Origin of the sequence: Gimesia sp., from assembly GCF_048260065.1 — a bacterium.
In the GTDB taxonomy this organism is placed as follows: Bacteria; Planctomycetota; Planctomycetia; order Planctomycetales; family Planctomycetaceae; genus Gimesia.
Window position 1 is genome coordinate 1 of the sequence record NZ_JBLXHC010000028.1, and the last position, 52,701, is coordinate 52,701.

The 52,701-nt window shown below is 50.5% G+C and carries 37 protein-coding genes; 21 read left to right on the forward strand and 16 right to left on the reverse strand.

Annotated features, from left to right (window positions below; translation table 11 throughout):
- The first annotated feature begins 15 nt into the window (after positions 1-15).
- From ACN0YN_RS29340 to ACN0YN_RS29350, 3 genes are all read left to right on the forward strand, one after another.
- Positions 16-6,621, forward strand: coding sequence for an Ig-like domain-containing protein (locus ACN0YN_RS29340; protein ID WP_417388446.1), 6,606 nt, complete (start codon positions 16-18; stop codon positions 6,619-6,621).
- Positions 6,622-6,997: 376 nt separating this feature from the next.
- Positions 6,998-7,354: a DUF3467 domain-containing protein gene (locus ACN0YN_RS29345; protein WP_417388447.1), complete on the forward strand. Its 357-nt coding sequence runs from the start codon at positions 6,998-7,000 to the stop codon at positions 7,352-7,354.
- Between the two features lie 431 nt (positions 7,355-7,785).
- The gene (locus ACN0YN_RS29350; protein WP_417388448.1) at positions 7,786-10,662 is read left to right on the forward strand and encodes a 2-oxoglutarate dehydrogenase E1 component; all 2,877 of its coding nucleotides are present in this window, start codon (positions 7,786-7,788) and stop codon (positions 10,660-10,662) included.
- A 3-nt stretch (positions 10,663-10,665) separates the two neighbouring features.
- On the opposite strand, the gene fhcD is transcribed toward ACN0YN_RS29350, so the two are convergent.
- The 4 genes from fhcD to surE all read right to left on the reverse strand — a co-directional run bounded on the left by fhcD (position 10,666) and on the right by surE (position 15,333).
- Positions 10,666-11,586, reverse strand: coding sequence for a formylmethanofuran--tetrahydromethanopterin N-formyltransferase (gene fhcD, locus ACN0YN_RS29355; protein ID WP_417388449.1), 921 nt, complete (start codon positions 11,584-11,586; stop codon positions 10,666-10,668).
- An 87-nt stretch (positions 11,587-11,673) separates the two neighbouring features.
- Positions 11,674-12,324 (reverse strand): response regulator transcription factor, encoded by a 651-nt coding sequence (locus ACN0YN_RS29360; protein WP_417388481.1) that lies wholly within the window; start codon positions 12,322-12,324, stop codon positions 11,674-11,676.
- The gene (locus ACN0YN_RS29365; RefSeq protein WP_417388450.1) at positions 12,317-14,365 is read right to left on the reverse strand and encodes a PAS domain S-box protein; all 2,049 of its coding nucleotides are present in this window, start codon (positions 14,363-14,365) and stop codon (positions 12,317-12,319) included. The genes ACN0YN_RS29360 and ACN0YN_RS29365 overlap by 8 nt, the downstream gene beginning before the upstream one ends.
- Before the next feature lie 173 nt (positions 14,366-14,538).
- Positions 14,539-15,333: a 5'/3'-nucleotidase SurE gene (surE, locus tag ACN0YN_RS29370; RefSeq protein ID WP_417388451.1), complete on the reverse strand. Its 795-nt coding sequence runs from the start codon at positions 15,331-15,333 to the stop codon at positions 14,539-14,541.
- 126 nt (positions 15,334-15,459) lie between these two features.
- On the opposite strand from surE, the gene ACN0YN_RS29375 reads away from it, so the two are divergent.
- Positions 15,460-16,080, forward strand: coding sequence for a nucleotidyltransferase family protein (locus tag ACN0YN_RS29375; protein ID WP_417388452.1), 621 nt, complete (start codon positions 15,460-15,462; stop codon positions 16,078-16,080).
- A gap of 408 nt (positions 16,081-16,488) precedes the next feature.
- Entirely contained in the window at positions 16,489-17,820 is a 1,332-nt protein-coding gene (locus tag ACN0YN_RS29380) for a hypothetical protein (RefSeq protein ID WP_417388453.1), read from the forward strand.
- Between the two features lie 94 nt (positions 17,821-17,914).
- On the opposite strand, the gene ACN0YN_RS29385 is transcribed toward ACN0YN_RS29380, so the two are convergent.
- The 5 genes from ACN0YN_RS29385 to ACN0YN_RS29405 all read right to left on the reverse strand — a co-directional run bounded on the left by ACN0YN_RS29385 (position 17,915) and on the right by ACN0YN_RS29405 (position 21,044).
- Positions 17,915-18,247 carry a hypothetical protein gene (locus ACN0YN_RS29385; protein WP_417388454.1) on the reverse strand — a complete coding sequence of 111 codons (333 nt, stop codon included), beginning with the start codon at positions 18,245-18,247 and terminating at the stop codon, positions 17,915-17,917.
- 427 nt (positions 18,248-18,674) lie between these two features.
- Positions 18,675-19,013: a hypothetical protein gene (locus ACN0YN_RS29390; RefSeq protein WP_417388455.1), complete on the reverse strand. Its 339-nt coding sequence runs from the start codon at positions 19,011-19,013 to the stop codon at positions 18,675-18,677.
- Between the two features lie 140 nt (positions 19,014-19,153).
- Complete coding sequence (locus ACN0YN_RS29395; RefSeq protein ID WP_417388456.1) at positions 19,154-19,480, reverse strand: hypothetical protein; 327 nt, start codon at positions 19,478-19,480, stop codon at positions 19,154-19,156.
- Positions 19,481-20,286: 806 nt separating this feature from the next.
- Positions 20,287-20,622: a Flp family type IVb pilin gene (locus ACN0YN_RS29400; protein ID WP_417388457.1), complete on the reverse strand. Its 336-nt coding sequence runs from the start codon at positions 20,620-20,622 to the stop codon at positions 20,287-20,289.
- An 83-nt stretch (positions 20,623-20,705) separates the two neighbouring features.
- The gene (locus ACN0YN_RS29405) at positions 20,706-21,044 is read right to left on the reverse strand and encodes a hypothetical protein (protein ID WP_278470225.1); all 339 of its coding nucleotides are present in this window, start codon (positions 21,042-21,044) and stop codon (positions 20,706-20,708) included.
- A gap of 653 nt (positions 21,045-21,697) precedes the next feature.
- Between ACN0YN_RS29405 and ACN0YN_RS29410 the strand changes: the two genes are divergently transcribed.
- Entirely contained in the window at positions 21,698-22,567 is an 870-nt protein-coding gene (locus ACN0YN_RS29410; protein WP_417388458.1) for a formyltransferase family protein, read from the forward strand.
- Between the two features lie 5 nt (positions 22,568-22,572).
- Here ACN0YN_RS29410 and ACN0YN_RS29415 read toward each other — a convergent pair whose 3' ends face one another.
- The gene (locus ACN0YN_RS29415) at positions 22,573-23,262 is read right to left on the reverse strand and encodes a uracil-DNA glycosylase (RefSeq protein ID WP_417388459.1); all 690 of its coding nucleotides are present in this window, start codon (positions 23,260-23,262) and stop codon (positions 22,573-22,575) included.
- 289 nt (positions 23,263-23,551) lie between these two features.
- Between ACN0YN_RS29415 and ACN0YN_RS29420 the strand changes: the two genes are divergently transcribed.
- A complete protein-coding gene (locus ACN0YN_RS29420; RefSeq protein ID WP_417388460.1) occupies positions 23,552-24,046 on the forward strand; it encodes a hypothetical protein in 495 nt (164 codons plus the stop codon).
- Between the two features lie 33 nt (positions 24,047-24,079).
- On the opposite strand, the gene ACN0YN_RS29425 is transcribed toward ACN0YN_RS29420, so the two are convergent.
- A complete protein-coding gene (locus ACN0YN_RS29425; RefSeq protein WP_417388461.1) occupies positions 24,080-25,801 on the reverse strand; it encodes an SMP-30/gluconolactonase/LRE family protein in 1,722 nt (573 codons plus the stop codon).
- A gap of 388 nt (positions 25,802-26,189) precedes the next feature.
- On the opposite strand from ACN0YN_RS29425, the gene ACN0YN_RS29430 reads away from it, so the two are divergent.
- From ACN0YN_RS29430 to ACN0YN_RS29450, 5 genes are all read left to right on the forward strand, one after another.
- Positions 26,190-26,741 carry an NUDIX hydrolase gene (locus tag ACN0YN_RS29430; protein ID WP_417388462.1) on the forward strand — a complete coding sequence of 184 codons (552 nt, stop codon included), beginning with the start codon at positions 26,190-26,192 and terminating at the stop codon, positions 26,739-26,741.
- A 95-nt stretch (positions 26,742-26,836) separates the two neighbouring features.
- On the forward strand, positions 26,837-27,952 hold the full coding sequence (locus ACN0YN_RS29435; protein ID WP_417388463.1) for a pyridoxal phosphate-dependent aminotransferase: 1,116 nt from the start codon (positions 26,837-26,839) through the stop codon (positions 27,950-27,952).
- Positions 27,953-28,112: 160 nt separating this feature from the next.
- Entirely contained in the window at positions 28,113-29,801 is a 1,689-nt protein-coding gene (locus ACN0YN_RS29440) for a serine/threonine protein kinase (protein WP_417388464.1), read from the forward strand.
- Between the two features lie 167 nt (positions 29,802-29,968).
- Positions 29,969-31,747: a SpoIIE family protein phosphatase gene (locus ACN0YN_RS29445; protein ID WP_417388465.1), complete on the forward strand. Its 1,779-nt coding sequence runs from the start codon at positions 29,969-29,971 to the stop codon at positions 31,745-31,747.
- A 57-nt stretch (positions 31,748-31,804) separates the two neighbouring features.
- Positions 31,805-33,805: an ATP-dependent DNA helicase gene (locus ACN0YN_RS29450; RefSeq protein ID WP_417388466.1), complete on the forward strand. Its 2,001-nt coding sequence runs from the start codon at positions 31,805-31,807 to the stop codon at positions 33,803-33,805.
- Positions 33,806-33,829: 24 nt separating this feature from the next.
- On the opposite strand, the gene ACN0YN_RS29455 is transcribed toward ACN0YN_RS29450, so the two are convergent.
- Positions 33,830-34,240, reverse strand: a complete 411-nt coding sequence (locus ACN0YN_RS29455) for a hypothetical protein (protein ID WP_417388467.1) — start codon at positions 34,238-34,240, stop codon at positions 33,830-33,832.
- A gap of 450 nt (positions 34,241-34,690) precedes the next feature.
- Between ACN0YN_RS29455 and ACN0YN_RS29460 the strand changes: the two genes are divergently transcribed.
- From ACN0YN_RS29460 to ACN0YN_RS29470, 3 genes are all read left to right on the forward strand, one after another.
- A complete protein-coding gene (locus tag ACN0YN_RS29460) occupies positions 34,691-35,863 on the forward strand; it encodes a serine/threonine-protein kinase (protein WP_417388468.1) in 1,173 nt (390 codons plus the stop codon).
- 181 nt (positions 35,864-36,044) lie between these two features.
- Positions 36,045-36,956: an SGNH/GDSL hydrolase family protein gene (locus tag ACN0YN_RS29465; protein ID WP_417388469.1), complete on the forward strand. Its 912-nt coding sequence runs from the start codon at positions 36,045-36,047 to the stop codon at positions 36,954-36,956.
- 71 nt (positions 36,957-37,027) lie between these two features.
- A complete protein-coding gene (locus ACN0YN_RS29470) occupies positions 37,028-40,513 on the forward strand; it encodes a PVC-type heme-binding CxxCH protein (protein ID WP_417388470.1) in 3,486 nt (1,161 codons plus the stop codon).
- 16 nt (positions 40,514-40,529) lie between these two features.
- Here the strand turns inward: ACN0YN_RS29470 and ACN0YN_RS29475 are convergent, their stop codons facing one another.
- Genes ACN0YN_RS29475 through ACN0YN_RS29485 form a run of 3 tightly spaced genes read right to left on the reverse strand, consistent with a single transcriptional unit; the run spans position 40,530 to position 42,119 of the window.
- Positions 40,530-41,522: a reverse transcriptase family protein gene (locus ACN0YN_RS29475; protein WP_417388471.1), complete on the reverse strand. Its 993-nt coding sequence runs from the start codon at positions 41,520-41,522 to the stop codon at positions 40,530-40,532.
- Positions 41,501-41,839: a helix-turn-helix domain-containing protein gene (locus ACN0YN_RS29480; protein ID WP_417388472.1), complete on the reverse strand. Its 339-nt coding sequence runs from the start codon at positions 41,837-41,839 to the stop codon at positions 41,501-41,503. The genes ACN0YN_RS29475 and ACN0YN_RS29480 overlap by 22 nt, the downstream gene beginning before the upstream one ends.
- 34 nt (positions 41,840-41,873) lie before the next feature.
- On the reverse strand, positions 41,874-42,119 hold the full coding sequence (locus ACN0YN_RS29485; protein WP_417388473.1) for a hypothetical protein: 246 nt from the start codon (positions 42,117-42,119) through the stop codon (positions 41,874-41,876).
- 512 nt (positions 42,120-42,631) lie between these two features.
- Here ACN0YN_RS29485 and ACN0YN_RS29490 point away from each other — a divergent pair.
- The 6 genes from ACN0YN_RS29490 to ACN0YN_RS29515 all read left to right on the forward strand — a co-directional run bounded on the left by ACN0YN_RS29490 (position 42,632) and on the right by ACN0YN_RS29515 (position 52,343).
- On the forward strand, positions 42,632-43,639 hold the full coding sequence (locus ACN0YN_RS29490; protein ID WP_417388474.1) for a hypothetical protein: 1,008 nt from the start codon (positions 42,632-42,634) through the stop codon (positions 43,637-43,639).
- A gap of 290 nt (positions 43,640-43,929) precedes the next feature.
- Positions 43,930-44,763, forward strand: coding sequence for a hypothetical protein (locus ACN0YN_RS29495; protein ID WP_417388475.1), 834 nt, complete (start codon positions 43,930-43,932; stop codon positions 44,761-44,763).
- A 403-nt stretch (positions 44,764-45,166) separates the two neighbouring features.
- Positions 45,167-46,660, forward strand: coding sequence for an aldehyde dehydrogenase family protein (locus ACN0YN_RS29500; protein WP_417388476.1), 1,494 nt, complete (start codon positions 45,167-45,169; stop codon positions 46,658-46,660).
- Between the two features lie 318 nt (positions 46,661-46,978).
- Entirely contained in the window at positions 46,979-50,122 is a 3,144-nt protein-coding gene (locus ACN0YN_RS29505) for a PSD1 and planctomycete cytochrome C domain-containing protein (RefSeq protein ID WP_417388477.1), read from the forward strand.
- 2 nt (positions 50,123-50,124) lie between these two features.
- Positions 50,125-51,585 carry a DUF1501 domain-containing protein gene (locus ACN0YN_RS29510; RefSeq protein WP_417388478.1) on the forward strand — a complete coding sequence of 487 codons (1,461 nt, stop codon included), beginning with the start codon at positions 50,125-50,127 and terminating at the stop codon, positions 51,583-51,585.
- Positions 51,586-51,770: 185 nt separating this feature from the next.
- Positions 51,771-52,343 carry a tetratricopeptide repeat protein gene (locus ACN0YN_RS29515; protein WP_417388479.1) on the forward strand — a complete coding sequence of 191 codons (573 nt, stop codon included), beginning with the start codon at positions 51,771-51,773 and terminating at the stop codon, positions 52,341-52,343.
- Between the two features lie 91 nt (positions 52,344-52,434).
- Here ACN0YN_RS29515 and ACN0YN_RS29520 read toward each other — a convergent pair whose 3' ends face one another.
- Positions 52,435-52,638 carry a hypothetical protein gene (locus ACN0YN_RS29520; protein ID WP_417388480.1) on the reverse strand — a complete coding sequence of 68 codons (204 nt, stop codon included), beginning with the start codon at positions 52,636-52,638 and terminating at the stop codon, positions 52,435-52,437.
- Between the last annotated feature and the right edge of the window lie 63 nt (positions 52,639-52,701).

Sequence of the window (52,701 nt, forward strand, 5' to 3'; positions counted from 1 at the left end):
GGTGGTGATGTTCTGGTGGGCGTGAGAATCACGACTCTGCCTGCGAATGGTTCGCTGGAGCTAAACGGTTCTGCCGTAAATGCGGGTGATCTGATCAGTATTGATGACATCAGCAATGGTCTGCTGGAGTTTATTCCAGCTGAGAATGAAAACGGAACGGGTTATACCAGCTTCGAGTTCAAGGTGAATGACGGGACGGTTGATTCTGACGCTGCCAATACGCTGACGATCAATGTGACCGCTGTGAACGACGCACCGGAATCCAGCGACAAGACGGTAACGACGCTTGAAGATGTAACTTATACGTTCCAGGTGAGTGATTTTGCATTCGATGATGTGGACGGTGGTGATGTTCTGGTGGGCGTGAGAATCACGACGCTGCCTGCTGCCGGTACACTGCTGTTGAATGGTTCTGCTGTGACTGCGGACGATGTGATCAATGTCTCCGATATCAGCGGCGGTCTGTTAACATTCGTTCCAGCTGAGAATGAAAACGGAACGGGTTATACCAGCTTCGAGTTCAAGGTGAATGACGGGACGGTTGATTCTGACGCTGCCAATACGATGACGGTCAATGTGACCGCCGTGAACGACGCTCCGGAATCCAGTGACAAGACGGTGACGACACTTGAAGATGTAACGTATACGTTCCAGGTGACCGACTTTGCATTCAGTGATGTAGACGGTGGTGATGTTCTGGTGGGCGTGAGAATCACGACTCTGCCTGCGAATGGTTCGCTGGAGCTAAACGGTTCTGCCGTGAATGCGGGTGATCTGATTAGTATTGATGATATCAGCAATGGTCTGCTGGAGTTTATTCCTGCCGAGAATGAAAGCGGAACAGCTTACACCAGCTTCGAGTTTAAAGTGAATGACGGAACGGATGATGCGGTCTCCTCGAATACGATGACGATCGACGTGACCGCCGTGAACGACGCACCGGAATCCAGTGACAAGACGGTGACGACGCTTGAAGACACGTCATACTTCTTCCAGGTGACCGACTTTGCATACAGTGATGTGGAAGGCGATGCTCTGGTGGGTGTGCGGATTACGACTCTGCCTGCGAATGGTACGCTGGAGTTGAACGGTTCTGCCGTGAATGCGGGTGATCTGATCAGTATTGATGACATCAGCAATGGTCTGCTGGAGTTTATTCCTGCCGAGAATGAAAGCGGAACAGCTTACACCAGCTTCGAGTTTAAAGTGAATGACGGAACGGTTGATTCTGACGCTGCCAATACGATGACGATCAATGTGACCGCCGTGAACGACGCACCGGAATCCAGTGACAAGACGGTGACGACACTTGAAGATGTAACGTATACGTTCCAGGTGAGCGACTTTGCATTCGATGATGTGGACGGTGGTGATGCTCTGGTGAGGGTGCGGATCACGACGCTGCCTGCTGCCGGTACACTGCTGTTGAACGGTTCTGCCGTGAGTGCAGACGATGTGATCAGCGTCTCTGATATCAGCGGCGGTCTGTTAACATTCGTTCCAGTTGAGAATGAAAACGGAACGGGTTATGCCAGCTTCGAGTTTAAGGTGAATGACGGGACGGTTGATTCTGACTCTGCCAATACGATGACGGTTGATGTGACTCCTGTGAATGATGATCCGACCGTCAATGATATTTACTATAACGCAGACGAAGATGGTTCTGCGATCACTGGCTTCTTCGATGGCAACGATGTGGATAGTGATGACGACGTGAATTCACTGACCTATGTCATTTCACCAACCTATGCTGGTGAAGGTTCTGTCGTGAATAATGATGACGGTTCATTCTCGTTCGATCCGGGAACTGACTTCCAGTATCTGGCATCTGACGAAACGACGGTGATCTCATTTACTTATACAGCCATCGACAGTCATAATGGCATCAGCAACACCGGGACTGTGTATGTGACTGTCACCGGAGCCAACGATGCCGTCGATGCGATTGACGATGCTGCGAATGTATCTAAAAACGGCACCGTGAATATCGATGTTCGGGATAATGATACTGACATTGATACTATTGATCAATTAACGGTCACGCTGATTGACGGGCAGGCCGTAACCAACCCTGGTGATTTTGTTATATTGGCGTCGGGAGCGATCGTTACGCTCGAGGCGGATGGTACGTTAACTTATAATCCGAATGGCATTCATTCGGATCTGGTACCGCCCAATACAGCGCCGGATTCATTTGAATACACCGTCAGCGATGGTACAGCGACTGATACCGCGACCGTGAATATTACAATTAGCGGCAGCAATGAACTGCTGACAAAGACAGATCAAGTGCTGGAAAATATTACTCGAGATGGATTGACTCCGGAAACAATTGATCTGGATAACTATTTCGTTGATCCGGATCCCGGCGACACGGTGACTTATACAGTGGAAGCCCATGTGTTCGGTGATAATCCCGGGGACTCGTTACCTGCCAACTTCTGGGCGAATGTTGCGATCTCAGGCAGTGATTTGAATATCACTTATACCGACTACAGTTCAGAGCAGGTACGTCTGCCCCTGGTAATTACGGTCACTGCCCATTCTGATGATACCCTTTCTCCGAATGTGAGCAGTACATTCACGCTGACTCCCGATCCGCAGGCGACATTTGATATCCGACTGATTGCCCGTGAGGTCGAATCTTCCGGCCGCGATTTTACTTCATTCACAGTCGAAGTCTCTACTGAAAATCTTGGTACTCATAAAGGCAACGGGCGGTTCCAACTGACCAATGGGTTGCAGGATCTGGATTATTCGATCTTCCTGTCAACTTATGACACCCTGCTGGATATTGACGGAAATAAAACTCCCGGGGTCACCACAGATAATCTGGTTTCAGTCCGGTTTATCGATACTTCAAACGGAGATGCGATTGTCCATACCATCTTCAGCAATGGTGGTGTTAATGGAACTACCGTTGATGTAGCGAATGAAATCCTGTCAGGAACCTGGACCGCAGGTGAAGGTCTGACAAGTGATCTGATTGATAAACTGTATGCTGGTCAGCTGGCGGTTCAGGTTGTCATCAATACCGGAAATCCTGGTGGTACAACGAAACTGGGCGGGCAGAATATTACCGTTTCACCTGAAGTGGATGGGGTAGACAGCCTGCCTGTCGGCATCACGACTGTGGCGCAGGGAAGTTCGTATGTGGTCGAGCTGTGGATCAGTGATCGACTGGCGCAGGTTTTTGCCAACCAGACAACCGAGACTGCCTCAGTGACTGCAGCGATATTGGATATGGCCTGGGAAACGGCGAAGGCAGATTTGATCGATTTCGATTTCACAGATTCATCACCTTTCGGTCTTTTTAGTACATATGATCCCATTGATTACGTTAATGGAGTAATCCCCAATATCAACGGGACTACTTTTATCCCTGGTTTGGCCGCGAACGGGTATGCCCGAATGGGATTTGCAGTATTTTCTGCAACAAACGTGACTGCTGACGGAGCTCCAGCGGAATTCTCTATCGATCCCACCGATCTGATTGCTGGAACCGACGGGATTACTCGTGATCAATATATCGACTTCAGCCAGATTACCATTTCAAATACTACCGTGAAGCAGGTTGTACCTGAAGAGTTCTTCATTCAGACCGCTCAGAGCAATCTGACTGTTTCCGGTACGATCACTGTTGATGGTCAGGAAATTACTCTGTTACCACAGTCTGGTACTTTGAATTCTACCAGTTTAAGTGGTCGCCTGAATGTGATGATTGATGATGTGGATAATCCAGGGTCGATTCGTCTCATTGATTCCTTTGTTGAAGTGAATCCTTCTGGTCTGGCCCGACCAGACCGGGATGGTACAGAGAGCTATACTGCGTTTGATCTGGCCGACTTCGGACTGGTTGGAGATCAGGAAATACTAAATGTCTTCGGTCCTTTCAGTGGCGAATTAAGTCTGGCGATTCGTGATGCGATTGCAAAGGTATTCTCCAGCCAGCAGAACCTCGACGAAAATGGTTATTTCGATATTAGCGAAGACTGGATTCTGGATAATGGAGTACTTGATTCGCTGGTATACGTGGACGAATTTGATGATTCTACCATTGAGTCGGAAGCGACTGACGGAGCGACACTGTCATTTATCGATAAGGTGACGGACTTCCCTGCTGGCGTTCCAGACTGGAGTCATGCCAGGTTGTCGGGGAATGCAACTGACGGGTTTGAATTGTTGATTCCGATCAGCCGCCGTCTGCAGTTTACAACCCAGGATGGCTATGAAGTGGTGCTGGATCTGGTTGGTTCCGTGACCGCCTTCCTGGATCTCGATCTCGTCAATACAGATGAGGCCGGGGACACACTGGATTCAGCGTTCGACACCGAACTGGATTCGGCGGTTCCTGAAACCAAGGTTTACCAGGGGATTATCGGAAACAATCTCACTTTGAATGATCCTTTTAACGATGTGGATATGTATAAGGTTTATCTGCAGGAGGGGGATACCGTCAGAGTGGATGTGGATGCCAGCCAGTATCGAACATTCCTGGACAGCGCTCTGCGTCTCTTTGATGCAGATGGTAATCAACTGGCAATTTCCGAAATTGATGCTGCACCGGATGAGTATATTTTTGATCCTTCTATCTTCTACGATTCTTATCTCTCCTACACGGTTGGTGCCGGTGAATCAGGATATTACTATATCGGTGTGAGTTCTTATGCGAATGACACTTATGATCCAGAGCAAACTGAGACCACGAACCCCAATGTATTTGAATCTGAAGTCGGTTCCTATGACCTGACGATTTCTGTGGGGAATATTTCCGTTAACCCATTACACGGAACTCAGTCGGTTGACGCGAATACCACTCTGGATGAAGGGACTACGGTTGATCTGATTGTTGTTCGTGATCAGACCGAGTTAAATGTATTCGGGCAGACTGAGGGGCTTCCGCAAAGCGATTCCTGGATTGATGAGTGGAGTTCATTCTGGGTTGAAGTCTATGTTGAAACCGCAGATGCGAAGGGAATTACAGATGCGACAGTTGATCTGAACTACAACACGAATTTCTTTACCGCCACGGCAATAGAATTCGGCAGTGCCTTCAATGCCTCAGGTCAGGCTGTCATTGACGATGTGACAGGAATTGTGACAGGCCTGAGTGGAGCGGGAGCATTTGACAGGGCCGGTAATGGTGATAAAACACTGCTGGCCCGGGTCAAGTTCGAATCTCTGGACCAGGATGATGTCTCGATTGACTTTGAAGACAAATTCATCGGTCCGCATGCTCTGGGGCTGTCGTTGAGTAATGTGAGCGTTAATCTGGCGCATGATACCGAGACAACTTTAACTGTCGGGGATGCTCCTGAAACCGATCTGTGGGCGATTGCCTACGATGTGAACGATGATGATATCATCAATTACCGCGATCTGATCATCCTGACTTCTATTTATGGACAGAATGTACTTGATGCCGATTCTCCTTATGTCTGGGCATTGGATGCTGATAAGAGCGGTAAAGTTGACTACCGAGACCTGAGTTTACTGGCGACCAACTACGGAGTGCACAAAGGTGGCAACAGGGAAGTGGTTTATCCTTCCAACTTCCTGCAACGCTGGTACGGCAAGACGACCGATATCACTGGTGAGTCCTCCATCGATCAGGTGATGGAGGAAGCACTGGGGATCTGGCAGGATGCATTGGGGCTGGAAGAGCCTCTGGACATTCAGCTGGTCATCACCGACCTCGGTGGTACTCAACTGGGTGAAGGTCAGATGACCGGTGTCGATGAAGAAGGGCGTCCCGTTTCCGGGATTGTGACCCTGGATGATAATGCTGCCGGCCTGGGCTGGTACGCGGATCTTGATTCATCTGCCTTCAGTGCTACAGAACTGGAAGGGGGCGTGGCATACACGGCTGAAGCAGGTTCTGCTGCCGCCGGTCACTACGACCTGTTGACAGTGCTGTTACACGAAATCGGCCACGTGCTTGGATTCACCGACACGTATGCACCGTTTGAAAGTTTTGTGCAAACGGGAGTGGGCGGAACATTAACGTTCGTAGGGAGTGGTTTTGAAGCAACCCTGACCGATGATGGTCTGCACCTGGATGATACGGTTCATGCCGGTGATGTGATGAACGCCACACTGGATCCGGGTGTTCGCAAACTGCCATCGATTCTGGATACTCTGATTCTGCAATCTGCTCACGAAGCCGCAGCTTCAGGCAGCTATGAGATTCTGGTAGGAGTCAATGCTCCTCTGATGGCGAATCTGCCTCTGGTAGCAGAGACACCTGCGACACAGACTTCTGAGAATGAGAATTTGCCGGTGACCGTCATCACGTCCCTGGATGAATTGTCTCCAGTCGTAATTGATGTCACCAGCAGTCTGCTGACAGGTGATGAGCCGATTCTGCCTGTATTGAATCAGTTCTTCAAAAATCTGCTTCAGAATCAGGATGAACTGGATCTGACTGTTCTGGAAGGCTTGAGCGAAGAGCTGATCAGTGATCTGCGACTGAACGGTCTCTCGATCGTTGATGGCGGAAAACTCGACCTTTCAGGTCTGGTTGATCCGGAAACAGGAGATCTGGATCTGGCAGGGTTGAGTGAAGAATTCGATGCCGATTTTGACGAAGTCTTCTCAGACTGGGCAGGTCCGATACTTTAAGTAGTCTAAGTTGAATTCAGGCCCTGGTGTGTATGCGAGTGCTGACATCAGGGCCTTTTTTCTTAAATCGTCATGTTCTGAGAGTTGTAGGGTAGATGGGGTGTTGAGTTGCGTTTTGTCAACATGCAGTCATTTTCATAAACGCTAACACCTTGTATTCCAAGAGTTTTAAAGTCTGTGCTTTCTGTTCTTGAATGCTGAACAATGCGATGGTATGTTTCAGGTGTCTTGAGAACAGTCAGGACAAATTATCAAGTTTTTTCGGGGTGAACTGCCGAAGTATCAGGGTGAAGTTCATTTCAAATCAGTTCAGGTCCCATAGTTTCTGGAACCATTACTTCTTAAGATTTTGTATCACATTGAGGAGAAAAAAAGCGTGAGTGCTAAGAAAGATGACAAACCAGCTGATGAGACAACAGAACCAGCTGCAGAACAGGCAGCAGCTCCAGCTCAGCAACAGGTCAAAGTAAATGACAGCAATGTGACTGCGAGCTACGCGAACTTCTGTCGTGTCTCAAGCACACCAGAAGAACTGATTCTGGATCTGGGTCTGAATCCTCAGCCACTGGATCCTGCCAACACTGAGATCAGTGTCGGTCAGCGGATCATTCTGAACCATTACACCGCCAAGCGTCTGCTGAGTGCTCTCTCAATGGCTTTACAGCGTCATGAGCAGGCATTTGGTGTTCTGGAAACAGATATCCGTAAACGAGTTGTTCGTCAGCAGACTTAATTTGAGCATTGATTGCCATCTTTCCTGTTGCAACGGGAAAGGTGTGTAAGATACAATCAGATAAGATCAAGCTTACCCGCCGGCCCGGTGTTATCAGACACCGGTGCCGGTTTTTTTATGGGATCGCTTTGGCATGATCGGCGGCTCCAGACGTATTAATGGTAGTTGGCTGATACCTGATTTTCCGGTTTTTCCTGAAAATTTGGATAAAAGTATGACAGCGGTTGAGTAGGAAAGTGAAATCGAGTTTGGTAACTTTCTTTCGGACAGCGCAAGTCTATTAGAGTAGAGAGCTTTAAATCTCTGATCTAATACGGTAATGTAAAAGAAACCTGTTTTAAACCTGTATTCGCGACAGAGCATCCCCCTGCGTGTCGAGTTGACACTGCGTATGCCTGCCCGGATTCATAATTAAGCCCGGAGAGGGCACAATGCTTGACAAACCAGATTCTGCTTCATTTTATCATGAAGGCAACGGGCACTCTGACAATCAACTGCCTGAAGAGATGATCAACGATTTAAGTTCGGAATCGTTAACTTTCGTAGAGTCGCTGTACACGAGCTATCTGGAGTCGCCTGCCTCCGTTTCACAGGAATGGCGGGATTACTTCTCCCAATTCCCGCAGAAGTCGACGCGCAACCGTCAGTCGAGTTTCGGTCCTTCTTTCAAACGCCATACGATGTTCAACCCCCCCGGAAGACAGGAACGGGAGGGCCTCGATCGCCAGACGATGAAAATCGCGGATCGCCAGGAGCGTCTGGACCAGCTGATTCGAAACTACCGGGTACGCGGTCACATTCTGGCTTCACTGGACCCGTTGGGAAAAAAACGGGCGACGCCCCCTGAGTTGATGCCCGAGTTCTACGATTTCTCGGAACGGGATTACGACCGCGTCTTTTCCACGTCAACATTTGGCGGACCGAAGCAGCGCACCCTGCGGGAGATGATCCAGTGGTTAAGAAATACCTACTGTCGATCCATCGGTGCACAGTTCATGCATATCGACAGTCTGCGTGTGCGGAAGTGGCTGCAGAGCCGGATGGAAAGCACCGCGAATTTTCTGAAGTTCGAGCGTCCGGAGTCGTTGCGAATCCTGCGGCGTTTAACCGATGCGGTTGTGTTTGAAGAGTTCATTCAGAAAAAATATGTCGGCCTGAAAAGCTTCTCACTGGAAGGGGCCGAGAGCCTGATTCCTCTGCTGGATCTCGCGATTGAAAAAGCGGGAGAGCAGGGCGTCGATGAAATCGTCTTCGGGATGGCACACCGAGGCCGCTTGAATGTTCTGACCAACATCATGGGGAAAAAGCCGCGCGAAATTTTCCGCGAATACGAAGACTCTGTCCCCGAAATGAGTGTCGGCCGCGGCGATGTGAAATATCACCTGGGATACAGTTCCGACTGGATGACCGAGTCTGGTCACAATGTGCACCTGACGCTCTGTTTCAACCCGAGCCACCTGGAGTTTGTGAACCCGGTAGCGATGGGCCGCATGCGCGCCAAACAGGATCGCTGGGCGAATATTGATCGAACTAAAGGGATGGTCCTGCTGATTCACGGTGATGCTGCATTTGCCGGGGAAGGGGTTGTGCAGGAGAGCCTGAACCTGAGTGAGCTGCGTGGTTATCGTACGGGGGGCACGATTCATGTGATCGTGAATAACCAGATTGGTTTCACAACAGATCCGGCACAGAGTCGCTCTTCCACTTACGCAACTGACGTGGCAAAAATGCTGCAGATTCCCATTTTTCACGTGAATGGCGAAGATCCGGAAGCGGTTGCCCAGGTCGTCCGGCTGGCGATGGATTTCCGCAAGGAATTCCACCGTGACGTTGTCATCGACATGTACTGCTACCGTCGACGTGGACACAACGAAGGGGATGAGCCGGCATTCACGCAGCCTCTGATGTACGACATCATCAATAAGCGTCCTTCGGTGCGCGACAGCTTCCTGCAGCGCATGCTGGAAAGGAAGTCTGTCACCAAAGAAGACGGCGACCGGCTGCAGGATGAAAGTGTTTCTCATCTGGAGTCCGAGCTGGCAGCAGCTCGGGTTGAAAATTATCCGCATACGGTGGAACTGCCTGCAGGGATCTGGGCCGGATACCGGGGGGGACGCGAGTTACCGGCTGACCAGATTGATTCCGGCGTTCCAGAGAAAAGCCTGAAGAATCTGCTCTTGAAGCAGACCGAAGTTCCCGAGCACTTTACTCCTCATAAGAAGATTCAGCGTCTGCTGGCAATTCGCAAGGAGATGGCGGACGGCGAACGCAAAATTGACTGGGGAACGGCTGAGGCACTGGCGTTTGCTTCTCTGCTGACAGAAGGGTATCGAATCCGAGTCAGTGGGCAGGATGCACAGCGCGGCACATTCAGCCATCGTCATGCTGTGCTGCATGATGTCAAAACCGGTAAAAAATATACGCCGCTCAAGCATCTGGTTGAGGGACAGGGGCCGGTCGAATTTGTGAACAGCCCCCTTTCCGAAGCAGGCGTGCTCGGCTTTGATTACGGTTACAGTCTGGACTGTCCGGATGGTCTGATCATCTGGGAAGCCCAGTTTGGTGATTTCTGTAATGCCGCCCAGGTGATTATCGATCAGTTTATCGTGAGCGCCGAAGACAAGTGGCAGCGGTACAGCGGCATCGTCATGCTGTTGCCTCACGGTTTTGAAGGACAGGGACCGGAACACTCCAGTGCCCGCTTTGAGCGTTTTCTGCAACTGGCGGCGGAAAGCAATATCCAGATCGCGATGCCGACTACGCCGGATCAGTTTTTCCACCTGCTGCGTCGTCAGATGATTCGCAAGTGGCGGAAGCCTTTAATTGTGATGACGCCCAAGAGTCTGTTAAGGCACCGTGATGCGGTTTCCAGCTTCAAGTCGATGAGTTCGGGGTCCTTTATCAAAGTGATCGGCGACACGACAGATCTGAAACCGGAGAAGGTGAAACGAATTCTGCTGTGTACCGGTAAAATCTACTACGATTTGAGTGAGCACCGTAAGCAGACGGAACGGGACGATGTAGCCATCATCCGGATGGAACAGCTCTACCCGGTTCCCAAAGAGGAACTGGAAGAGGCGCTGGCACCATTCCCGGAAGGGACCCCCGTGTACTGGGTTCAGGAAGAGCCTGAAAACATGGGTGCCTGGCGGTTCATGTATTGCCGCTTCAAAGGCAATCTGTTTGGCCGCCATCCCCTGAAAGGTGTGTATCGACCAGCCAGTGCCAGCCCGGCGACCGGTTCAGGGCGCAGCCACCAGTTCGAACAGGAAATGCTGATTTCCGAAAGTTTCCGGGAAGAAGAATAACGTCTACGGGCGGTCAATCAGGTCTTTGAGATGGAAATGATGTTTCCCCAGTTTACCGCCATAGTTACCGGCGGTAATCTGGAGGATCCCCGGTTGCTGGCAGACGGTATGCAGACCTGACTTCATTGCCTGTTGCACGGGATCAAATGCTGCACCATCGATGACAATTTCGTAGACGCAACCGGTTCCCTCCGGCAGATCCGAAGTGGTCTGTGCCTGTAATGTCGGGCAATAGGCATCGTTGGTACTGGCCTTGAGTTTTGAATAGCGGGAGCCGACTTTGCTGCCGCTGCGTACGATGCCTCCGGGGAAGGGAAGAATTGTGAGCTCGACCTGCTGCATCGCAGAGACGGCTGCTTCTGTCGCGAGCAGACCGCTTTTCTGATCGGTAGCGCAGATGAGCAGATTCCCGCCGGCGACCCCCTTGAAGGTCCCCGTCTGATCTTCGCAGACAAACTCTCCATCCATTACGGGCACACGCCAGAGTCTGCGGTCTGCCCATTTTTTGGAGACCTGGAAACCATCTCCAAAAAATCGGAGTTGGCTGCCAAGCGCGATGTTCTTTTCCGGATTTTCAGAGGAATAGCCTGAGTAACAGGCGGTGGTCGGGCAGGTGAGAATGCATTGCCCCACGCGGTTGGTAACCGCTTTTTCCAGGGCGGACTGGCTGAAGGCAAAAAACATCAGGCTGACTCCGGGGCGACCATCGGGGCTTTCTGTAGCGGAGAGATATTTCTCCACGCCGGCTTCCGCATCACAGGCAATCACGCTGGTGGCATAACCGGTGACTTCGGCTGCTGCGATTCTGACCCAGGACTCAGTGAGAGCGGTTACGATGATTCGAGTGCCGACAGTTGTAAATGCTTCTGCGAACGTATCACAAATGGGAACGCCGTTTAATGCCAGTTCAGTATGATTGTTCAAAATGGTTCCCGGAGAATTTCATAAAGCAGATTGAAAGAGATTGGTACCGGAGTTGATTATTACGGAATCTGAGGCAAATTCAAAGCCTCAATGGTCCCGGTTGTACTCAGGAACATCTTTGATCTGGAGATCCATCTGAATCAGTTTCGGTACACTTTTAGCCTGCATTTTTTTCATGATTTTGGCGCGGTGGGCTTCGACGGTTTTAAAACTGACATTCAGCTTTTCAGCAATTTCACGACTGGAGAAGCCGGCGACGACATACTCCATGACTTCCCGTTCTCGGCGGGTCAGTAAATCTTTGCGTTCGATCAGATCCTGGTTCTGTACCCTGTTCTGTTTGTTTTTGATATCGGTTTCGATGCCTTTCTGAATGTAATCCAGCAGCACCTGATCGCTGACCGGTTTTTCCAGAAAATCGATGGCGCCTGCTTTCATGGCTCTCACTGCCATGGGAACGTCGCCGTAACCGGAGACAATAATGACCGGGATATCGTAGCCCTGTTCCCGCAGTTTTTCCTGTAATTCCAGACCACTCATCCCGGGAATTCTGACATCCAGAACCAGGCAACCCGGAATATCAGGTGAATAACTCTCCAGAAATTCGCTGGCCAGCTCATGAGTCTGCACTTTCAGACCGACCGATTCGATCAGCCAGCGGAGTGATTTTCTTATGGCGGGATCATCATCAACAACAAAGACAGTCGCTTCCTGTTGAATGGTCGTGTTTTCAGTCATCACTGTTTCGATCTCCATGAGCTACTGGAAGAGTGATTATGAAACTGGCCCCCTGTTTGTCTCTGCGCGGAGTCAGTTTTCCTCCGTGGGCTTCGATAATGGTCTGGCTGATAGACAAACCTACGCCCAGTCCCTTTTGTTTAGTGGTGTAGAATGTTTCGAAGATAGATTTTTCCTGACCTTTTTTCAAACCTATTCCGCTGTCTGTCACACAAATCATCAGATTTCCTGTCTGATCCTGATCGGATTGAACCCGGACTTTGCGTTCTTCTGGAGGCTGTTCGGACATGGCTTCGAAGGCATTTAACAGCAGATTGACGAGAACCTGTTCAATCTGGATCGCGTCTCCAATGATCCGCAGGGGACCCGGGGATAACTCCAGATGCAGTGTGACATGGTTGCGTTGTATCTCATGTTCGAGGAGTGCAATTGAGTTCTGGATTACGGCATTGATATCCAGCAGTTTCTGTTCAACTTCACTCTTCTGAACGTGTCTTCTGAGACGCTTGATCGTTTCACTGGCGCGTTGTGCCTGCCGTGACATCTCTTCGAGGGGTTCAATCAGATTATCCAGGGTTGTGGTTCCGGACTGGATGCGGCGAATACAGCCATTCGTATAATTATTAATGGCTGCCAGTGGCTGATTCAGCTCATGCGAAAGTTCGGCTGCCAGTTCGCCCATTGTTGAGAGCCGTGACAGATGCGCGAGTTCCGCCCGCCGCCTCACCAGTTCCTGTTCCGCCTGTTTCTGCTGGGTGATATCGGTTGCGATGACCATGGCTGCGATAATTTTTCCTTCACTCACCATGGCACCGATGCGGCAGGAGTAGAGCGTTTTTTTGCCTTCCGGGTTGAGACCTTCCGTCTGCAATACCTGAGTCTTGCCCGACTGGAAGACTTCCTGAAGAATGTTGCGGGCTTTAATGAGGTCTGACTGATTCATGTAATTGAAAATGGATGAGCCTATGATGTCATCCATGTTGACTGCTTCAATTTGATGATTGATGAAGAGAATATTGCCTTCATGATCCAGCGTCAAAATCGTATCGGGGGCATTGGTTACCAGTGAGCGCCACTTGGCTTCGGTCTGTTGCAGTGCATTGTACAACCGGTTTCGTTTGGTATATTCTTCGTTCAAAATGGCATGAGCGTGTTCCAGTTCGGCTGTACGGGATGCGACTCTGAATTCGAGGTTTTCATTTAATTTTTCGAGCTCTTCCAGCGCGAGCTGTTCCCGGGTGACATCTTTCACACAGGAGAGCAGAAACGTTTCACCGCGAAAGTAAATCTGGACCGCGGAGAGAATGGTGCATAAACGGGTGCCATTGGGAATGATGAAGTCGAAAGAGAGCTCGCGCGCGTTTCCTTCTGTCTGAACTTTTTCAAGCATCTCCCGACGCGATTCTCTGCTGGGCCAGAAGCCGATGTCAAAGGCGCTTTTCCCCAGGATCTCTTCCCGGCTGCATTGTAGCGCGGTTAAAAAATTCTCGTTCACTTCGATGAAGACACCGGTATCGATTTCCGTAATACACATGGCGATCGGATTGACCTGGAAAATCTTGCTGAAGCGTTCTTCCGAAAGTCGGAGCTCTTCCTGCGAAGTGACTTTTTCGGTGATATCAATGGCAACCGAAAGAAATCCATCGACGTGCCCCTGTTCATCGAATAGCGGGTTGTATTCGACATCAAAGACCAGCTTACCGACTCTGCGGATCCGCTGCAGTTCTTCACCGTTGAGGGTACGCGTGAAAATATCAATCAGTTCAGGGTCATCAGCATACTCTTTAAAAAGTGATTTTCCGACCCATTCTCCGGGAAGATATCCCAGGCGGTTCAGGCCACCCCCTTCAGAGAGCGTGACTATACCGTGTCGGTTGACGGCCCAGATGATCAACGGAGTGATAGAGAGGATTTTTCGCAGCAGTTGTTGCTCTGAACCAAGGATGTTCTGCAGGTGTTCGCCGAGGTGCAGTTCAGGCAACGTTTCCGAAATGATCCGGGAGGTCATTCTGCTGTGATCCGGTGACTGATTGTGACTCACTGCGCACCCCTTCAACACATTTTAAACCAGATCACCATCATCCCTTTTACAGGCGTTACGAATCAAGCCTTACTCAAGGAACAGACTTCTGCAGCATGGAATATGTCTCTAGTCTGATTATCTTGCTTTGCCGGGAAATGTCAAACTTCGGTTGAAAGTATCTTCTTTTTCCGCTAATCGAGGTCCACATCAATTTCCCCGTCCGATTGCAGACGGGTTGATGATTGCAGATGCTTGTGATCGGTTAAGTCAAATTTGAGTGGTGTGACCGTGACGAAACCTTCCGCCAGTTCATGGATGTCTGTGCCTGGTTCCAGCTGATGATTTTGAATTGGATCGAGACCACTCCAGAAGTAAGGCCGCCCACGGGGATCAATTCGTTTTTCCATGACATCAAAATGTCTTTTGACCCCCAGTGAAGTCCATTTGACTCCCCGAGGCCAGTCCGGTTTTATTTCAGGAAAATTGATATTCCAGAGACTGTCTGCCGGGGATGGTTCCTGTAACAGTTTTCTGATAATGGGAATACTTTGAGCGGCGCAGCGATCGTAGTCCGGCCTGGTATCATTGGCAAAACTGCTGGCAGCCGAGACGGCGATCGCAGGAATACCGGCGAAGGCCCCTTCGATCGCGCCGGCAACCGTGCCGGAATACAGTACGTTAATGCCCACATTCGAGCCGGAATTGATACCACTGACAATCAGGTCGGGGCGTTTCGGACAGAACTCCAGGATGCCCAGTTTGACGCAGTCAGCCGGACTGCCTGCGACGGCCCAGCCCCAGTGCTTTTCACTTTCGAATTCCTGATGTATCATCAGTGGATGCAGGTAGGTAATACTTAAACCCACCCCGCTTTGTTCAGACAGGGGGGCCACAACTTCGACATCGCCCAGTTGGGTTAATGCTTTCTGCAGGCTGCGAATGCCGGGAGCGTGTATTCCATCATCATTGGTCAACAAAATTTGCACGGTTGGTCCTTAACTCTGAATAGTTCAGACTAACTCTGAACGACAACTGATCTTCTGACTTAACCCGGCCGGAATCTGATTGAGAATCGACTGGCCAGATCTTATCTTATCGGAATGAGTGATTTAATGACAACGCCCCGCCTGTTTGCCATAGTTCCTGCTGCGGGCCACAGTCGACGGATGGGAACACATAAACTGCTGCTGACACTGGGGACTGAAACTGTCATTCAGCGTCTGGTGCAGGCATTGAGCAGTCAGGGGATTACCAGAACGATCATCGTTGTCCGTCGGGATGACGAGGGTTTAAATAACCATCTGGCTGATTTACCGGTTGATCTAATTCAGCCGGATACGGACCCGCCCGATATGAAATCCAGCGTTCAATACGCTCTGCGCTGGATTGAGGAACGCTATCAGCCTGCCGATGACGAGGGCTGGTTACTGGTGCCCGCGGATCATCCCGTACTGGAGCGGTCTGTGATCGACGAATTATGTCTGGCCTGGCAGCAGTGTCCGGCTGCGGTCATGATTCCCACGTACCAGAATCGAAAAGGACATCCCACTTTTTTTCGCTGGTCGCTGGCAAGAGAGATTTTCAAGCTGCCTGCAGAGCAGGGGATCAACTCGCTCTGGCAGAGTCAGGAGATCCAACCTGATCTACAGGAATGTGCTGTACCGGAAATTCTGCTGGACCTGGATACCCCGGAAGATTTTGATGCGTTAAAAACAAAATACGGCACAGATTGAAAGTTTTTGATGTATCCAGTGATGTAGATGTTTTTATTTTCTGATGAATGCGCCAGTCCGGATGTCGTTTCCATGATTCATGTTGAGTTCTGATAACAGTTTAGTTCTCACTGATGTTGCATTTGTGAAACTTTGCAGGTGATAACGATTATAAAGTGGAACATGCAACAAGCTCTTCACTAAAAAGAGATATCCCCCTTTTTTCCTCAAGTTGCCGAAACTATGTGATCTATGCTTGAGTGCTAAATAGAACAACCCGCGATGATTTTGGTTTTTCCATTCGGGACGTCAGCTTTTGATTTGCATCTTTTTTCAGGTCATGTCAATAATGCAGGCAGTCATGTATGAAATGAAAAATCGGAAAACGCACACTTTCATCATGTGACGCACTTTTTTGGAGGGGGAAAAATGAAAAAGATTCTGGCCTTAGCATTTGCTGCCGTGGCAATGCTGGCTGTCAATGATTCGGCGCAAGCCTGCAGGTATTTTGGTGCAGCCAGTTATAACTGCTGTCCTACTACTGCCTGCCAGCCAACAGCCTGTTATACCGCCTGTCGTGTTGAGCGGAAAACATGCTACCGTACTGTTTATGATCAGGTTGCAGAACCTCAACAGTACACGGCTTATCGCACCGAATACGAGACAGTTTACGAAGACAAGCAGGAAACCTGTTATCGCATGGTGAATGAAACGGTTTACCGCGATGTTGAGTATACGGTTCAAAAACCGGTATTTGAGACATCAGAGCGGGAAGAGCGTTACACTGTCCGGCGACCGGTTGTCGAAACCAAGTACCGTGATTGCAGCTACCAGGTACAGCGTCCCGTCTGGGAAAATCATGAACGAGAGTGCCGACGGACTGTGATGCGACCGGTTGTGGAAACAATCGAGCAGGAATGCCGTCAGACCGTGATGCGTCCTGTTACGGAAACCGTTAATCAGGAACGTTGTTATACGGTAATGAAGCCGGTAACCACCTACCGAACGGTACACCGTTTACAGGGAGTCTGGGAAACCAAGCAGATTACCAAGCCTGGAAAATGCCGTCCCTGCTGGACGACTGATGCCTGTGGGATTCCGCGGATGACCATGGTTCAGGTACCAGGTCGGACTCACTGCCGAAAGGTCTGGCGACTGAAACGTGTTGCCTGCCAGGTGCCTTGCACCCAGTATGTACCTGAGGTTGTTCGACAGAACTGCCCGGTACAGGTAACCCGTTACGTACCTGAAGTGATCGTGAACAAAGTACCCGTTAAAGTCTGTAAAATGGTTCCTGAAGTAGTTGTGACCAAAATTCCCTACCGGACATGCCGCTGGGTAACGGAAACAGTTGCTCAAAAAGTTCCTTACCAGACCTGCAACTGGGTTTGCGAAGAAAAGGTTCGTAAAGTTCCTGTTCAAACCTGTAAAATGGTTTCAGAGAAGTGCAGCCGTAAAGTCGCTGAATGCGTCACTCGTAAAGTGCCTTTCACTGTCACTCACCGTGTTGCCCGTTGCATACCAAAACAGGTTCCTGTAACCTGCACACGTTATGTTACGAAATGCGTTGCTCGTAAGGTTCCTTACGAAGTCTGCACCATGGTTCCTACCACAGTCTGTCCCACGACTGCCTGTGCTACTGGTAACTGTGATCTGGCTCCTCAAAGCCAGGAAACAGCCAAACCTGTGGTTCCCGAACCGCAGCCTGAACCAGAAGCTAATCCGGATCGCAATCCTGGTACGCCGAGAATTTCTGCCTAACAGGACGCTGGATTCGTTTGTGATGTAAATGAACAGAGGCAGGTTTCAATTGAAACCTGCCTTTTTTAATGTTCAATCGTGAAACGAAACTTTTTTACCAGCCTTCCGTTCCGATGTTCGAGGTTCCTGTGACGAGGTCACAGCTGGTGTTCTTATCACAGTCATCATAAGCATCCTGGAAATGACTGCCGGCCACATAGCTTTTCATTTTACCATAAGAACCAGCCTGAAAACCGGTGAAACAATAAGACTGGTTAAGCGCGCCGATCGCATTGGAAACGTCGTTTAATTCCGTATTCACGGCGACAGCGACTTCGCTTAAACCAACGATCATTGCCAGAACAGCAATCGTCAGAACCAGTACCAGTTCCGCAGAAATTATGAAACCAGCTTCATCATTGTACAAACGCTGAACGATACGCAACATGAGAGAGTCCCCTTACTTCATTGTAGAGTGCGCCGCGAGTTGAATGCGTGCTCAACGGGCGGCTATGTGAGAGAGTTTTGATTGTGAGAGAGTTTTGATTGTGAGAGAGTATTACTGTTTGTGAAGAGGATTCACTGATTTGAGTTTCAATGATCAATTCACGAAGGGGTAATTATGCAGCCAGCATGCCAGTGAGGCTGAAGATGCGGATGTTTTTATTCGTGTTGCTCAGTTTATCTCCCCATGGGGCAAAGACTTAGGGGATGTCTTTATCCAGGGGAATCCGGGGGAGTCTGAATCGTTTCGCTGGTTGAAATGTTAATCAGCCTGAACACAGCGCTTAAACAAACTGTAAGAGCGTGTAATCGAAAAAAGAACCGGCGGAAGATCCGCCGGTTCTCTGAGAGAGACTGTTTTAAGCAATCGTTTACGGTGTTACGCTTTCAGAAGCTGTGACAGCCGTTGTTCCTGTTACCAGGTCACAAGTCGTGTTCAGGTCACAGTCATCGACAGCATCGTTGAAACGTGATCCAGCGTAGTGGCTTTTTGATTTACCATCACAAAAAGTACTGGCTCTAAAACCAGTATAAGCATAACTTTGATTCAGTGAACCGATGGCATTTGAGACATCGTTCAATTCGGTATTTACAGCCACAGCGACTTCGCTCAATCCGACGATCATGGCCAGTACAGCGATAGTCAATACCAGGACCAGTTCTGCAGAAATAATAAAGCCGTTTTCTTCTTTCCATAATGCCCGCAACATGATTTTATCCCCTTGTTTTTTTAATGTTTATTTTGAGAGTTGCTGGAATTCCACTTGGATGAGTTTCATTTTTTTTAGAAGAAAAATCTCTGTTCAGGAAGTTCCTGAACAGAGATTTGAGAATCTGATCGAAATCAGAATTATGGAGTTTCGTCAACAGTTACACCTGTTGTACCTGTAACCAGGTCGCAAGAGTTGTTCAGGTCGCAGTCATCGACAGCATCGTTGAATCGTGAACCAGCATAGTGGCTCTTGGTTTTACCATCTGTTGATGCACGGAAACCAGTGTAGGCATAGCTCTGGTTCAGAGATCCGATTGCGTTTGAAATGTCGTTCAGTTCAGTGTTGACAGCTACAGCAACTTCGCTCAGTCCAACGATCATTGCCAGAACGGCGATGGTCAAAACGAGTACTAATTCAGCTGAAATTACGAAACCTGCTTCATCGTTCCAAAGTTGATTTAACATCTTAGTGAGTTCCTTGGTCTTAAAAAATTAAATTGAGAGACGAGTATGTGGTTTGCTTTCCGAGAAAGAAAACAGCCCATTAAACACAGATAAATAAAGCGAAAGCGATATTCATCAATTAGCCAGATTGAGAGACTACGCTCCATTCAGGCACATTTGTGAAATTACCGGCCAGTAATTTCACGTCACAAACTGCAGTGTTGTATTCATCAAAATTTCTATAAAATGCACGTTATGACCCGCGGAGCGATGGAAGCCCAGAAAATGATGCCGAAGACATCATTCGCATTGAATGCTCTCTCACCTTCATGCAATGCCGTTGACTTCTCTTCTTCTTTCGGGGACAAGTCGCGAGAATTAGAAGAAGCCTCAACACGGGTCACAACGTTGCGAATCAATCGGTGTCAGTTACCTTTCAGAAATAACTCTCAGTCATTTGTTTCATTCACTCTTGTTGCAGATCTCATAACGCAGTCGATGTGCCATTCGTCAGAAAGCGGGGCGTTGTGAGAAGTCCACAGAGCGTGTGGAGCGGGAGAAACGCGATTTAACAATCGCTATAACTGTAATTGAAAATACGATTTACAGTTTCTGCCAGGAGAGCGGCCAGCGGGGCACAAAAAGTTTGGCAGGTTGCATTCAGGCAACACGGCATATCAAGGATGTTTTACAGTCTGTATAAGTGACTGTGAAACAGATGCGTTTTTTTTGAAACATCAGAACTCTGGTAGCGGTAAACCACTACCAGAGTTCGGGATGTGTCTAATTTACTGATTATATCAGTCGCTCTCAATTTGCGTCTTAGACTAAGGTGTTGTCGATTCGGAAGCAGTAACGGTGCCAGTGCCTGTAACCAGATCACAAGTTGTGTTCAGGTCGCAGTCATCAGTGGCATCAGAGAAGGTAGAGCCGTAGTAAAAGCTTTTCCCTTTTTCCGATGGGCCACCTGCTGCCGCAAAACCAGTGTATGCGTAGCTCTGGTTCAGCGCTCCGATGGCATTTGAAATATCGTTGAGTTCTGTATTCACAGCAACAGCAACTTCACTCAGGCCCACAATCATAGCCAGAACAGCGATGGTCAGGACGAGTACCAGTTCTGCTGAAATTACAAAACCACTTTCATCTTTCCATAAAGCTTTCATTCTGGTGTTCCTTTAATAATAAAAACTCTGCCCGGGGCTGGCCCGGACAGAATTTCAATTTTGGTTGAAACCCAAAACTAAGACTATGGAGTCGTAGATTCGGAAGCGGTAACAGTACCGGTACCTGTAACCAGATCACAAGTTGTGTTCAGGTCGCAGTCATCGGTAGCGTCTTCAAAGCGTGAACCAGCGTAGAAGCTTTTGCTTTTTCCACCAGCAGCACCGGCTCCAACGAAACCAGTATAGGCGTAGCTCTGATTCAGAGCACCAATTGCGTTTGAGATATCGTTCAGTTCAGTGTTTACAGCGACAGCGACTTCGCTCAGTCCGACGATCATGGCCAGGACAGCGATGGTCAGTACGAGTACGAGTTCCGCAGAAATAACGAAACCAGCTTCGTCGTTCCAAAGTTGATTCAACATTTTTGAGTTCCTTGTGTTTTACTTGAGAGTTACGTTTTTGTTTTCGGCCCTGATCGAGAAACCATGAACCGCGAGAGACAACCCGGAGGCAGACACGCTTCCAGGTCCCGGCAGTGGTCATCAACGGTTCGGAAAGACCCTGAGAGAATCTTCCTGAGACAACGATGACCACAGGAATGCAGCAGACCAGAAAAAAAGTGAGAACCGGTTCACTCACGATTTGCCTGGGTTCAGGAGTGTGGGGTACACATATCCTCCTGCTGAATTCCCATATTGCCAGTTATGATGATCGCACAGACCATGCCGAAGGAACTTTCTTCATAAACGTTACAGTATGCAAAATACGCAACCTTTCACTAACACCTTTAATGCTTGTAGTTTAACATTTGAAGTTGCATACCTGGTGAGTTGCGGTTGTTCAGCAGGAACTCCTGTTTTTGTAAGGAATCCGAAACACTGCTTTACATTTTCTGTTTACGAAATCCAACAAATGCTTACATTGAACAGAATTGATTCGCGCGGAGGACGATTCGCTCTTCCTCGGACAGAAGCAGCAGAGGCTGGTGTGGTGATGTGTTACAATTACTGACCGGGTAAGTACATCCAGCAGCCCGGCTGAGTAGTATCACCAGTTGTGAAAGTGTGAATAGAACATGCAGGTAACGATCACAGCCGTCGGACCAGACAATCGCGGTTTAGCTGACCCCATCGTGCACTATGTAACGGGGGTCGGGGCAAATATTCATGAGATTCAGATGTATGACCATGATTCGGAACGTCTGTTTGCGATGTTGTTGCGCATCGACTGGCCGACCGATGTCGAACCGATTGCGGTGTTACGTGAACGGATTATGCAGATTGGAACTCAAAAAGGGCTGACACTGCGTGTCTGGGCCCGTGATGAACACGAACGCGTCCCCCGCATAGCCATCTGCACGACCTATCGCAGTGAACCGGCGGCAGCGGTCTTAAATGCCATCAAAGAAGGTGTGATCCAGGCGGAACCGGCAGTGATTATCGGAAACCGGGACCGTTGTCAGTCCCTGGCGGAAGCGCATCAGCTGGAATTTCATAACATTGGTGATGACCGGGGGAACCCGGATAACGAACGCATGGTAGAACTGTTCGACTCGTATGACGTCGATTATGTATTGCTGGCTCGCTACATGCGCGTACTGCCGCCACGGATCTGCTGGAGCTTTGCCGGCGGCCGGATTATCAATCTGCATCACGGGCTGCTCCCCTCCTTTCCCGGATTTCAACCCTATGAAGACGCATTCAGTCACCATATGCTGACCTTTGGCGCCACGATTCATTTTATTATTCCCGAACTGGATGCCGGAAATCAGATCATTCATCAGAACGCATTTACGGTCTCGCCGGGAACGTCTCTGAAAGAGATCAAGCGGATTGGTGAAACCGAACACGAGCCGGAATGCCTGGTAGAAGGGGTTCGGCGGGTCATCGATCGAGAAGTCGAGATGCACTTTCATCGTGTGGTCGGGATCAACGGCAAAGACTGAATAGTCTATTGTTCCGTTTTGAGCTTTGTTTTGACCAGCTCAAAAACCGAGTCGAACATGGGTTCGGTGAGTCGACCGGTGAAAGTATTCTGCTGGCTGGGGTGATAACTGCCTACGAGCCAGTGACCGTCTGAAAACTGGTACGCGGCGCCATGAGAAAATGCAGGTCGCTTTTCGGTCAGGATCCCCTGTCTTTTTTTGAAGTCCAGCACTGCTTTCCAGCCAATCTGCCCGAGTGCCAGAAAGACTTGAACGGGCAACAGGTCAACAGTCTGCGCCAGCCAGGGATCACAGTTTTCAATCTCTTCGCGCGTGGGTTTGTTGGCAGGGGGCGCGCAATGACAGGTGGCGGTGATGGCACAGTTGATTAATTTCAGTCCGTCTGAAATATGTTCTGCGGCAGGCTGGCTGGCAAAACCTGCTTTAAACAGTGCACGGTACAGCCAGTCTCCGCTGCGATCGCCGGTAAACATACGGCCGGTGCGGTTGGCACCATGGGCCGCCGGGGCCAGGCCCACAATCAGCAGCTGGGCTTCTGAGTCTCCGAAGTTGGGGACAGGTTGCCCCCAGTAATCCCAGTCCTGGAAGGATTTTCGTTTTTCCACTGCGATGTTCTGACAGTGTTCCAGTAAACGTTCGCATCTGGTGCAGGCGATAATGTTCTGATTTAATTGATTCCACTCGGAAGCTGACATGGATTCCTCAAAAACGCGAATGAGACGTTCCCTGCTGAATATGATTCCTGTATCGATTAGTCCAACGGAGACGATTAATTGCAAATGATCTGTATCAGGAATACCAGTAAACGGGTCAGCGCGTCAAACCGGACTCTATATTTATAAGAAACATTTTAAATTCGAGGCTTGATAATACATCTCAGGCCACTTTACGATAGTGAATAGTGATTCCCGGATCCGATTGAGATTCGGTACATGTGTCCGCATCAGATTCACTGCTTTTGACCTCGTTTCAGGAACAGCAATTGTGTCAAAACTACAACTTCCTCTGATTTCACTGGTGGCAGCAATCCCGGGAGGCTACCTGGCCTATCTGCTGGTGATGGTCTTTCTAAACCATGCGGAAGCAATGCCGACCATGCTGATGGCATTTGCCGGTATGACTCTGCTGATGTGTGGAGTTCTGGTACTGATGCCCGTCGGGGCATTGATCTTTGGTCCCAAAGGAGGGGCGAAGAAAAAAGCCAAGAGCAAAGAGAGTGAAGAAGAAGATTCGTTCGACGAAGAAGATGATAACGAGGAAATGGTTTCTGATTCCGCCGCCGAACTGTCCGGTGAGTTCGAAGAAGATGATTTCGACGAGGCAGACGATGACATGCTCGATTCAGCCGGCGATCTCGATGTCGGCGATGATTTTGATGAATTCGATGATGCCGAAGCCAGTGGGGAACTGTCAGACGGCGAATTCGACTTTGCCGATGATGAATATGAATTTGACGAAGATGAAGAAGAGGACAAATAAGCTTCGTCCCCTTCTTCTCATCGAGTCTACCGCTTATTTGAGATTCTGCTGAAAGAACTGGTCCATATCTTCGACCATGTCGTTGAACCAGGGTAACTGGTTCCAGCATCCATGTTTCCCTTTAGGATAAACTTTAATTCCGGTGGTCACGCCGAGCAGTTTCAGTTTTTCTCGCGAGGGAACATTGCGATCCGGATTGTCGAACTCACCTGTCATAAACAGGAGTGGAGGCGTGTGCTTGTCGAAATGCAGATAGGCATCGCTGAGTCGATACAGTTCGGGAGCCTCATCAATCGTTTTTCCGAGCCACTGATTGGAATAGGATTTGTCGCCGCTTTTACGGGAACGTTCGGCAACAGAGCCTGATGCCATTTCCATGGGACCTGCCATCACGATGGCGGCCTGCAGTTTTGAGGATTGATCCGCATGACCGGCATCTCCCTGCAACTGTTTTTCATCGGGAGCAGCCGCCATCAGACCAACCAGATGACCGCCGGCAGAACCACCCACGGCACCGATCTGATCCGGATTGACATGGAACTGTTTCGCTTCTGCTCTCAGGAACCGGACAGCCGCATTGCAGTCCTGGATGCCGGCTGGAAATTTAGCTTCATGCCCCAGACGATAGCCGACAGCCATGGTGACATATCCGCGTTCACATAAAGCGACTGCGAGAGCGCGGAATTTCGTTTTGTCTCCGTTCATCCAGCCTCCGCCATGCACGACAACGACTGCAGGAAAAGGGCCTTTCCCCGCTTTGGGGACGAAAATGTCTGCCAGCAGTTTACGGGTTCCCGATTGTCCATAGACCACATTCAAGTGCGGGGTGACGGAGTCCGGAACGGTGGTCGCAGGTCGGTTGGAATTACTGTCTGTCGCAGAGACAGCTGGTTCAGGCATACAGCCATAAGCATTCATACGCTGACGGTACAGACCTCCAAAGCCGGTAATGTAAAGCGAACGCATGTCCGAGTCACCGAAGGCGCAGTTGATGGGACGTGTGGGAGTATGGATTTTTGCCAGCAGTTTCCCTGCGGGATTCCAGATCCAGATGTCGGCGGGACCCGCACAGTAGACGTTACCGGCGCGGTCAACCGTCATACCGTCTGCCCCTTTATCCGGGCCGGAATCCATCTTCGCAAACAGGCGTCCGTTCTTGGCGACGCCGGGACTGACGACATCATAGGCCCAGATTTCTTTTGGCACATAGGAGGCAACATACAGGATTTTCCCATCGGGAGAGAGGATCAGTCCGTTCGGGGTTTTGATCTCTTTGATGGCGACAGACTGTTTCCCTTCCGGAGAAATCCAGATGACTTCTCCCGAGCCGGTGAGTGTGTAGTAGATGCCTCCCTGCTGATCGACGACCAGATCGTTGGGTTTGCGGGGAGGTTTGGCATCCGCGGGCTGACCGGCGATCGGAGTTTTCGTTTTTCCATTCAACACACTGATCTGGCTGTTTCCGTTATCGGACAGAAAGAGTTTGCCATGATTGAAATAACTGGCACTGATCCGGCCGGCGTCATCCAGAAAGACGGTCACCTTTCCCGAGCGGGGAAAGTAGCGGTACAGTTTGCCCCCTTTGACATCCGGGAAATAAAGGCTGCCTCCCCCATCCCAGGCCGGGCCATCCGCCAGGCCGAAGTCAGTGGCGATGGTTTCCAGTGGGGAAGAGGTATCGACGATTGAATCTTCTGCGTGAGTCTGATTCAAGAGCATCGTGAATGTCAGGAGTAAAAGAACGAGCGGTTTCATAGGTGTTTCCTGGTATCTGAGAAATAGAAGTTCCCATTTTTCAACAAGGTGATTGAGAGTGACTGACAGTTGACAATTTGACTGATGCACCCACATCGCAAGTGTAGCAAAAACTGATAAGGGCACATACAATCAATGCAGGCAGAAACAGAAAGTTGCGGTCCCCGGAATTTTGAGTGAACCTCAGTTGTATTTCTGGTATCAAAACGATAAGCATCAAACCGGTGCTTCGGTTCTGATGAAACAGTGTGAATCTGATTTCCATTCTCAGAAAACTGATTCAGCAGTTCAATCGTTAAAGGAGTGATTGAACCTGTTCTCTGTCAGAAACATCAGGCGTCTGCCTGGGGGCGATACCTGTCTAATTCTAATAATTTGAGAGATGACTATGAGTGAGGAAGGTCAGGAAACCGATCAGACGATTATTGAACGTCGTTTTATCAGACTGGTCCAGCGGGGGCGCTGGGAGTTTGTGCAGCGCGTCAATTCGAGTGGGGTTGTCTGCCTGTTTCCGTTGACGGTGGACCAGCGTGTGATTTTAGTGGAACAATACCGTCCCCCGGTAGATGCGACGGTGATTGAATTTCCTGCAGGGCTCGCGGGGGATATCACTGGCCAGGAAGAGGAACTGCTGGAGACAGCCGCTGCCCGGGAACTGCTGGAAGAGACCGGTTATCAGGCCGGACAGCTGGTGGCACTCGTTTCCACGGTATCCTCTGCAGGTCTGACGGATGAAGCGGTCGATTTTTTTCTGGCGCTGGATCTGCAGAAAGTCGGTGCCGGGGGAGGCGATGAATCTGAAAAGATCACGGTGCACGCGATCCCCTATGCAGAGATAGAAGACTGGCTGGAGAGTGCGCGGCAGCGGGGATGTCTGCTGGATGCCCGAATTTACGCTGGTCTGTATTTTATCACGAAGCATCTTCAGAAAAACGGGTGAGTGATTCCTGTATTCATTGACCGAAGAAGATAAAATAACTCACCGGTTCCTGAGTAGATCAAACCAAAACTTGAATAATTGAGATTGAGAATCAAATGAGTGAAGAATGGATTGCCGACCGGATGCATCTGATTGACGCGTCTGGCATACGAAAAGTATTTGACCTGGCAGCAAAGATGGAAAACCCGATCAATTTGAGTATCGGACAACCCCACTTTGACACCCCTGATACGATTAAAGATGCGCTCTGTCAGGCGGTGCGGGACGGCAAAAATGCCTATAGCCAGACACAGGGGATTGCACCGCTGATCGGAAAAATTCAGGCGCAGGTCGATGAAACCTACGGTCACGCTGACCGGCAGGTCTTTATCTCCAGTGGCACGAGTGGTGCGTTGATGCTGGTGTTAAATGCGCTGGTCAATCCGGGAGATGAGGTGATCATCTTCGATCCATACTTTGTGATGTACACACACCTCACGCGATTAGTGGGGGGGAAGCCGGTCTTCGTGGAGACGTATCCGGATTTCTCTATCGATATTGAAAAAGTCCGAGCCGCGATTACGGATCGCACGAAACTCATTCTGTTCAACAGCCCGAGTAACCCGACCGGGCATGTCGCTTCTGAGGCAGAAACAAAAGCTTTAGCGGAGCTGGCGGCGGAGAAGAACATCGCGCTGGTCAGCGATGAGATCTATCGTTCGTTCTGTTATGGCGGACCCTTTGCCAGTCCGGCTGCTTATAATGAAAATGTCATCGTGATTGATGGCTTCAGTAAATCACATTCCATGACCGGTCACCGTCTGGGATTTGTGCATGGTCCCAAAAGTGTGGTTCAGCAGATGATCAAGCTGCAGCAATACACGTTTGTCTGTGCGCCGCATCCCGTTCAATGGGCCGGGCTGGCTGCACTGGATTGTGATATTTCAGGCCGTGTCGAGGAATATCACGAAAAACGGGATCTGATGCGGGATCTGCTCTCGGAGAAGTACGAAATCTCCGGCGCGCAGGGCGCATTTTATATGTTTATCCGCACTCCCTGGGGGACAGCAACCGAATTCTGTACGGCGGCGATCCAGAATAATCTATTAATTATACCGGGCAATGTGTTCAGTGGTCGCGATACGCATTTTCGCATTTCGTATGCCCAGGAGAATTCGATTCTGGAGCAGGGGGCCGAAATTTTGAACCGTCTGGCAGACCATCCTGTGTGAATAATCCGTTAATCGGTTGATGAACTCCCTGTAGAAGCAGGTTTTTTGCGACAATTGAAAACTTTCTCTATACCTGAAAGGGTATCACCTCTATTATGGAGAGAGTGTGCTGCTTTCTTTCAGTGATCAAACGACTTACGGTACTGCCAGATAACAACTTATGCCATCTGAAAAGCCGCAGAATAAGACCAGCAGGGTTTCCGCTGAAACGCCTGAGGACAGCTTAGACTCTCTCTCGCGAGAGCCTGAGGGGTTGAGTCTCCCCCCGGTGTCTGGTTTCGTCGATTCTGATTCCACGCAAAATACGGTTTATCGCGCCAGTGAAACCACACAGAAAATGAAATTCCCCCCGGAATCAGAAAGTCTGATTGGCAAGCAGCTGGGAGATTTCAAGATTTTACGCAAGCTGGGCCAGGGGGGAATGGCCACCGTTTATCTGGCGGAACAGGTCTCACTCAAGCGTGAAGCCGCCATCAAGGTCATGCACAATGAGCTGATGAGTGACGAGACGCACGTCAGACGCTTTGAACGGGAAGCGAAGGCTGCGGCCGGGTTGACTCACCCGAATATCGTCCAGGTTTATATGACGGGCGATTTTGAGGGGACGCATTACATCGCGCAGGAATATGTGCGAGGCATCAATCTGAAAGAGCATCTGGCGCGAAATACACCGCCTGACTGTAACCTGATTTTACGGATCATGCGACAGGTGACTGCTGCCTTGAACGCTGCTGCCGAAAAGGGGATCGTGCATCGGGATATCAAACCTGAAAATATCATGATCACCTCGAAAAAACTGATCAAGGTGGCTGATTTCGGTCTGGCGCAGATTGGCCAGTCGGAAGAACGGGTGAACCTGACCCAGGTGGGGACCACAATGGGAACCCCCCTGTATATGAGTCCGGAACAGGTCAACGGGAAACCCATCGATCAACGGAGCGACATCTATTCCCTGGGGGTGACCTGTTACCACCTGATTTCAGGTAAGCCCCCCTTTAACGGGGAGACAGCGCTGTCGATTGCTGTGAAACATCTGAATGAAGCCGCTTACCCGCTGAAAAAACGCCGTCCCGATCTGCCGGAAGAACTCTGTAACCTGGTGCACCGGATGATGGAAAAGAGTCCGGACAAACGGCCTGCGAATGCAGCCGAGTTGATGCAGGAAATCAAAAAAATCTCGGAGGAGAGTCCCGGGATTCACAGGCGCAGCTGGAGCGAAATGCTTCCATTTCAGGGGAACCGGAGTTTTCAGAAACAGCTGCTGACGTTTATTCTGGCGTCATTGTGTCTGGGGGGAGTGGCCGCTGCCGTCGGCTGGGTGAATCGCCCCGGCAATCCGCTCGATGCCCCCTTTCAGGCTTCAGAGAATCAAAGTTCGGAACTGACGTTCATTCCGAAAGAGGATAGTGCCTCAAAGCAGTTCTTTCTGGCAACCCGTCTGGGCGTCAGTGAGGATGCCTGGCAGGCCGTCATTAAGAATTATCCGGACAACGAAATCTACACTCCCCGGGCCAAAATCCGTCTGGGAGCGCTGTTGATCAAACCGGGACGTTATGAAGAAGCAAAGGCGATTTTCCAGGAGCTGGTCAATTCAGGACAGGCGGAACAGGTTACCAATGGCTATGCAGGGCTGATGGCGTTGGAAAGCCTGAATGGTCATGCACGAAAGTCCCAGGATATCTGGGAGCTGTATTTGAACAACAATCAGGATCAACTGGACGGTGAATTGAGAAAGATCGTCTATGAGGCGTTGGTGTGGAACCAGAATTCGCCAGAGATTGAGCCCAAAGACTACAAAAAAATGTTCGAGTCATTGCAGAACGAGGAAGAGCAGAACTTCACCCCCTGAACTCAGGAACCCGTACCCTCAAAGGAGTTCTGAGAATCTTGGAGAGACTCCTGAACGGAAGCACTGTCATTTTTCAGAAAAAGTTCTATAATAGGCTCTTGTACTGTCAGGGCCGGGGAACGTTCTGAATCTGTGAGGTTTGAAGTCAGATTCAGGCCAGAACCCTGGTGCCAATCCGTTCAACATTATTCAGTCAAACTCCAGGCAAGTCGGGCACAACGGTGGCGATTTTACAAATACTCAAAGGGAAGGTTCCCGAACAGATCGTCGAGCTGAATGGCGAGCGTGTGATCATGGGCCGCCACCCCAATTGTGAAATCGTGCTCGATAATGTCGCCGTCAGTCGTTACCACGCTCAGATTCTGGAGAGCCACGGTTTTTTTTACCTGGAAGATCTGCACAGCCGCAATGGCACACTGCTGAACGGGACTGTCATTGAAGGGCGTACTGAACTGCATGAAAATGATACGATCAGTATCTGTGATATCCAGATGCAGTTCCTGCTGGATTATCAGCACTCCCCTGAATTCATTGATTCCGCGATTCAACAGACCCTGGAAGTCGCGAACCAGTCACTGAAGCAGGACTCTCAACTTTCGCTGGATGACACGGAACCGAATGAAGGTGTGCTGGATGGATCCTCCATCATCAGTTCGCTCGACCTGAATACGAGCAGCCAGTTACGGATCAACGTCAAACCCGAAGTCAAGCTGCACGCCGTTCTGGAAATCAGTCAGATTCTCAGTCGCGCTTTAAAACTGGATGAAGTTCTGCCGCGTATTCTGGATGGTCTGTTCAAGATATTTCCCCCTGCGGATCAGGGCTTTATCATGCTGCAGAGTCCGGAGCGAAAAAAACTGGTCGTGAAAGCAACCAAAGCCAGAAGAATGGAAGACGAAGATTCGATTCGCATCAGTACGACGATTGTCCGCCAGGCGATCATGAGCGGCTCGGCAATTCTGAGTGCGGATGCCGTCGAAGATGATCGCTTTAAAATGAGCGAGAGTATTACTTCCCTGCGGATTCGGTCCATGATGTGTGTGCCTCTGGTCTCTCAGGGAGGGGATATTCTGGGAGTGATTCAGATCGCCACACGCGATATCGGTCAGCAGTTTGATAAAGACGATCTGGATGTTCTCGTAGCGATTGCACAGCAGGCGAGCCTGGCGGTCGAAAATGCGAAGCTGCATGAAGACCTGGTCAGACAGCGGGATATCGAACGCGACCTGGAATTCGCGCATCAGATTCAACTGGGATTACTGCCTCACAATCGTCCCAAATTCAAAGAGTATGAATTCTTTGATTACTACGAATCGGCCCAGAGTGTCGGCGGTGATTATTTTGACTACATTGAACTGCCCAGCGGAAAACTGGCGGTGACGCTGGGTGACGTGGCCGGTAAAGGGGTGCCCGCTGCGATTCTGATGGCACGCTTGTATGCGTCGGCCCGCTACCAGGTATTGTCACGCGGCACAGCCGATAAAGCGCTGGCGGAATTAAATGCCGAGATTGCCTCGAGTGGAGTGGGGTTACGTTTTATCACGTTCATTCTGGCAGTGCTGGATCCCAAAAAACATACCGTGTCCATCGTCAATGCAGGGCACATGGCGCCTCTGTTGCGCAAGACATCAGATGGCAGTGTCGAACCGATTGCCCAGGATAAGTCGGGAATGCCTCTGGGTGTATTAAAGAAGCAGGTGTTTCATGTGGAAACGATCACCCTGGAAAAAGGGGACACCCTGCTGCTGTATACCGATGGAGTCACAGAAGCCATGGACCAGGACAACAAGTTGTATCATAAGGATCGACTGGTCAAGTATCTGAAGACGGGCCCCGAAGCCGTAGAGCCGCTCGTAAAAGGGCTGTTAGCGGATGTGGAATCCTTTCGAAAGGATTCCATGCAGAAGGATGACATCTGTGTGGTCAGTTTCCGCCGCAAAAAATAATTTAATCTGGCAGAGCATTTCTTAAAGAATGCAGGTTCTGCTGTTCTATCTCACCGGATGAGGCCCGCTTTGACTTTAGACGTACTTTCTATTCTTGGCAGCGATGGCAAGATCGCACAGCGGCTCGAAAAATATGAGCACCGCCCCGAACAACTGGAAATGGCGGAAGCGGTTGCCAATGCGATCGAGCAGAAGCAGCATCTGCTGGTAGAAGCGGGAACGGGGGTGGGAAAAAGTTTCGCCTATCTGGTGCCTGCGATCCTGGCGACCTGTAAGCAGAATGAGACCCGATCGGGCAAAGACCGGAAGCGGTTGATCGTCTCGACGAATACCATCAGCCTGCAGGAACAGTTGATTACCCGCGATATCCCGTTTTTAAATGCCGTGTTGCCGGTCGAATTTTCTGCGGTGCTGGTGAAGGGGCGTTCCAACTACATCAGCCTGCGTCGCTTGAAGGGGGCCGTGGAGCGGGCAGGCAGTACCTTTTCGAAAGAAGAGGAACTGAGCCAGCTGGATCAGATCGTGCAGTGGTCCCATAAAACAACGGACGGCAGTCGTGCGGATCTGGAGTTTCGCCCGATTCCGAAGATCTGGGATGAAATTCAGAGCGAGCACGGCAACTGTCTGGGAAAACGGTGTGCGACTTATAACGACTGCTTTTATTACCGGGCCCGTCGACGCGTCTGGAATGCCGATGTGCTGGTCGTGAATCATGCATTGTTCTTTTCCGATCTGGCGATTCGCCGGGAGGGGAGCAGCATTCTTCCCGATTACGATACCGTGATTCTGGATGAAGCACATACCATCGAGTCGGTCGCCGGAGACCACCTGGGGCTATCCATTACAAACAGTCAGTTCGATTACCTGTTTAACAAACTCTATAACGATCGCACGCAAAAGGGACTGCTGCTGCATCACAATCTGGTCGACTGTCAGCAGCATGTCACGCGACTGCGATTCATGGTGGAAGATCTGTTCGATCATCTGCTGGAATGGCAGAACAGTACCGGTCTGGCCAACCGCCGGATCAGGCAGCTTCCGCCGATTGAAAATGGGGTTTCGCAGGAGATGCGACTGCTGGCCGCCCGCATCGCGGAATATGCTTTCACTCTGAAAAACGAAGAAGAAAAAATCGAACTGTCGGCAGCGGCAGAGCGGTGTACCGCGCTGGGAGATTCATTAAACAGCTGGCTGACGCAACAGGCGGAAGGAGATTCGGTCTACTGGGTCGAGGCGACTCGCGGACGCAATCAGCGGGTGAAAATGGTCAATGCGCCGGTAGATGTCGGGCCGGTCTTGCGTGATGAACTGTTTAACAAGGCACAGACCGTGATTCTGACATCAGCGACACTCGCGGTCGGCGATCAGGATTTCAGCTTCACGCGTTCCCGTCTCGGCTTGACTCAGTCTGAAGAATTGAAACTGGGGAGCCCGTTTAACTACCAGGAACAGGTGCGCCTGATTCTCCCAGCGTCGATGCCCGATCCGGGGGAGAACCCGGCGGCGTATGAAGCGGCGGTTGCTGAGAAATTGAAGCAGTACATCGAACAGACCGACGGGCATGCCTTTGCATTATTTACCAGTTATAAACTGATGCAGCAGTGTGCCGACCGGATCAGTGGCTGGCTGTCGGAACATAACCTGGCGTTGTATCTGCAGGGGGAAGGGTTACCCCGTTCGTTGATGCTGGAGCGTTTCCGTAATAATCCACGGGGAGTCCTGTTCGGGACAGACAGTTTCTGGCAGGGAATCGATGTCCCCGGCGATGCACTGACCAATGTCATTATCACCAAGCTCCCATTCAGCGTTCCCGATCACCCACTGCTGGAAGCCCGGGTTGAAGCGATTCGAAGCCGGGGGGGAAATCCGTTTATGGATTATCAGATTCCCGAAGCGATTATCAAACTGAAACAGGGGTTTGGTCGGCTGATTCGCACCGCCAGTGATCAGGGGCAGGTGGTGATTCTCGATCCGCGCGTGCGAACCAAACGCTACGGAGAAAAATTTCTGGAGAGCCTGCCCGACTGCACTCTCATTATCGATGAGCAGGATGATTGAACGTCCTTTTCATTCCGGCTGGAATTATTCTGAACCAAAAACGATATCGCTGCTGCAGAAGGAACCGCCAAAATTGTTGGCCAGGGTGACGACCTGATCCAGTCCATCCAGAAAGAGTGCGCGGCTCAAATCGTTAAGCGGATGCAGAAAGACGGACCAGAGGACGCCATCGCCGATCGCATAGCGGGCATCCAGGGAACGGTCAAAGTTCGCTTCCATGACATCCCACAAATCGTCTTCTTCCAGATCTTCCTCTTTGAGGATCGGGGTCATGACGCGTACGCGATCGTGTTCCTCGTCAACAATCAGAAAGAGGACCCGCTTTCCGTACTCTACTTTCCAGCAGCCCTCACCGGCTTCCAGAATCTGACCTACTTCATCAATCAGTTGAGATATCGATTGCGCGTTTAATGTTGATTTGATAGTCGCAATCATTGTCCTGCTCCTTGAACAAGTATCCTGAATTTTGAAATCGGGAACCGGATAAAAACAGTGTTGAACCTGATGTTCTGGTATCTTGTCCAAACCAGTACTTTCACGAACTCCGCCCTGTTTTTGTTCACAGGATGTGATACGATTCCTGTATCCGGGCCAATTTCAGTGTGCCTTTAATCTCTATTGTTTATCACTTCACTTCAAAAAAGCAACAATTATTTTGAATCGTTCCAGAATTAAAGAATGCGACTAATTTTACATTCGGCGATTCCTGATTATGATACGCGATCCCCCGAATACTCACGGAGTTCGATTCAATCTGAAATGATTCTGCAATGACACCAACGACACTTTGATTTTTCATTCAATCCTGTCGCAAACTCAGCAGGACCTGACCCGGTTTTCATCATATCGGGAGGCATATCATTCCTTTGATGGTTTGGAATTACTTTGACTACTAATGAATCTTTACACCCTGTTTCGCTGGATGAATTAGACCAGCAATATCAGAAGCTGCTCGACGGCAATTCTCTGGACTGGCACAATCAACGTGTCTTTTCCCGGTGCCTGGGTGTTGGTGGACAGGGAGTGGTGTACCTGAGTGCCCGTGAAGGCGCGGATGGATTCCAGATCCCCGTTGCCCTCAAATTATTTTCTCCCAAACGGTATGCCGACGCAGTCGCTTATCAGACCGAGATGGCGCGTTTGTCTCAGGTGGCAGCGCAGGTGGCCCGTGTTCAGGAAAATCATCTCGTCGCCGTACAGAATTTTGTAACCCGCGATCAGGTCTACATCATGGAAATGGAGTGGATCGACGGATATGACTTGCGGAGTCTGTTAACGCCGGCGACGTTCAAACAGATTCGTGAACAGGTCACGTCCCGGCGCTGGAGAAATATCAACAACAATGTCTTTACCAAAGGGGTGCAGCAACCGCGGTTGAAACCGGGAATCGCAGTGGCGATCCTGCGCGAATGCCTGGCGGCGCTGGCGGCCTTGCATCGAAATAATATTATTCACTGTGATATGAAGCCCGCCAACATCATGCTCAAGCGGAGCGGGAATGCCAAGATCATCGATATCGGATCTGCCATCGATCTAAACAATCTCCCCTCGACACAACCGTGTACGCCAACCTATGCGGCACCGGAAGTCCTGTCCGGGGGACGGGCGACCCCCCAGTCCGATCTCGCCAGCCTGGGATATATCCTGATTGAATTCATCACTGGATTTCAGCCGTTTGCCAATCTGAAGTACGCACAGCTGGTTAAAGCCAAGCAGAATATTCTGCAACAGCTTCCCCAGTGGTTTCCTGCAGAAGAATTCGCGCTCAGTGAACCGTTGATGAAGCTGATTCATCGTCTGGTACATCCCAATCCAGCCGAGCGGTTCGCCTCGGCGGAAGCAGCAGATCTGGGCGAAGACGGTGCAGCCGAGTTCCATCGACTGCTCGTCAAAAGTGATCTCCCCAGTGACTATGAAAATGAATTGCGGCTCTGGATTGAGGAAGTCGAAACCGATTACTTTGAAGAGGTCCAGTTGAATTCCGATCCGGACACCACCGTGTTTACTACACGCGAATGGCAGGATGAGAATCAGGATCAAAAGTCCATAGAGTCCTGAATCACGGTCATGGCCGCGATATCTTTACAAGACTAATTAAACGGGCAGGCTGGCCATTTGTTTTGAATCGTCGATTCCTGCCCTGTTTTTTCTGATTCCTGATTTGCTGTAACTCACACTCCCTGTTATTTTAGCGTAGAAGAACTATCCACTACCTGACTACAGCGATTGAGGTATCTCCGTGAATCAGCGTTTCACCGTCTGTCTGCTTTTATTTGTCCTGTTTTCAACTTCCTTCGTTTCCGCGGCTCCGCCTGCTCTGGAAATGAAGTCGGGTGACCGAATTGTCTTTCTGGGTAACACCATGATCGAACGGTCACAGAAATTCGGGAGCTGGGAAAGCGTATTTCTGCGCAGTTTTCCCCAGGCCAAACTCTCGTTTCGAAATCTGGGCTGGAGTGGAGACACGGTCTGGGCGGAATCGCGAGGTATCTTCGATCCTCCGGCCGTCGGTTATCAGCGGATGATCAAGCAGATCAATGAACTCAAACCGAATTACATTCTGCTGGGTTATGGCGGAAATGAAGCATTCGCCGGTAAAGCGGGTTTACCCGGCTTTCAGACCCAGTTACAAAAACTGATCAGTGATCTGAAACCGACAGGGGCGAAATTCATTCTCGTATCGCCGCATCGATACGAAAACGAAGGAGCGCCGCTGCCTGATCCCGCGAAACATAATCAGGATCTGAAACTGTACGCCGACCTCCTGCAGCAGACTGCCGAAAAAGGCGATCATTATTTTGTCGACTTTTATTCGCAGTTGATTCCAGAACCGAATGGGGATCCCGGCTTAGAGTGGACAACCAACGGGATTCATCTGACGAAGGCAGGCTACGAACGTGCTGCGGGCATTATTGCCGTTGATCTCGGTCTGAAACCGATTGAACTCTCTCCTGCGGTCGCTGATGAAGTGACCCAGCTGACTTTCGATAAGAATCGTGAGTATTTTTATAACTGGCGTCCCCAGAATATTACCTATCTGCTGGGGTTCCGCAAACATGAACAGGGACAGAATGCGAAAGAGCTGCCGCAGTTCATTCCATTGATCGAAGCCAAGGAAGCCGCGATCCATAGCCTGGTTTCCTCGCATTAGCTGTCTCTGAATCAGTCCGACTCACGAAATTATATTCCTACCTGTTATAGATCTCTGCAAGGATCGTTCCTGTGATAAATCAAGCCGTGTTACCTTTTCAACGTTTTTTCTTCAGTTCTGTCTGTCTGTTATGCCTGTTTTCTGTTTCGACAGTGCAGGCCCAGCGAGACCTGACCGACATTCCACCGCCAGATCCGGAACTGGAACGCAAGTCATTCAAAGTGGCTGAGGGGTTTGAAGTCAATCTGTATGCGGCTGATCCCCAGATCGCGAAACCAATCCAGATGAACTTTGATGCCCAGGGACGACTCTGGATTGCTTCTTCCGAAATTTATCCGCACATCAAGCCGGGCGAAAAAGCCAACGATAAAATTCTGGTGGTGGAAGATCAGGATGGAGATGGAACCGCCGATAAAACAACGGTCTTCGCTGATGGTCTCCTGATTCCTACGGCAGTCATGCCCGGTGACGGCGGTGCCTATGTCGGCAACAGTACCGAACTGCTGTTTATGAAAGACACCGACGGCGACGGCAAAGCCGATGTCCGCAAAACGGAACTGGCAGGATTTGGGACCGAAGATACGCATCATATTCTGCACACGCTCCGCCGCGGACCCGCGGGTCAGCTGTTTTTTAATCAGTCGATTTACATTCACAGCCATATCGAAACACCGTATGGCGTGCGACGTCTGAATGGCGGAGGTATCTGGAAATATCAACCGGAGACCATGGAACTGGAAGTCGTGATGCGGGGTATGGTCAACAGCTGGGGCCATCACTTTGATCGCTGGGGGCAGTCGTTCTGCACGGACGGTGCCTACGGTCACGGAATCAACTACACTTTCCCGGGTGCTGCTTTTGTGACGGCGGTGGGCATGGATCGGATTCTGAAAGGATTGAATCTCGGCAGCCCCAAACATTGCGGTCTGGAAATTCTCAGTGGTCGCCATCTGCCCGATGACTGGCAGGGGAACATGATTACCAACGATTTTCGCGGGCACCGCGTCTGTCGCTTTGTGGTGACCGAAAATGAAGCCGGCTATGTTTCACGCGAACAGGTTGAACTGATCAAAACCGATCATGTCGCCTTTCGACCGATTGATGTGAAGATGGGGCCCGACGGTGCGATTTACATCGCAGACTGGTACAACCCGATCATTCAGCACGGCGAAGTCGATTTCCGCGATCCCCGTCGCGATCATACGCATGGCCGCATCTGGAGAGTGACCTATAAAGGCAAACCGACTTTGCCACGACCGAATCTGGTGGATGCCACGAACCAGGAACTGCTGGAAGCATTGAAGCTGCCCGAAGAATGGACGCGACAGAACGCCAAAAATGTCTTGCGGGAGCGGGGCCGGGAAAAAGTGGAAGCCGATCTGCAAGCCTGGCTGAAAGCACTTGATCCTCAAGACCCGCAGTATGAACACAACCTGTTGGAAGGTTTGTGGGTCGCGCAGAGTATCAGCAGTGTGCAGCCGGAGTTGTTGAAACAATGTCTGTCTGCCAAAGATGGTCGCGCCCGGGCCGCTGCCGTCCGTGTTGCCCGGCACTGGAAGGATCAACTGCCTGAAACGTATGCTTTGATCGCGTCACTCGCCAATGATGAACATCCTCGTGTGCGTCTGGAAGCAGTTCGCGCGCTCTCCTGGTATGATCAGCCGACGGTACTGACGGATGCCTACCAGGCACTCGATCATCCGGCGGATGAATTTCTGGATTATGCCTTGTGGCTGACGACCCGCGAAACGAAATCGATCTGGCTGCCTCAGGTGCTGGAAGGGACGTCTGTATTACAGAAAGAACCAAAGAAGCTGTTGTTTGCCTTAACGGCCGTCAATTCTCCTGAAGTGGCTCCCGTGATTACGAAGCTGATTCAAACCGGACAGATTCCTGACAGCGAACTGCCGAGCAGTCTGAGTCTGCTGGGGAAATTTGCCAACGCCGGTGATCTGCAGCAGTTGTATGAACTGGCTCTCAAACCGGAAACGAAGCCCAGCCATCAGGCGGCAATTCTACGCACCCTGGCGCAGGCCGTTCAGGCAAGAAAAATGCGACCGAAGGGGGAACTGGAAGCGTTACAGCAACTGTTCCGTTCCGACAATCCGGCTGTTCAGCAGGCGGCGATGGAATGTGCAGGGCTCTGGCAGATCAGTTCTCTGCAGCAGCCGATCCGCGAACTGGCACAGTCGGATCAGACCAGTCTCGACCTGCGCAAGACCAGCCTGCATGCACTGGCACGACTGGGGGGCAAAGAGAATCAGGAGTTGTTACAGAAACTGAGTGCAAGTGCAGACTCGCAGGGACTGGCGATTGCTGCTGTTGCTGCTCTGGCGGAAATGAATGTCAAGCTGGCTGCCGCTCAGTGTGTCAGCCTGATGCAGACGGTGACGGCTCCCGATCAATTGACTGCACTGTCCAATATCTTCCTGCAGCGCAAGGGAGGAACAGGAGTGCTGGTAAACGCATTGAAGGGGAAAACCATTGCCAAAGATGCTGCGATTCACCTGGGGCGATCGATACAGTCGACGGGCCGTTCCAATCCGGAACTGGCGAAAGCGATTGCTGTTGCCGGAGGATTGTCGAGCAGCGGGGCTCCGCAACCGGTGAATCTTTCACCTGAAGAAATGGCAAAACTGATCCATGCTGTGAAAACAACCGGAAATGCGCAGCGCGGGGAAGCCATCTTCCGCCGTGAAGATCTGTCCTGCCTGAAATGTCACGCCATTGGTGGCGCGGGGGGAAAAGTCGGACCTGACCTGATCAGCCTGGGGGGAAGTTCTCAGCCGGATTACATTGTCGACTCGCTGCTCAATCCCAATAAAGCAGTCAAAGAAAACTACAATGCAGTTACGGTGGTCACGCTGCAGGGCAAAGTCTATTCAGGAATACTCGTGCGACGTTCTGACAGTCAGCTCGTGCTGCGGGATGTGAATGACAACATCATGAATATTCCCCTGGATCAGATTGACGAAGAATCGCCGGCGGCTTCACTGATGCCGGTAGGTCTGCTGGAGAAACTGACTCAACAGGAACTGACCGACCTGGTACGCTTTCTGACCGAGTTGGGTAAAACCGACGCGTATACGATCAGCAAAGATCGTGTGGTCCGTCGCTGGCGGGTGATGAAAGGGACGCCGGACGCCATGAATGCAATTCGACGCACGCGGCACGCGACCGCTGCGACAGAAAATCCGGCGTTCATCTGGGAACCGGCTTACAGCCGCGTAGATGGAAGTCTGCCTGTCCGCAAGTTCGACGAGATCGGCAAGCTGCATGTCTCGAACCGGGCGAAAGGAGCAGCGTTTGTCCGCTGTGAACTGGAAGCGCTATCCCCCGGCAAAGCGATCCTGAAATTTAATTCTGTCGATGGCTTGAAAATGTGGCTCGGAGAAAAACCGATTGTCCTCAAGCCGGAAACCGAAATCGAACTGACCCGAGGCGTGCACCGCCTGACCTTCGCGATTGATCTCACCCCCGAACGGGATGTGCTGCGACTGGAGTTACTCGATGCACCCAGCGCGCCGGCTCAGGTGGAGATTCTGAACGGGAAGTGAAATCAAGATGAGTTAGTCAGGCAGGAATTTCGTCTTTTTTTCTGAGGGTTTTCTTCAATGCAACAAGGTTTCGGTCGCTTGCTACTTTTACTACTCTATCCCATGGAATCAACTTAAAGATTTTAATTAAATATTTTCCACGATGGGGATTAATCCATCTTACAAATTCAACTCTACCGCGGATTTGCCCTTCAGTAAAATATGGGCCTTCAAATGTTTGGTTATTTGCGAGGCTCTTTGCATCTTTAAGTTGTCTCTCTAATTCATCTGCATACTCTTTTTTCACGTCTAACTTTTTATTATTTAATATCCTGATTCCGGTTATTGATGTCTTCTTACCAAGTTGAGAAAACTCATTCTTTGTCTGGTTGATATTAAACCCCTGGCTACAAAGGATGTCAGTAACTATATTCTCAAATCCACTTTGGTACAAATTAAAGTGTCCTGAGATACTTATATCATCCACAAAGCGTGTATATACAAGACCTGCTTTAAGACACGCTGTTCCAATTCGCTTATCAATATTTGAGATTAATTGATCTGCAAGAATAGGGCTGGTAATTAAGCCTAAAGCAAGATGGTGTTTATAAGTACAAATTCTTGTGCAAACTCGAGCGACATCTGGACTACAGTTGAAGTCCTTGAGAAACATTTCATATATACGCGAATAGCGGATAGACGGATAAAAATTTGAAATGTCAGTTTTAAAAATGTAAGACGAAGAAAGATGAGCTTCAGCGTTTGTTTTAATACTTCGTCCTCTGATACCACCGTGTGTGTATATTGATGGCTTAAGTTTTTTAAGAAGTATTCGACTATATAAATTAGATTGCAGTCTCCGAAGTTCTCCTGTCACATTGACAACTTCACGTTTTTTATTTGGTTTCGCTGGATCATTCAAAATCAGAGTTTGATAGTAATCGTCAATACTATCACATACATTCGTGACTAGTTCCTGAGACGTATTGAGAGTTCTTGTTAGGTGTTTCAGCTGTCTGAGGTTAAGCATGTTAAATCTGAGTCCCTTCTCTGATGTTCAACAAGATACTCAATTCTCTCTTGCCATGCTTTAGAAAGTTCTGCTGCCGCTTCTTGAACCGAAACAGGCAGCTTGTTTATTTGGCCACTTTCACACCAGTGGTAAATGTAAAGGTCAATTCCCCATAATTGGCGATAACGATCTAGCAAATCTTGCGAAGGTTGATTCTTGTTCTTCTCAATGTTACATAAATGGACATTGCTAACACCGAGTGCTTTAGCTGTTTCAGATTGTGTCCATCCAATAGTTTTGCGAAGATTTTTAGCTGTCGTACCTATACAATTCATGAAATCGTCCTGATATTTTGGATTTTGGGAGGTCTTAGGGGTTCTTTTGCCCGGTAATGTGTAACATTGCTTCTGCTGTTAGTTCTTCTGCCAGATCTATATCTGGAGGAGAGCTCCCTAAACATTGTTCTACTCTCGAATCAAAAAAATCTAAGACCTCCCAAGTAGTTGAGCCAGGATCTTTACCCAGAAAAAGTGATCGCCAAAACTTCTTTAATGTAGCGATTCGTTCTTCATCAGATTTCGACCCTGGCAGTAACTTAACATCAATGGCATCCATTGATTCACCTCCGTGAAATTCAACTAGTAATGAGGAAGCTTTACATATGCATCCTCGAATCCAATGCTGCTGCACACACGATGTGTGGGCAGCAGCCAGCAGACATGATGTCGGAGATGAGAGACAACACGCCGGCCAGACATGCGACGTTTTTGGACGTCGGTTCAGGCCCTCGCGGGCAACCCACATTTGTGGGGCACGGAAGAATTAAGTTACATACGTGTATTAAAGCGGCACTTTAAAAAAAGTCAATATTACTAATGGGCAACATGCTGGTTCTATTTAAATAAATTACTAATATATTTGTTTAAGTGTCTGATAAAAAAAGAGTTAAGCGCTATTGTCTATTCTGTCACTTTTGAGAAATAATTAAAAACTTCACCATATGTGTACGCGTGATCTATAGTACCTAGAGAATTAGTTGACTGCATTAATTGGGCGGACATTCTTTACTGGCTATACCGCGCATATCTTAATTCCGACTCCAAAGTGTATTGTAAGGTTAAGACTCTGTGAGTACTCCACCCCCCCGCCGACGTCGTAAGCCACCGCGGCCTCCTTCAGTAAATCCAGCCGAAGTATTAGAGCCGAAGAAAAAACGACACAGCAACGCCAGCAGATTCCACAAGCGGCGTAATGAGTCGATGATTTGGGGGATTGTCATCGGTGTCGCAGGACTGGTTTTGATCTACGGTCTGTTCTTCCTGGACTGGCATGATATCGGCGGAGTCTTCGGTCAGTCACGGTCTCACGCGAAACTCTTGAAAGACCTGGAGTATTATCAAAATGAGCAGCTCGAACTGGTTTCTTCTTTTCAAACGAAAGAACAGGCAGAGGCTGCTGTTCCCCGACTGAATGAGATCGCGAAAGAGCTGGCAATCATTTCTGCAGAATTCGATGATTGGGTGATCGTAGAAGAGAAGGATGACATTGAAGCCGCGATGCAGCTTCCGCCTGAAGTGCGAGAAGAACACAGCAGGTTTGCCAGGGACTTCCAGCAGAAACGCAGTCAGCACTCCGCTCGCCTGACACAGGAAATCAATCGCCTCAGGAGAGAGTCAGGTTTCGGAAACTATATCAATACTCTTGTTGTCAACTCACGTACTTATGGCGGTCGTCATGCTCGAGAGTGGAAGTTGAATAAAGCGAAAGAAGGTGTCTTCAAAGAGGGTTATTCACCTGTGACCGCGGGAACGGTACTCACGAAAGGGATGCAGATTCAGGGAATTAATTCTCAGTACGACTGGCAGGATTGTATTGTTAAAGAAATCTATTCAGACGGTAAAGTGCGAGTCAATTTTATCGATGGCAATCCCCACAGTTTATTTGGTGGTCAGGGATTCTTGGATTATAAGTACGAGCGGGATCGACTGCGGATTCCTGATGTGATTTCCGTCAGGAATCATTCTGGACCAACGCAAAACAGGAATGGAACGGCTCAGCCTGCTCCAGGTGGAACTATGGGACGACGCATCGATTTCCCGCCTGCCAGACGTACCTCCCCCAATCGCTCTTTTTAACTTGCTGATTTCACGCGGCGCTTCAGCGCAGACCAGATGATGAACTGGCGGCAGTCACATTGAAACACAGATACGTTTCAAAGTGAAAAGAGATGTATTCAAGAGTTGATCTTAAGTAACGGGTGTTTATAGAATGTTGTGTTACATTCGTGCATCAGTTGTCTGGAGCGTTTCAAATTTACTAGAGCATTACTCAGTCACTTATAGTTGGTCCATTTGTCCCTCGTGTCGTTTCAGTAAAACCGGGCACACACTATGTTGACTTGAGTCTGAGATAAGGATTGATTTCTGTGGATACCCCACCTCCCCGCCGTAGAAAACGCAGACCATCCAGTTCCCCGGAAGCAGAGTACCAGTCACCTCGCAGAAGAAAAAAGAAGCCGGGTACCAGCAGTAAAAAAAAGTCAAAAAAACAGTCCGTCAATAACGCGACACTGATGAAGGTCGGTCTGATCTCTGCCGGTGCATTGGTGCTGGTCGCCGTCATATTCATGGTGGACTGGAAAGGGGTAGGCAAGAATCTGGGGTTGGGAAACTCTCATGAGAAGATCCTGAAGCAGGTATTGGCAATCAAAGGGAAGCAGGCGGATATTTTTGCTTCCATCAAAGATGAAGCGAGTGCCCGGGCCGCTGTTCCACGTATGAAAGAATTAACCGTGGAGATTGCGCGTGCAGGCGCGGATCTCAAAGAATTGAAAAAGACAAATAAATTAACCCCGGAAGAGGACAGGGAGCTTAAGGCAAAATACGAGTCACTGAATAAGGAAACAGATGCACGACTGAAAAAAGAGATGGAACGAATCCGTCAGCTTCCAGGCATGGCACAGGTCATGGCAGAAGTATTTCGGGAAGTTCTATTAGCTCAGATGGAAGCCCAGACTCAAATTCGCAAAGAAGCAGCCGAAGCCGGGTTTAACGCCAGTGGCTATTCTCCTGTGACAGACAGCACCAGTCTTGAGCCGGACATGCGGATTGAAGTTCTCACTTTAGGCGATATCTGGAGACCGGGAACGGTGAGAGACGTCGCCGCCAATGGCAATGTGAAAGTGAACCTGGATATGCATAAGAACTTAAATGCCCTGGATCAATATTATCCACGCAATAAATTGAGGCTGCCTGATTAATTCTAAGCTTCGAAAATGGTTACTGCCTCCTGCTGTTTGGATTGCTCGTTACCAGTTTCCCCCCCCTCAGATCTGAACTGCCCGATTGACAGACGGCTTTGTTTGTGCAACACAGGCATTCTGAGTCGAGAGTGTAGAGGGATTGCGTAGACTGAAGGCGTCTGGAAAGCAAGGGGTGAATTCTCTCTTAACGGAAAGATGCAAAACCGGTTCCCGCTGATCTGGAAAACTAAAAAGTGTTTACGGTTAAATTCCGGATTGGTTCCAGTTATGATTGAGAGAGGCAGCAGGAAGCGGTCGGGGAATTCAATGCAATAACTGGCTCTGAAATCAAACACTGAGATGTTTTGAAGTTCGGGGCGCGAAGCAGTCTTAACTGAAAATCATTAAACAGGAGCGCGCGATGTCTACAACAACTGCGAATGATCTGTATCCCGAAGTCCAAGCCTTTCTGGAAGGGGGACCGCTCAGGGGAGTCGTCGGCGGAAAAGAGATCGAATCCACGGGGGGCGAAACCTTCGTGACGTCCGATCCCGGTTCGGGAAAGCAGCTGGCGGAAGTCTTCAATTTTCAGGCAGCAGATGTGGATATGGCCGTTGATGTCGCGGACGCCGCATTCCGCAAAACCGGCTGGGCCAAGCTGCCTCAAAACGAACGCAGCGCACTGTTGCATCGTCTGGCGGATGCCGTTGAAAAACACAAATGTCAGATCGCACAACTCGAAGCACTCGATGCCGGCAAGATCGAAGCCCAGGCACAAGGCGATGTGCAGAACTTTGTCGACACGGTCCGTTACTTCGCCGATCTGGCACAACACGTTCAACGACGTTCGGTACTGGCAGTGAAAAATCACGAAGCCTGGACGGTGCGTCAGCCTTACGGTGCCTGCGGATTCATCTTCCCCTGGAACTTCCCCTTCCTGTTGATTGGCTGGGGAATTGCACCCGCGCTGGCCGCCGGTAATACCGTGGTGATCAAGCCCGCTGAAGACACACCCATGTCGGCCATCTACCTGGGACGCCTCGCGAAAGAAGTTGGCATTCCCGATGGCGTGATTAACATTGTGCCCGGCGATGGTGCCGTCGCAGGCGCTGCTTTGTCGGCCAATCCCAAACTGAAACGCATGTCGTTCACCGGTTCTCCCGAAGTCGGTCGTCTGGTGGCGGAAGCCTGCGGGCGCAACCTGGTTCCCGTCAAACTGGAACTGGGAGGCAAAGGGGCCGCGGTCGTCTTTAATGATGTCGACATTCCGGATACAGCAGAAAAGCTGGTTAATGCGATCACTTTCCACACCGGCCAGGTCTGCTGTGATGCAACCCGCTGGCTGATTCATAAAAACATCTACGATGAATTTGTGAATGAATGTGTGGGCCGTCTGCAGAAAGTGCAGGTCGGGTATCAACTGGATGATGCCTCACAAATGGGGCCAGTGGTCAACGCCAAACAGCGTCAGCGTGTGCTTTCGTACCTGGAAAAAGGACAGGCCGAAGGTGCTGAATGCTTGCTGGAAGGGGGCGCTGCGGATGTGCCCGGTTATCAGGGGAATTATGTCAAACCGGCGCTGCTGGCAGGTACGCTGGACAATGTGGCCGCCCGGGAAGAGATCTTTGGTCCCGTGGCATTCCTGGCACCGTTTGAAACTGAAGAGCAGGCGATTGAGATGACCAACAGCACCGACTACGGTCTGGCTAACAGTGTCTGGACGTCCGATCTGTCACGGGCCGCCCGCGTTGCCGAAGCGATGTGTGCCGGCAACAGCTGGATCAATGCACACAACGTCTTTGCCCACGGTATCCCTTACGGCGGTATCAATAAGAGTGGTATGGGGGGCGGCGTGCTTTCCGTCGAAACCCTGTTTGATTACTGGCGGAGCCTGTCCGTCGTGCGTCCTCTGTAATCAGGGACGTGTCTTCAACACGAAAATCAGTACGAAACCCGCAGGTGTTCTTTCCGCAGAAACGCTTGCGGGTTTCTCTGTTTTCTGACCCGGATCAAGCGAAAAGTTCAATTCAGCGGGTCCAATCTGCTGAGTCAATCGAAAAGCGCTTCTCAGTCGGCATCGTACCTTGACAGGCGTTATTCACAGGCCTTAATATCAATAATACGATCCGTTTGCTGGGACCCACCTGTCTCCCGGACCATGATGGCATGTTCCGGTTCTTAAGAGACGCACCAGGATCAAATTCCGCTATAAAAAACAGAGGGCATGGTAAGTATGCGTACCCTTTCTCTGCGACACTGGCTGCCTCTGCTGGTTGTCGGTATCTCCTGTCTGACGCTGTTTGCAGAAGAAAAAAAGTCGGCTCCGGAAGTCAAAGCCGTTGCGACGGTCGACTTCAGTCGTGATATCCGGCCGATTCTGTCCAACAACTGTTTTTTCTGTCATGGTCCCGATGAAAAACATCGCGAAGCTGATCTGCGACTGGATACGAAAGCGGGTGCTTTTGAGTCAGCGATTGTTCCCGGCAATCTCAAAGAGAGTGCGCTGATTGAACGGATTCTCTCCACTGATCCCGACATGCAGATGCCCCCTGCGGAGTCGGGTAAAAAACTGAAGCCGGCGGAAATCGAACTGTTGAAACAGTGGGTTCAGCAGGGCGCTGCCTGGCAGGAACACTGGGCGTATCTCAAACCCGAACGGGCAGACTTGCCGGAAGTCAAACAGAAAGACTGGCCGAAGAATGAGATCGACTATTTCGTATTGGCACGATTGGAAAAAGCGGGGCTGAAACCTGCGAAGCCGGCCGACAAACGAACGCTGGTGCGACGGCTCTACCTGGATCTCTTGGGCTTACCCCCTGCGAAAGAAGAAGTGGAAGCGTTCGTGAATTCGAATGATCCCCAGGCTTACGAAAAGCTCATCGATCGTCTGCTGGAGACGCCTCAATATGCAGAGCGGATGACTCTCAAGTGGCTGGACCTGGCACGCTATGCGGATACGAACGGGTATTCGATCGACGGCGGCCGTCATATGTGGCTCTGGCGCGACTGGGTGATTGACGCTTTTCACAAAAACAAACCATATAATGCATTCATCACCGAACAGATTGCCGGCGACCTGTTGCCCGATGCCACCCCCTGGCAGAAAGTGGCGACCGGATTCAACCGTAATCATATGATTACTCATGAAGGGGGAACGATCCCCGAAGAGAATCTGGTGAACTACACCGTCGATCGGGTCAAGACCACGTCGGAAGTCTTCATGGGGCTGACCATGGGGTGTGCCCAGTGTCACGATCATAAATACGATCCGATTACGATGAAAGACTTTTATCAGTTCTTCGCGTACTTCAATACGCTCGAAGATAAAGGGCTGGACGGCAACTTCGGCATCAACTCGGGCCCCAAAATAAAAGCGAAAACAGAAATTTCCTTTGCGGCTGCAGAACTGAAGGCGCTCGATCAGGAAATTACACAGATCCAGTCCAGGTTGAATCACCCCGATGCAGTCCGGCTGGCTGAGTGGGAAAAGCAGGCCCGTCTGGAATTGGCACAGCGCGGAAAAGATTTAAAACTGCACGAACTGGAAGTGGTCAAGATTTCGGACCCGAATACCCGTACCGACTTTGAAATCAGTGAAGAGGGGCACGTACTCGCGTTATCTCCCAGCGGACGCTCTCCCTCCATTTCATTGAAGATCAAGCCCGGAGTGGAAAAACTAACCGGCTTACGAATCGTATTTTATCCCAATGATAAAATGCCCCGCAGTAGTATCGGCCATGGTAAGCCAGGGTCATTAGAGGGGGGATTTCTGTTAACCAGTTTTGCTGTTTCCGGAACGTCGGTTCCCTCTGATCAGGTTGACCTGTATGCGATGTTAAAGGTGGCCAGGTTAACGGCGAGTGCTTCGCATCCTGATTATCCTGTGGAAGGCTGCCTGGACCCGCGCGATCATACGGGCTGGTCGCCCGCGCCACAAAATCAGAGTCAGCAGAATCTGACGGTCACCTTCGATCGACCTTATGCAACAAAAGACGCCTCCTATCTTACAGTCATGCTGGTTTGGGGAGATGGAAAATTTCGGTACGGTCAGCGGTTAATGGCCGGAGATTACAAAATCTTTGGGATATCCGGTGTGGATGATGGCACGAATATTCCGGTCGAGATTCAAAAAATCTTGTCCGTTCCTCGGCATGACCGCGCTGAAAGACAAACGACTGCTCTACAGCTGTATTACAGTCAGATTGCCCCCGAGTTCAAAAACCTGTGGTATCAACTGGAGAATCTCAAAGAACGCCGTCAGATGTTGACCGATGAGTTTGAGACGATGGTCATGAATAAGGCTGCGAAACCCCGCGAAACCTTTATTTTGGATCGGGGGCAGTACGATCAGCCCACGGTCAAAGTCAGCACGGGAGTGCCGGGCTTTTTACCGGGGCTGCCTGACAAGGCTCCCGAAAGTCGACTGGCGTTAGCAGAATGGCTGACTTCCCGGGAGAATCCGCTGACGACCCGCGTGGCGGTGAATCGGTTCTGGGAAATGCTGTTCGGGCAGGGAATAGTATCTACGACGGCGGACTTCGGTTCGCAGGGAGACCCTCCCACGCATCCCCAGTTGCTGGACTGGCTGGCGGTCGAATTTTATGAGCAGGGTTGGGATGTGAAACACATTCTGCGGAAGATTCTGCTCTCGGCGACCTACCAGCAGTCTTCCGAGGGAACACCCGAACTCTGGAAAGACGATCCGCAGAACCGGCTGCTGGGCCGCGGTGCCCGGTTCCGCTTACAAGCGGAGACGATTCGGGATGCAACGTTGAAAGTTTCTGGTCTGCTTGTTGAGCGGGTCGGCGGCGCGAGTGTGAATCCGTATCAGCCCGAAGGCTTGTGGCGGGAAGTCAGTCATTACGGCAGTTCCCCGGCGACGGCGCAGGTCTTCGTGCAGGATCATGGCGAGAAACTGTATCGTCGGAGCATGTATACCTACTGGAAACGGACAGTCCCACCGCCGAACATGCAGACCTTTGATGCACCGAATCGTGAAGTCTGCCTGGTGAGCCGCGCACGCACGAATACCCCGCTGCAGTCGCTGGTCCTGTTGAATGATGTGCAGTTTGTGGAAGCGTCCCGCAATTACGGAGAACGCATCATGAAAGAAGGGGGCGAGGATGTCGAATCACGTATCCGCTTCGCCTTCGAAGAAGCGTTAGGCCGCGCTCCCGCAGCCTGGGAAGTGCAGACGCTCAAACAGGCCTACCAGCGTGAGCTGAAAAATTATCAGGCGAATGAAGCTGCGGCGAATGCGTTGTTGAATCAGGGTGAATCGCAGCGCGATCAAAGTCTGCCTGCAGCGGAAGCCGCAGCCTGGACCACCGTGGCGAGTATGATTTTCAATACCTACGAATTTATCACACGGGGATAAGCATGGATCCTGTATTTGAATATGAACGAAATCTAACCCGTCGGACACTGCTGGGCCGCTCGGCACGAGGCATCGGAAGTGCCGCACTGGCGAGCCTGCTGCAGCCGGAGCTGTTTAACGGGAGCGTGCAGGCTGAGACGACGATTCCTGAAGGCGTGCAGAAGATTGCGCCCAAAGCGAAGCGAATTATCTACCTGTTTCAGTCGGGCGGACCGTCACACGTCGATCTGTTTGATTACAAGCCGGTACTGCGCAAGCTGCATGGTTCGGATCTGCCTGATTCCGTCAAAGGGACACAGCGTGTCACCGGCATGACAGCGGGACAGAAATCATTTCCCGTGGTGGCCCCCTTCTGGGAGATGAAGCAATGCGGCGAGCATCAGACCTGGATCAGCGAACGACTGCCTTATACGCAGACGATTGCCGATGATATTACGATCATCAAATCGGTACACACCGAAGCCATCAACCATGATCCGGCGATCACATTTATCAATACCGGTTCTCAGCAGATCGGCTATGCCAGTCTGGGATCGTGGCTCAGTTATGGACTGGGGAGTGAAAACGAAAATCTGCCCGCGTACATGGTGATGCTGTCACAGGGGACCGGAAAGAATCCCGGACAGCCTCTGTTCGATCGACTGTGGGGATCGGGTTTTCTGCCCCCCAGTCACCAGGGAGTCAAACTGCGTCCCGGTTCGAGTCCGGTTTTGTACCTGTCGAATCCGGCAGGCATTGACCGCAAGCAGCGACGCAAACTGCTCGACGATCTGGCAACGCTGAACCGAGGACAGGCCGCAGAGATTGGTGATCCGGAAATTCAGGCGCGGATTAACTCGTATGAGATGGCTTACCGGATGCAGACATCGGTGCCCGGGCTGATGGATCTTTCCGGCGAGACGGAACAGACGTTTGAAATGTATGGACCTGAAGTGCGCAAGCCAGGCAGCTTCGCGGCGAACTGCCTGCTGGCCCGGCGGATGTCGGAACGGGGCGTGCGGTTTGTGCAGCTGTTCCACCGGGGCTGGGATCAGCATGTCTCGCTCAAGAGCCAGTTACCCAACCAGTGTCAGGACGTGGATCAACCGTCGGCAGCGCTGGTCAAAGATCTGAAGCAGCGGGGACTGCTGGATGAGACGCTGGTGATCTGGGGAGGCGAATTCGGTCGGACGGTTTACAGCCAGGGTAAGATCGGCAGTCCCAGTTCGGGCCGCGATCACCATGGACGCTGTTTCTCGATCTGGATGGCCGGAGGCGGGATCAAAGGGGGCTTCGAATACGGCAAAACGGACGACTTCTGTTACAACATTGTCGAGAACCCGGTTCATATTCGCGATATGAATGCCACCATTCTGCACTGCATGGGCATCGATCATCGGCGGCTGACCTATCCCTATCGTGGTCTGGACGCCAGGTTGACAGGCGTCGAAGAGGCCCACGTGGTAAAGGGAATTCTGAGCTGATCGCAGGCGTGATCGCGGCAGGCCCGAATCGTATTGCAGCAAACCGGGGTTCTGGTCTACATTACGCGTAGAGGGGATGTCATTCCCTGCTGCGGTCTGACTGGATGTCTGCTTGTAAGTGCTTATATATAAGTTGCTTGCGGATACGCCTGTTGCTGTAGTCGGGGTCAACAAGGATGTGTTTCATGCTGAATCTGTCGTTGCGCCTGCTGTCGGGAGGCGTGCTGTTACTGCTGTGTCTTTCGGCATGTATTCCAGTTCCGATGACAACCCCTGAGCTTTATCGGCCCCTTTCTCATTTCGATCCGGCGGATAATATCACGGAATATGAGAACCAGCTGGCCCGGTTCAACCTCGCGATTGAAGCGGATCCGACTGATATTGATGCCCGTTTCGCCCGCGCACTGCTTTATATGGGTGTCGGCAAATATCTGCCCGCCGAGGATGATCTGACGGCAGCGATAAAAATAGCAGATCGTGGTGGCAATTACAGTTCAGAGCGTCTGGCTTCGATTTATGTACATCGGGGACTGTTACGCTGGAACGCTGAAAAGATCGATCTGGCGATTGCCGATTACTCGCGGGCCATCGAACTGGATCCGGACGACTGGGAAGCGTACTTCCATCGCTGGCAGGCTTACAACCATCACGATGAGCCTGAGAAAGCCGAGCAGGATCGGGAGCACGGGATGAAGCTCAAGCCCAGCGTCTTCAAGAAAGAGTACGTGTTACGCTACGACGGAATCGTGCTGAATTAAGCGACCAGCGAAAGTTGCGAACATGGTGACGGAGCCTCTGCCGCGTGAGCAGTTGATCTGATACGGTGATCGTGTGAGTTCCGTTTTTGTCTCAGTTGACCTGCCTGTAGAGCTTCCATCGACCGTTTTGGATGACGTATTCGGTGATGCCTTGATTGGTGACTTCAAGAAGGCGTTTACCGCTTCTCCTGTCATAATACTGTTTATAGTCATCATCATAGAGAATGAGCGCTTTCAGCGGGCCTTTGGGGATCAGCGGGGAATCGACGGGTTTGCCTGTTTTAGAGCGCGTCACATTTTAGTCTAGCGCGAATGCGGTAAGTCTGGTAGACTGGTGAAGTCTCATTTCATGGAGGAT

Bases quoted from the DNA above. Each gene is read 5' to 3' on its own strand.
- ACN0YN_RS29350 (WP_417388448.1), top strand. From the start codon at position 7,786: ATGCTTGACAAACCAGATTCTGCTTCATTTTATCATGAAGGCAACGGG.
- ACN0YN_RS29360 (WP_417388481.1), bottom strand. From the start codon at position 12,324: ATGACTGAAAACACGACCATTCAACAGGAAGCGACTGTCTTTGTTGTT.
- ACN0YN_RS29375 (WP_417388452.1), top strand. From the start codon at position 15,460: ATGACAACGCCCCGCCTGTTTGCCATAGTTCCTGCTGCGGGCCACAGT.
- ACN0YN_RS29380 (WP_417388453.1), top strand. From the start codon at position 16,489: ATGAAAAAGATTCTGGCCTTAGCATTTGCTGCCGTGGCAATGCTGGCT.
- ACN0YN_RS29385 (WP_417388454.1), bottom strand. From the start codon at position 18,247: ATGTTGCGTATCGTTCAGCGTTTGTACAATGATGAAGCTGGTTTCATA.
- ACN0YN_RS29390 (WP_417388455.1), bottom strand. From the start codon at position 19,013: ATGTTGCGGGCATTATGGAAAGAAGAAAACGGCTTTATTATTTCTGCA.
- ACN0YN_RS29395 (WP_417388456.1), bottom strand. From the start codon at position 19,480: ATGTTAAATCAACTTTGGAACGATGAAGCAGGTTTCGTAATTTCAGCT.
- ACN0YN_RS29400 (WP_417388457.1), bottom strand. From the start codon at position 20,622: ATGAAAGCTTTATGGAAAGATGAAAGTGGTTTTGTAATTTCAGCAGAA.
- ACN0YN_RS29405 (WP_278470225.1), bottom strand. From the start codon at position 21,044: ATGTTGAATCAACTTTGGAACGACGAAGCTGGTTTCGTTATTTCTGCG.
- ACN0YN_RS29410 (WP_417388458.1), top strand. From the start codon at position 21,698: ATGCAGGTAACGATCACAGCCGTCGGACCAGACAATCGCGGTTTAGCT.
- ACN0YN_RS29415 (WP_417388459.1), bottom strand. From the start codon at position 23,262: ATGTCAGCTTCCGAGTGGAATCAATTAAATCAGAACATTATCGCCTGC.
- ACN0YN_RS29425 (WP_417388461.1), bottom strand. From the start codon at position 25,801: ATGAAACCGCTCGTTCTTTTACTCCTGACATTCACGATGCTCTTGAAT.
- ACN0YN_RS29430 (WP_417388462.1), top strand. From the start codon at position 26,190: ATGAGTGAGGAAGGTCAGGAAACCGATCAGACGATTATTGAACGTCGT.
- ACN0YN_RS29435 (WP_417388463.1), top strand. From the start codon at position 26,837: ATGAGTGAAGAATGGATTGCCGACCGGATGCATCTGATTGACGCGTCT.
- ACN0YN_RS29440 (WP_417388464.1), top strand. From the start codon at position 28,113: ATGCCATCTGAAAAGCCGCAGAATAAGACCAGCAGGGTTTCCGCTGAA.
- ACN0YN_RS29450 (WP_417388466.1), top strand. From the start codon at position 31,805: ATGAGGCCCGCTTTGACTTTAGACGTACTTTCTATTCTTGGCAGCGAT.
- ACN0YN_RS29455 (WP_417388467.1), bottom strand. From the start codon at position 34,240: ATGATTGCGACTATCAAATCAACATTAAACGCGCAATCGATATCTCAA.
- ACN0YN_RS29475 (WP_417388471.1), bottom strand. From the start codon at position 41,522: ATGCTTAACCTCAGACAGCTGAAACACCTAACAAGAACTCTCAATACG.
- ACN0YN_RS29480 (WP_417388472.1), bottom strand. From the start codon at position 41,839: ATGAATTGTATAGGTACGACAGCTAAAAATCTTCGCAAAACTATTGGA.
- ACN0YN_RS29485 (WP_417388473.1), bottom strand. From the start codon at position 42,119: ATGGATGCCATTGATGTTAAGTTACTGCCAGGGTCGAAATCTGATGAA.
- ACN0YN_RS29500 (WP_417388476.1), top strand. From the start codon at position 45,167: ATGTCTACAACAACTGCGAATGATCTGTATCCCGAAGTCCAAGCCTTT.
- ACN0YN_RS29505 (WP_417388477.1), top strand. From the start codon at position 46,979: ATGCGTACCCTTTCTCTGCGACACTGGCTGCCTCTGCTGGTTGTCGGT.
- ACN0YN_RS29510 (WP_417388478.1), top strand. From the start codon at position 50,125: ATGGATCCTGTATTTGAATATGAACGAAATCTAACCCGTCGGACACTG.
- ACN0YN_RS29515 (WP_417388479.1), top strand. From the start codon at position 51,771: ATGCTGAATCTGTCGTTGCGCCTGCTGTCGGGAGGCGTGCTGTTACTG.